47 protein-coding genes (1 of these 47 running past the window's edge) are annotated in these 57,671 nt (G+C 59.6%); 19 read left to right on the top strand and 28 right to left on the bottom strand.

What is annotated here, in order from left to right:
• The 4 genes from IE038_RS10135 to IE038_RS10120 all read left to right on the top strand — a co-directional run.
• Positions 1 to 1,439 carry the 3' portion of a sensor domain-containing protein gene (locus IE038_RS10135; protein ID WP_189395559.1) on the top strand. It extends 2,401 nt beyond the left edge of the window, so 1,439 of the gene's 3,840 nt are visible here — the last part of the coding sequence; its start codon lies beyond the left edge, outside the window; the stop codon is at positions 1,437 to 1,439.
• 159 nt (positions 1,440 to 1,598) lie between these two features.
• Positions 1,599 to 2,852, top strand: a complete 1,254-nt coding sequence (glyA, locus tag IE038_RS10130) for a serine hydroxymethyltransferase (RefSeq protein WP_163931323.1) — start codon at positions 1,599 to 1,601, stop codon at positions 2,850 to 2,852.
• A gap of 153 nt (positions 2,853 to 3,005) precedes the next feature.
• Positions 3,006 to 3,578, top strand: coding sequence for a hypothetical protein (locus IE038_RS10125; RefSeq protein WP_163931326.1), 573 nt, complete (start codon positions 3,006 to 3,008; stop codon positions 3,576 to 3,578).
• Between the two features lie 166 nt (positions 3,579 to 3,744).
• Entirely contained in the window at positions 3,745 to 4,338 is a 594-nt protein-coding gene (locus IE038_RS10120) for a hypothetical protein (RefSeq protein ID WP_163931329.1), read from the top strand.
• Positions 4,339 to 4,346: 8 nt separating this feature from the next.
• Here the strand turns inward: IE038_RS10120 and yjiA are convergent, their stop codons facing one another.
• The 3 genes from yjiA to IE038_RS10105 form a co-directional block, all read right to left on the bottom strand.
• Positions 4,347 to 5,309 carry a GTPase gene (gene yjiA / locus IE038_RS10115; RefSeq protein ID WP_189395558.1) on the bottom strand — a complete coding sequence of 321 codons (963 nt, stop codon included), beginning with the start codon at positions 5,307 to 5,309 and terminating at the stop codon, positions 4,347 to 4,349.
• A gap of 90 nt (positions 5,310 to 5,399) precedes the next feature.
• Positions 5,400 to 5,597, bottom strand: coding sequence for a YbdD/YjiX family protein (locus tag IE038_RS10110; protein WP_065759275.1), 198 nt, complete (start codon positions 5,595 to 5,597; stop codon positions 5,400 to 5,402).
• Positions 5,598 to 5,615: 18 nt separating this feature from the next.
• Complete coding sequence (locus IE038_RS10105) at positions 5,616 to 7,682, bottom strand: carbon starvation CstA family protein (protein ID WP_189395557.1); 2,067 nt, start codon at positions 7,680 to 7,682, stop codon at positions 5,616 to 5,618.
• A gap of 185 nt (positions 7,683 to 7,867) precedes the next feature.
• Between IE038_RS10105 and IE038_RS10100 the strand changes: the two genes are divergently transcribed.
• Together IE038_RS10100 and IE038_RS10095 are read left to right on the top strand one after the other, a co-directional pair.
• A complete protein-coding gene (locus IE038_RS10100; protein WP_163932355.1) occupies positions 7,868 to 8,233 on the top strand; it encodes a PilZ domain-containing protein in 366 nt (121 codons plus the stop codon).
• A 232-nt stretch (positions 8,234 to 8,465) separates the two neighbouring features.
• Positions 8,466 to 9,992 carry a nucleobase:cation symporter-2 family protein gene (locus tag IE038_RS10095; protein WP_189395556.1) on the top strand — a complete coding sequence of 509 codons (1,527 nt, stop codon included), beginning with the start codon at positions 8,466 to 8,468 and terminating at the stop codon, positions 9,990 to 9,992.
• A 65-nt stretch (positions 9,993 to 10,057) separates the two neighbouring features.
• Here the strand turns inward: IE038_RS10095 and radA are convergent, their stop codons facing one another.
• Positions 10,058 to 11,425, bottom strand: coding sequence for a DNA repair protein RadA (radA, locus tag IE038_RS10090; RefSeq protein WP_065759279.1), 1,368 nt, complete (start codon positions 11,423 to 11,425; stop codon positions 10,058 to 10,060).
• Positions 11,426 to 11,601: 176 nt separating this feature from the next.
• Between radA and mscL the strand changes: the two genes are divergently transcribed.
• Positions 11,602 to 12,015, top strand: a complete 414-nt coding sequence (mscL, locus tag IE038_RS10085) for a large-conductance mechanosensitive channel protein MscL (RefSeq protein ID WP_189395555.1) — start codon at positions 11,602 to 11,604, stop codon at positions 12,013 to 12,015.
• Positions 12,016 to 12,073: 58 nt separating this feature from the next.
• Here the strand turns inward: mscL and IE038_RS10080 are convergent, their stop codons facing one another.
• The gene (locus IE038_RS10080) at positions 12,074 to 12,850 is read right to left on the bottom strand and encodes a ferredoxin--NADP reductase (protein WP_163932351.1); all 777 of its coding nucleotides are present in this window, start codon (positions 12,848 to 12,850) and stop codon (positions 12,074 to 12,076) included.
• 220 nt (positions 12,851 to 13,070) lie between these two features.
• On the opposite strand from IE038_RS10080, the gene IE038_RS10075 reads away from it, so the two are divergent.
• Positions 13,071 to 13,775 (top strand): autoinducer binding domain-containing protein, encoded by a 705-nt coding sequence (locus tag IE038_RS10075; protein ID WP_163932349.1) that lies wholly within the window; start codon positions 13,071 to 13,073, stop codon positions 13,773 to 13,775.
• A gap of 99 nt (positions 13,776 to 13,874) precedes the next feature.
• The gene (locus IE038_RS10070) at positions 13,875 to 14,999 is read left to right on the top strand and encodes a methyltransferase (protein WP_189395554.1); all 1,125 of its coding nucleotides are present in this window, start codon (positions 13,875 to 13,877) and stop codon (positions 14,997 to 14,999) included.
• Positions 15,000 to 15,073: 74 nt separating this feature from the next.
• Here IE038_RS10070 and IE038_RS10065 read toward each other — a convergent pair whose 3' ends face one another.
• The 3 genes from IE038_RS10065 to IE038_RS10055 are packed head-to-tail and all read right to left on the bottom strand — an operon-like array spanning position 15,074 to position 17,701.
• On the bottom strand, positions 15,074 to 15,229 hold the full coding sequence (locus IE038_RS10065) for a DUF2474 domain-containing protein (protein ID WP_163932346.1): 156 nt from the start codon (positions 15,227 to 15,229) through the stop codon (positions 15,074 to 15,076).
• A gap of 21 nt (positions 15,230 to 15,250) precedes the next feature.
• Positions 15,251 to 16,258 carry a cytochrome d ubiquinol oxidase subunit II gene (gene cydB / locus IE038_RS10060; RefSeq protein ID WP_163932343.1) on the bottom strand — a complete coding sequence of 336 codons (1,008 nt, stop codon included), beginning with the start codon at positions 16,256 to 16,258 and terminating at the stop codon, positions 15,251 to 15,253.
• A gap of 3 nt (positions 16,259 to 16,261) precedes the next feature.
• Positions 16,262 to 17,701 carry a cytochrome ubiquinol oxidase subunit I gene (locus tag IE038_RS10055; RefSeq protein ID WP_189395553.1) on the bottom strand — a complete coding sequence of 480 codons (1,440 nt, stop codon included), beginning with the start codon at positions 17,699 to 17,701 and terminating at the stop codon, positions 16,262 to 16,264.
• A gap of 358 nt (positions 17,702 to 18,059) precedes the next feature.
• On the opposite strand from IE038_RS10055, the gene IE038_RS10050 reads away from it, so the two are divergent.
• The 3 genes from IE038_RS10050 to trmA all read left to right on the top strand — a co-directional run bounded on the left by IE038_RS10050 (position 18,060) and on the right by trmA (position 21,861).
• Positions 18,060 to 19,289, top strand: coding sequence for an MFS transporter (locus tag IE038_RS10050; protein WP_189395552.1), 1,230 nt, complete (start codon positions 18,060 to 18,062; stop codon positions 19,287 to 19,289).
• Positions 19,290 to 19,483: 194 nt separating this feature from the next.
• Positions 19,484 to 20,779, top strand: a complete 1,296-nt coding sequence (locus IE038_RS10045; RefSeq protein WP_163932340.1) for an NCS2 family permease — start codon at positions 19,484 to 19,486, stop codon at positions 20,777 to 20,779.
• Complete coding sequence (gene trmA, locus IE038_RS10040) at positions 20,776 to 21,861, top strand: tRNA (uridine(54)-C5)-methyltransferase TrmA (protein WP_163932337.1); 1,086 nt, start codon at positions 20,776 to 20,778, stop codon at positions 21,859 to 21,861. The genes IE038_RS10045 and trmA overlap by 4 nt, the downstream gene beginning before the upstream one ends.
• Before the next feature lie 27 nt (positions 21,862 to 21,888).
• On the opposite strand, the gene IE038_RS10035 is transcribed toward trmA, so the two are convergent.
• A complete protein-coding gene (locus IE038_RS10035) occupies positions 21,889 to 23,055 on the bottom strand; it encodes an alkaline phosphatase family protein (protein WP_163932332.1) in 1,167 nt (388 codons plus the stop codon).
• 168 nt (positions 23,056 to 23,223) lie between these two features.
• Here IE038_RS10035 and aroQ point away from each other — a divergent pair, with 168 nt between their 5' ends.
• Positions 23,224 to 23,679 (top strand): type II 3-dehydroquinate dehydratase, encoded by a 456-nt coding sequence (aroQ, locus tag IE038_RS10030; RefSeq protein ID WP_163932328.1) that lies wholly within the window; start codon positions 23,224 to 23,226, stop codon positions 23,677 to 23,679.
• Entirely contained in the window at positions 23,676 to 24,530 is an 855-nt protein-coding gene (locus IE038_RS10025) for a shikimate dehydrogenase (protein WP_163932326.1), read from the top strand. Before aroQ ends, IE038_RS10025 begins: the two co-directional genes overlap by 4 nt.
• Before the next feature lie 38 nt (positions 24,531 to 24,568).
• Here the strand turns inward: IE038_RS10025 and IE038_RS10020 are convergent, their stop codons facing one another.
• Positions 24,569 to 25,237 (bottom strand): TetR/AcrR family transcriptional regulator, encoded by a 669-nt coding sequence (locus tag IE038_RS10020; protein ID WP_163932323.1) that lies wholly within the window; start codon positions 25,235 to 25,237, stop codon positions 24,569 to 24,571.
• 76 nt (positions 25,238 to 25,313) lie between these two features.
• On the bottom strand, positions 25,314 to 27,221 hold the full coding sequence (quiC, locus tag IE038_RS10015) for a 3-dehydroshikimate dehydratase QuiC (RefSeq protein ID WP_163932320.1): 1,908 nt from the start codon (positions 27,219 to 27,221) through the stop codon (positions 25,314 to 25,316).
• 304 nt (positions 27,222 to 27,525) lie between these two features.
• On the opposite strand from quiC, the gene IE038_RS10010 reads away from it, so the two are divergent.
• The gene (locus IE038_RS10010; RefSeq protein ID WP_189395551.1) at positions 27,526 to 28,866 is read left to right on the top strand and encodes an MFS transporter; all 1,341 of its coding nucleotides are present in this window, start codon (positions 27,526 to 27,528) and stop codon (positions 28,864 to 28,866) included.
• Between the two features lie 6 nt (positions 28,867 to 28,872).
• Here IE038_RS10010 and IE038_RS10005 read toward each other — a convergent pair whose 3' ends face one another.
• From IE038_RS10005 to IE038_RS09990, 4 genes are all read right to left on the bottom strand, one after another.
• Positions 28,873 to 29,751, bottom strand: a complete 879-nt coding sequence (locus IE038_RS10005) for a DMT family transporter (RefSeq protein ID WP_163932317.1) — start codon at positions 29,749 to 29,751, stop codon at positions 28,873 to 28,875.
• 16 nt (positions 29,752 to 29,767) lie between these two features.
• Positions 29,768 to 30,583 (bottom strand): sugar phosphate isomerase/epimerase family protein, encoded by an 816-nt coding sequence (locus IE038_RS10000; RefSeq protein ID WP_163932313.1) that lies wholly within the window; start codon positions 30,581 to 30,583, stop codon positions 29,768 to 29,770.
• A 17-nt stretch (positions 30,584 to 30,600) separates the two neighbouring features.
• The gene (locus IE038_RS09995; RefSeq protein WP_189395550.1) at positions 30,601 to 31,650 is read right to left on the bottom strand and encodes a Gfo/Idh/MocA family protein; all 1,050 of its coding nucleotides are present in this window, start codon (positions 31,648 to 31,650) and stop codon (positions 30,601 to 30,603) included.
• Between the two features lie 124 nt (positions 31,651 to 31,774).
• Positions 31,775 to 32,551, bottom strand: a complete 777-nt coding sequence (locus IE038_RS09990; RefSeq protein ID WP_163932310.1) for an IclR family transcriptional regulator — start codon at positions 32,549 to 32,551, stop codon at positions 31,775 to 31,777.
• Positions 32,552 to 32,726: 175 nt separating this feature from the next.
• Here IE038_RS09990 and IE038_RS09985 point away from each other — a divergent pair, with 175 nt between their 5' ends.
• Complete coding sequence (locus IE038_RS09985; protein ID WP_189395549.1) at positions 32,727 to 34,445, top strand: FAD-dependent oxidoreductase; 1,719 nt, start codon at positions 32,727 to 32,729, stop codon at positions 34,443 to 34,445.
• A gap of 68 nt (positions 34,446 to 34,513) precedes the next feature.
• Here IE038_RS09985 and pcaG read toward each other — a convergent pair whose 3' ends face one another.
• Together pcaG and pcaH are read right to left on the bottom strand one after the other, a co-directional pair.
• Entirely contained in the window at positions 34,514 to 35,119 is a 606-nt protein-coding gene (pcaG, locus tag IE038_RS09980) for a protocatechuate 3,4-dioxygenase subunit alpha (protein WP_163932306.1), read from the bottom strand.
• A gap of 11 nt (positions 35,120 to 35,130) precedes the next feature.
• On the bottom strand, positions 35,131 to 35,850 hold the full coding sequence (gene pcaH / locus IE038_RS09975; RefSeq protein ID WP_065759301.1) for a protocatechuate 3,4-dioxygenase subunit beta: 720 nt from the start codon (positions 35,848 to 35,850) through the stop codon (positions 35,131 to 35,133).
• A gap of 436 nt (positions 35,851 to 36,286) precedes the next feature.
• On the opposite strand from pcaH, the gene IE038_RS09970 reads away from it, so the two are divergent.
• Positions 36,287 to 38,206, top strand: a complete 1,920-nt coding sequence (locus IE038_RS09970; protein ID WP_163932303.1) for a methyl-accepting chemotaxis protein — start codon at positions 36,287 to 36,289, stop codon at positions 38,204 to 38,206.
• A gap of 65 nt (positions 38,207 to 38,271) precedes the next feature.
• Here IE038_RS09970 and ggt read toward each other — a convergent pair whose 3' ends face one another.
• The 3 genes from ggt to mdaB form a co-directional block, all read right to left on the bottom strand.
• Entirely contained in the window at positions 38,272 to 39,939 is a 1,668-nt protein-coding gene (gene ggt / locus IE038_RS09965) for a gamma-glutamyltransferase (protein WP_163932300.1), read from the bottom strand.
• A 117-nt stretch (positions 39,940 to 40,056) separates the two neighbouring features.
• Entirely contained in the window at positions 40,057 to 40,953 is an 897-nt protein-coding gene (locus IE038_RS09960) for a LysR family transcriptional regulator (RefSeq protein ID WP_163932297.1), read from the bottom strand.
• 67 nt (positions 40,954 to 41,020) lie between these two features.
• Complete coding sequence (mdaB, locus tag IE038_RS09955; protein ID WP_163932294.1) at positions 41,021 to 41,611, bottom strand: NADPH:quinone oxidoreductase MdaB; 591 nt, start codon at positions 41,609 to 41,611, stop codon at positions 41,021 to 41,023.
• Between the two features lie 283 nt (positions 41,612 to 41,894).
• Between mdaB and IE038_RS09950 the strand changes: the two genes are divergently transcribed.
• Entirely contained in the window at positions 41,895 to 42,239 is a 345-nt protein-coding gene (locus IE038_RS09950; RefSeq protein ID WP_065759305.1) for a cupin domain-containing protein, read from the top strand.
• A 60-nt stretch (positions 42,240 to 42,299) separates the two neighbouring features.
• On the opposite strand, the gene mmsB is transcribed toward IE038_RS09950, so the two are convergent.
• Positions 42,300 to 43,187 carry a 3-hydroxyisobutyrate dehydrogenase gene (gene mmsB, locus IE038_RS09945; RefSeq protein WP_163932291.1) on the bottom strand — a complete coding sequence of 296 codons (888 nt, stop codon included), beginning with the start codon at positions 43,185 to 43,187 and terminating at the stop codon, positions 42,300 to 42,302.
• 10 nt (positions 43,188 to 43,197) lie between these two features.
• Positions 43,198 to 44,724: a CoA-acylating methylmalonate-semialdehyde dehydrogenase gene (locus tag IE038_RS09940; RefSeq protein ID WP_163932288.1), complete on the bottom strand. Its 1,527-nt coding sequence runs from the start codon at positions 44,722 to 44,724 to the stop codon at positions 43,198 to 43,200.
• Positions 44,725 to 44,861: 137 nt separating this feature from the next.
• On the opposite strand from IE038_RS09940, the gene IE038_RS09935 reads away from it, so the two are divergent.
• A complete protein-coding gene (locus IE038_RS09935; protein ID WP_163932285.1) occupies positions 44,862 to 45,809 on the top strand; it encodes a LysR family transcriptional regulator in 948 nt (315 codons plus the stop codon).
• A gap of 8 nt (positions 45,810 to 45,817) precedes the next feature.
• On the opposite strand, the gene yfiB is transcribed toward IE038_RS09935, so the two are convergent.
• From yfiB to recC, 6 genes are all read right to left on the bottom strand, one after another.
• Positions 45,818 to 46,318, bottom strand: a complete 501-nt coding sequence (gene yfiB / locus IE038_RS09930; protein ID WP_498052687.1) for an outer membrane lipoprotein YfiB — start codon at positions 46,316 to 46,318, stop codon at positions 45,818 to 45,820.
• Positions 46,315 to 47,592 (bottom strand): diguanylate cyclase DgcN/YfiN, encoded by a 1,278-nt coding sequence (dgcN, locus tag IE038_RS09925; protein ID WP_163932282.1) that lies wholly within the window; start codon positions 47,590 to 47,592, stop codon positions 46,315 to 46,317. Before dgcN ends, yfiB begins: the two co-directional genes overlap by 4 nt.
• Positions 47,589 to 48,164 carry a regulatory sequestration protein YfiR gene (yfiR, locus tag IE038_RS09920; protein ID WP_189395548.1) on the bottom strand — a complete coding sequence of 192 codons (576 nt, stop codon included), beginning with the start codon at positions 48,162 to 48,164 and terminating at the stop codon, positions 47,589 to 47,591. Before yfiR ends, dgcN begins: the two co-directional genes overlap by 4 nt.
• A 113-nt stretch (positions 48,165 to 48,277) precedes the next feature.
• Positions 48,278 to 50,362, bottom strand: a complete 2,085-nt coding sequence (gene recD, locus IE038_RS09915; protein WP_163937357.1) for an exodeoxyribonuclease V subunit alpha — start codon at positions 50,360 to 50,362, stop codon at positions 48,278 to 48,280.
• Positions 50,359 to 54,033, bottom strand: a complete 3,675-nt coding sequence (gene recB / locus IE038_RS09910) for an exodeoxyribonuclease V subunit beta (RefSeq protein ID WP_189395612.1) — start codon at positions 54,031 to 54,033, stop codon at positions 50,359 to 50,361. The genes recD and recB overlap by 4 nt, the downstream gene beginning before the upstream one ends.
• Positions 54,033 to 57,500 carry an exodeoxyribonuclease V subunit gamma gene (gene recC / locus IE038_RS09905; RefSeq protein WP_189395547.1) on the bottom strand — a complete coding sequence of 1,156 codons (3,468 nt, stop codon included), beginning with the start codon at positions 57,498 to 57,500 and terminating at the stop codon, positions 54,033 to 54,035. The genes recB and recC overlap by 1 nt, the downstream gene beginning before the upstream one ends.
• Positions 57,501 to 57,671: the final 171 nt, after the last annotated feature.

The following is a 57,671-nucleotide window of genomic DNA, read 5'->3' as shown; positions in this document are numbered from 1 at the left end:
GCGAGCACTACCCGGCCTGGGTCGGTATTACTGCCGTGCTCGACGATGAGGGCGACCTGGCCAGCTATGTGTGCTTCTTTACCGACATCAGCGAGCGTAAGGCCAGCGAACAACGCATTCACCGCCTGGCCTATTACGACGCCCTGACTCACCTGCCCAACCGCACCCTGTTCCAGGACCGCCTGCATACGGCGCTCCAGCAAGCGGATCGTCAGAAGGCCTGGGTGGTGCTGATGTTCCTCGACCTGGACCGTTTCAAGCCGATCAACGACTCCCTTGGCCACGCGGCCGGCGACCGTATGCTCAAGGACATGGCCGAACGCCTGCTCGACTGTGTCGACACTGACGACACCGTTGCGCGCATGGGCGGCGACGAGTTCACACTGCTGCTGCAACCACGCGCAACCCGCGAGATGGCCCTGAACCGTGCCATCAATGTGGCCGAACAGATCCTCAGCAGTCTGGTTCGCCCCTTCGTACTGGAAAACCGCGAGTTCTTCGTCACGGCCAGTATCGGTATTGCCCTGAGCCCTCAGGATGGCAGCGAACTCAGCCAGTTGATGAAAAACGCCGATACCGCGATGTACCACGCCAAGGAACGCGGCAAGAACAACTTCCAGTTCTATCAGGCAGACATGAACGCCAGTGCGCTTGAGCGCCTGGAACTGGAAAGCGACCTGCGCCATGCGCTGGAGCAGAACGAATTCATTCTGTACTACCAACCGCAGTTCAGCGGCGACGGCAAACGCCTGACCGGCGCCGAAGCACTCCTGCGCTGGCGCCACCCACGGCGCGGCCTGGTACCGCCGGGCGACTTTATTCCGGTGATTGAAGAACTGGGGCTGGTGGTCGATGTCGGTGACTGGGTGCTGCGCGAAGCCAGTCGTCAGCTCAAAGAGTGGCACAAGGCCAAGGTACGGGTGCCGAAGGTCTCGGTGAACATCTCTGCGCGGCAGTTCTCCGATGGTCAACTGGGCACGCGCATCGCCACGATTCTCAACGAAATCGGTGTACCACCGGCATGCCTGGAACTGGAGCTGACCGAGAGCATCTTGATGCGCGAGGTCAACGAGGCCATGCAGATTCTCGCCAGCCTGAAAAATCTTGGCCTGAGCATTGCGGTTGATGACTTCGGTACCGGCTACTCGTCACTGAACTACCTCAAGCAGTTCCCGATCGACGTGCTGAAAATTGACCGCACCTTCGTCGACGGCTTGCCCGAAGGCGAGCAGGACGGGCAGATCGCGCGGGCAATTATCGCCATGGCCCACAGCCTGAACCTGGCGGTAATCGCCGAAGGCGTGGAAACCCACGAACAGCTGGAATTCCTCCGTGAACACGGCTGTGATGAGGTTCAAGGCTACCTGTTCGGGCGGCCGATGCCGGCCAATCAGTTCGAGGCCCAGTTCAGCAACACGACACTCTTCATGTTCCAGTAACCCTGAGGAGAGCCGCCTGCACGCCGGGAGGCTGCGCTGCGCGATACAAAAACGGCAAATGAGGCCCACTTGTCTGCGACATGATGCCCTTTCATATGCCAGACAAAAGCCGATGAGGTAGAATGCCTCCCTTTTCCAGCCCGATCCTTGAGGACCGCCATGTTCAGCCGTGATTTGACCATTGCCAAGTACGACGCCGATCTCTTTGCCGCCATGGAGCAAGAAGCTCAGCGCCAGGAAGAGCACATCGAGCTGATCGCCTCGGAAAACTACACCAGCCCAGCCGTGATGGAAGCCCAGGGTTCGGTTCTGACCAACAAGTACGCCGAAGGTTACCCAGGCAAGCGTTACTACGGTGGTTGCGAGTACGTCGACGTGGTCGAGCAACTGGCCATCGACCGCGCCAAGCAGCTGTTCGGCGCTGACTACGCCAACGTCCAGCCACACGCGGGTTCGCAAGCCAACAGTGCCGTTTACCTGGCCCTGCTGCAGGCTGGCGACACTATCCTGGGCATGAGCCTGGCACACGGCGGTCACCTGACCCACGGTGCCAGCGTCAGCTCTTCGGGCAAGCTGTACAACGCCATCCAGTACGGCATCGACTCCAACGGCCTGATCGACTACGACGAAGTCGAGCGTCTGGCGCTGGAGCACAAGCCGAAGATGATCGTTGCCGGCTTCTCGGCCTATTCGCAAGTGCTGGACTTCCCACGCTTCCGCGAAATTGCCGACAAGGTCGGTGCCTACCTGTTCGTTGACATGGCTCACGTAGCCGGTCTGGTTGCAGCTGGCGTCTACCCGAACCCGGTTCCGTTCGCTGACGTGGTCACCACCACTACCCACAAGACACTGCGCGGTCCACGTGGCGGCCTGATCCTGGCTCGCAAGAACGAAGAAATCGAGAAGAAACTGAACTCTGCCGTATTCCCTGGCGCCCAGGGCGGCCCACTGGAGCACGTGATCGCCGCCAAGGCCATCTGCTTCAAGGAAGCACTGCAGCCTGAGTTCAAGGCGTACCAGCAACAAGTGGTGAAAAACGCCCAGGCCATGGCCAGCGTCTTCATCGAGCGCGGTTTTGACGTCGTTTCCGGTGGTACTCAGAACCACCTGTTCCTGCTCTCGCTGATCAAGCAGGAAATCTCCGGTAAAGATGCCGACGCTGCACTGGGCAAAGCCTTCATCACCGTCAACAAGAACTCGGTGCCAAACGACCCACGCTCCCCGTTCGTCACTTCCGGCCTGCGCTTCGGCACCCCGGCTGTGACCACTCGCGGCTTCAAAGAGGCTGAGTGCAAGGAACTGGCAGGCTGGATCTGCGACATCCTGGCTGACCTGAACAACGAAGCGGTAATCGACGCCGTTCGTGAGAAGGTCAAGGCCATCTGCGCCAAGCTGCCGGTATACGGCGCTTGATTGCAGTTCGCTGAATGAGAAGCCCGGCCTTGAGCCGGGCTTTTTTTCGTCTGTGTAATTAATTAACGCAGCGGGCAACCGCCTCGCCGTTACGTTTGTTGAATACGAAGGCCTAGGCTCCTTGGTCATTCAACGAACTACAAGGCGAACGCCATGCCCACCCATCGACAAAACTCGTTCCTCGCCCACCTGCGTACTCAGGCACACCCCATTCATTGCCTGGATGTCCTGCTGGGGGCACCAGCAGAGGTCATCGTCCCTTTCAGTGGCGGTGGCGTCTTTTCCGGCGCCATACAAGCCCGAAATGACTCCCATCTGCTAGGCCATCAAACCTCTGCCGACGGCAGCAAAGTGGAACCCCTCACCCTGTACTTCAGGTATACGCCCGAAGGCTACTACCTGTATGTCCGTTCGCCTGGCCCGTACTTCGGCCGAGGCATCAGTGTCGACGATCTGGGTCATATTGGCGCCTTTATCATCGCTGAACGGGAGCCCGTCCCCTTCAAGCTGATCCATCCGCAACGCGGCGAAACCTCACTTGAGCACCTAAAACACGATCGTGTCGGGATGTTTTTGCAGTGCGCGGGTAAAGGGTTCGTGCACCGGAGCCGCCGACATGGCTCGGAACATACCTACCTCAACACCGCAGGGGGGAGCCCATTGGGCTTCATTCTGGATATCCAGGAACGCAATGCACCCTGGCTGAGTTATCCGGATGAGTTCTGAGCCATCAGGATAGAACTGCGATGCCCCATGGTACGGCCCCTAGGGCATTGTTCCTCCTGCCCCCACCGGCTCAGGGACATTACCTTGGCTCTCACACCTCGGGATACACGTCATCCCGGTGATAGTCCCAATAGGGAAGCCAAATCTGATCAGGAGATCACCTGCCATGCCAACCGATAAACAACTTTCTTTTACCGCCAACATGCTGATAAACGGCCACAGCCTCATCGCCCTGGATGAAGCTACCGACCGCCCTGTTATCGTGCCTCACCACGCACGACCTGAAGGGCTTGAAATCTCGCAGGCCTTGGGAGCGCTCGGCGGCACCGACGAGGACTGGGAGCAAGACCGCAACGACGGCCTGATAGACTTCCACGTGGTCAGCGATGTCTCGCCCACAGAGTTCTATTTCCGACATAGCGAAGGACTGTATCGACTCTACGTGCGCAGCGGCAAATACCTGAACCACGGCGTTTTCATGACCGCCGAAGGCATACCTCAGGCGTGCCCGATTGATGGCGTTGATCCTTGCGCCTGGCAGTTGCGCCATGCCCACAACAACCAAGCGGTCGACCTCTCGAACCTGCCTACCGATTTCGCCATGATCAGTCTTGAAGAAGCCGCTACCGGGGCGAGCTTAAGCATGACGCTCATCGGTCAGGGTAACGGCGGCTACCTGACCGCTGGTTATGCGCCGTCGGGCACTAAATTGCGTTTGAATATCCTTGCACGCGACGTCGATTGGTTGAGCGCCAGCTAACAAGCAGCCTACAGCTGTTCGAACGCTGAACGAATCTGCTCCTCAGGCAAATCGTCGCCGATGAACACCACTACACTTTCCCGCGCCTGGTCTTGCTCCCAGGCGCGGTCCCAGTCGAAACCATACAACTTCAATACCCCCTGGAACACCAGCCGACGCGGCTCGTCTTCGATATTGAGCACGCCCTTGTAACGCAACAGCTGTCGGCCATGCTCTTCGAGCAGGCGATTCATGAAGTCGCTAAGCCGGTCGATGTTCAGGGGCTTTTCGGTACGCAATACCATGCTGCTTATGCGGTCACCGCTAGTGCCCTTTCCAACCGGACGCACGCTCAGACCGCCACCCAGGTCGGCATTAAGATTGAAGCCGCGCACATCAAGCAACTCGGCCAGGTCGATCTTGCCGTGCTCTACGACATGGATCGACGCACGACGATTAATACGACCAAGACGTTCGCTCAAGGCCTGGAAGCGGTCGGCATCAACCAGATCGGTCTTGCTCACCAGCAGTCGATCGGCAAAACCGACCTGAGCCTGGGCAATGGTCTGGGTCAGGTGCAGGTCGGCATGCGCCGCATCGACCAGGGTAATGATGCCGTCAAGGATGTAGCGCTCGCGCAGCTCTTCGTCGATGAAGAAGGTTTGTGCCACGGGCGCGGGATCAGCCAGGCCGGTGCATTCGATCACCAGCCGGTCAAAGGCAATCTCGCCACTGTCCAGGCGCTCCAGCAACAGGAACAGGGCCTTGGTCAGGTCGGTATGGATGCTGCAACACACACAACCGTTGGCCAAGGTCATGACCTGCACCGGTTCGTCACCCAGCAATTGCGTGTCGATACCCGCATCGCTGAATTCGTTTTCGATCACCGCGATCTTAAGGCCATGCTCGGCCTTGAGCAGGTGGCGCAACAAGGTGGTCTTGCCAGCGCCGAGGAAGCCGCTGAGCACGGTAACGGGGATTGGAGGTAGCACGCGCAAAATCTCCTGAACGCAAAAAATGACTGTGGGAGCGCGGCGTGCCAGGCTCCCACAGGTTTATTACAGGCCGTCAGCCAGGGTTATTCAACAGCACTTTGGCCCACCCTTGCCACCGTAACGCGCCTCCTGGCGCTCCCTGAAGAACGCCTCGTAGCTCATCACCGGCTTGTCCGGGTGCTTGGTTTGCATATGCTCGACGTAAGTGTCGTAGTCGGGCATACCGACCATCAGGCGGGCTGCCTGCCCCAGGTACTTACCCAGTCGACCGAGGTCGTTGAACATGACTGCATTCCTCAGTATTTACGCGTCCGGTACTGCCTGGAACGGGGTTTCCTTATCGCTGCGCTCTTTCTTGCCAAGGGCGGAGATACCGACCTTCAGCGCGAAGAACAGGATACTGAACACCACGAACAGGAACAGGCCGGTCAACGCCGCGTTGGTGTAGGCGTTGAAGATAACGTGTTGCATCTGGTTGATGTCCTTGGCCGGTGCCAGCACCTGACCGGCATCCAGTGCAGTGCTGTACTTGTCGGCCAGCGCCAGGAAACCGACTGCCGGGCTCGGATCGAACAGCTTGATGAAACCGGCGGTGGTGGTACAGATCAGCAGCCAGACGGCAGGCAACAGGGTGACCCAGATGTAACGCTGGCGTTTCATCTTGATCAACACCACCGTACCCAGCATCAGCGCGATGCCCGCCAGCATCTGGTTGGAGATGCCGAACAGCGGCCACAGGGTGTTGATACCACCCAACGGATCAATCACGCCTTGGTACAGCAGATAGCCCCACATGGCCACACAACCGGCCGTTGCCAGCAGGTTGGCAGTCCACGACTCGGTGCGTTTCAGCGCCGGGATGAAGGAACCCAACAGATCCTGCAACATGAAGCGTCCGGCACGGGTACCGGCATCTACCGCCGTGAGGATGAACAGCGCCTCAAACAGGATCGCGAAGTGGTACCAGAAAGCCATGGTGTTCTCACCCGGCAGCACCTGGTGCAGGATCTGCGCAATACCGACTGCCAGGGTTGGTGCGCCCCCCGCACGAGCCAGGATGGTGTGTTCACCGATGTCCTTGGCCACGCCCTCAAGTACATCTGGCGTGATGGCAAAACCCCAGTTGCTGACCGTCTGCGCCACCGCGACCACATCGCTACCGACGACGGCAGGCGGGCTGTTCATCGCAAAATAGACACCTGGCTCGATCACCGAAGCAGCGACCATGGCCATGATGGCAACGAACGATTCCATCAGCATGCCGCCATAACCGATGTAGCGGGCGTTGGTTTCATTGTCGAGCAGCTTCGGCGTAGTGCCCGAGGAGATCAGAGCATGGAAGCCCGATACCGCACCACACGCGATGGTGATAAACAGGAACGGGAACAGAGTACCTTTCCAGACAGGGCCGGTACCGTCGGTGAACTGGGTCAGCGCGGGCATTTTCAGCTCAGGCGCAATGACCAGAATGCCGATCGCCAGGCCCACGATGGTGCCGATCTTGAGGAACGTCGAGAGGTAGTCACGGGGTGCCAGCACCAGCCAGACAGGCAGCACGGCAGCCACAAAGCCATAACCCACCAACAACCAGGTGATTTGCACACCGGTGAAGGTGAAGACCTTGGACCAGGTCGGATCGGCAGCAACCTGCCCGCCCAGCCAGATCGACAGCAACAGCAAGACAACGCCCATCAGCGAGATTTCGCCAATACGCCCTGGGCGGATGTAGCGCATGTAAACGCCCATGAACATCGCGATCGGGATGGTTGCCATCACCGTGAACATGCCCCATGGGCTTTCGGCCAGGGCCTTGACTACGATGAGCGCCAGCACCGCAAGGATGATGATCATGATCAGGAAGCAGCCGAACAGGGCAATGGTGCCTGGAATCCGGCCCATCTCTTCACGAACCATGTCACCCAGCGAACGGCCGTTGCGACGGGTGGACAGGAACAGCACCATGAAGTCCTGCACCGCACCTGCCAGCACTACACCGGCAATCAGCCAGAGCGTACCGGGCAAGTAGCCCATCTGCGCAGCCAGAACCGGCCCGACCAACGGCCCTGCCCCGGCAATCGCGGCAAAGTGGTGGCCGAACAAGATGTGCTTGTTGGTCGGAACGTAGTCCAGACCATCGTTATTGAGTACTGCCGGTGTAGCCCGACGCGAGTCGAGCTGCATCACCTTGGTGGCGATGAACAGGCTGTAGTAACGGTAGGCAACCAGGTAGATAGCCACCGCGGCGACTACAATCCACAAGGCATTGATGGCTTCACCGCGACGCAGGGCAACCACACCCAGCGCACAGGCTCCGATGATTGCCAGCGCCAGCCACGGCAAGTGGCGCAGCAGGCTATTATTGTTGTTCATGATTAGCTTCCAGCTAGTGGATTGAAAGACTGCCCGACGAGTCTAGGGCGAGTCATCGCACATTGCCATACTTGCTAGGTTCTAGAGCCTCCCGAGCAGGAAACTCATGGCTCTTTTATGCACCTAACCCGCGTACCTGACAAGCACTGGACTATAGTTGTCTGCGAACCCCGGAGGGCTTGGCCATGAGTGACCATCACGAGCGTCGACTGTTCAAACGCGTTCCCTTCGATGCCCGCACCGAGCTGGTGCAGGGTGATCAACGATGGCCCGTGAAACTGTTGGATCTGTCACTCAAGGGCTTGTTGATCGAATGCCCGGAGGGCTGGCAGGGCGATGCGCTGCAGGGCTTCGATGCCTCGATACACCTCAACGAGCATGACGAAGTAAGGATGCACGTGGAATTGCGTCACGAGGAAGGCAACCAGATGGGCTTCGTCTGCCAGTTCATTGACCTGGACTCCATTTCGCACCTGCGCCGGCTGATCGAACTGAACCTGGCCAACCCCGAAGAACTTGAACGCGAACTGCGGCAACTGATCGAAGTTTAGGAACGTTTAGCCTGCTACCCAATTCCCTCCCGAGCCTTTAGCGATCGCTTAAAGGCCTCGCCTGCGCGTCCGCCAAAAACCCTGCATACCATTTGAATACGAATATGGCACAGCGATTGCGTGCAAGGCTGCCGCTTGGGCTATCTAAAAATTGTATACAATTATGCTGGTAATGATTGCCACTTGTTGTCTACAGTATGCCCACAACAATAAAACAGAGACCCTGCTCCTCATGAATACGTCCTCCGCTAGCACGTCTTCAGCGCAACGTCCCGAAGACGAAAACCTGGGCCTCGGGGCCAACCTGGCTTACGGCCTGCAACACGTATTGACCATGTACGGCGGCATCGTTGCGGTTCCCTTGATTCTCGGCCAGGCCGCCGGGTTGGGACCGGCTGATATCGGCTTGCTGATTGCGGCCTCCTTGTTCGCAGGTGGTCTTGCAACATTGCTACAAACGCTCGGCCTGCCGTTCTTTGGCTGCCAGTTGCCACTGGTACAAGGCGTGTCTTTCGCTGGTGTTGCAACCATGGGAGCCATTCTCAGCAGTGAAGGCGGTGGCGGCCTGCCCGGCGTATTAGGTGCGGTCATGGCGGCATCGCTGATCGGCTTTCTGATCACCCCCGTATTCTCACGTATTACCAAGTTCTTCCCACCGCTGGTCACCGGCATCGTCATCACCACCATCGGCCTGACGCTGATGCCCGTGGCTGCGCGCTGGGTCATGGGTGGCAACAGCAAATCGCCAGAGTTTGGCAGCATGGCCAACATTGGCCTGGCAGCCCTGACCTTCGGCATCGTGCTGGTACTCAGCAAACTCGGTAGCGCAGCGATCTCTCGCCTGTCGATCCTGCTGGCCATGGTCATTGGCACCCTGATTGCCTGGTCACTGGGCATGGCGGATTTCTCCAGAGTGCTCGATGGACCGCTGGTGGCGTTCCCGGAACCGTTCCACTTCGGCATGCCGACCTTCCACATCGCCGCGATTCTGTCGATGTGCATTGTGATCATGGTGACCCTGGTCGAAACCTCGGCGGATATTCTCGCGGTCGGTGAGATCATCGACACCAAGGTGGACTCCAAGCGCCTGGGCAATGGCCTGCGTGCCGACATGGCGTCGAGCATCCTGGCGCCCATCTTCGGCTCCTTCACCCAGAGCGCCTTCGCCCAGAACGTCGGCCTGGTGGCTGTGACGGGCGTGAAAAGCCGCTACGTCGTGGCAACCGGTGGGGTGATCCTGGTAGTGCTGGGGCTGCTGCCGATCATGGGCCGTGTCATTGCCGCAGTACCGACCTCAGTGCTGGGCGGTGCCGGTATCGTATTGTTCGGCACCGTTGCTGCCAGCGGTATTCGCACGCTGTCGAAAGTGGACTACCGCAACAACATGAACCTGATCATCGTCGCCGCCTCGCTGGGCTTCGGCATGATCCCGATCGCAGCGCCAACCTTCTACGATCATTTCCCTAGCTGGTTTGAAACCATCTTCCACTCCGGCATCAGCTCGGCGGCGATCATGGCGATTCTTCTGAACCTTACGTTCAACCACTTCACCACCGGCAACTCGGATCAGCAGTCGGTGTTTGCTGCCGCTTACGAACGCACGATCAATTACTCGGACATTTCCGCCCTGCGCGACGGTGATTACTTCGAGGACGGCAAGCTGTTCGATGCAGACGGCAAGGAAATCCCGGTCATCAGTGAACACGACCATGGTCATGGCGCGCCGTCCGAACGACGAACCGCCGCAGCTGAACACTGATGCACTGAGCCCCGCTCGGGCCGACGAGGAATCGTCGGCCCTTTTCATTTACAGGTGTATACGCGTTACTCGAACAACGCATCCAGCGCCTGCTCAAGGCGCGTGACCGCAATCACCTGCAAGCCGGCAGGCGCTTCCTTGGGGGCATTACCCTTGGGAACGATGGCGCGCTTGAAGCCATGTTTGGCCGCTTCCTTGAGGCGCTCCTGCCCACTGGGCACCGGGCGGACTTCGCCCGACAGGCCAATCTCACCAAACACCAGCAGGTCCTGGGACAATGGTCGATTGCGCAGGCTGGACATCACCGCCGCCAACAGGGCGAGGTCGGAAGCGGTTTCCAGCACTTTCACGCCACCGACCACGTTGAGGAACACATCCTGGTCATGGGTCGGAATGCCACCGTGACGATGCAGCACCGCCAGGAGCATCGCCAGCCGGTTCTGATCCAGGCCAAGCGTCACGCGCCGAGGATTGGCCAGGTGGCTGTCGTCAACCAGCGCCTGCACCTCCACCAGCATCGGCCGGGTGCCCTCCCAAGTTGCCATGACCACACTGCCGGGAACCTCCTCCTGAGCGCGGGTGAGGAAGATGGCCGATGGGTTGGAGACCTCCTTGAGACCACGGTCGGTCATGCCGAACACGCCCAGTTCATTGACTGCACCAAAGCGGTTCTTCACCGCCCGCAGCAAGCGCAAGCGCCCATCGGACTCACCTTCGAAATACAGCACGGTATCGACCATGTGCTCCAGAACACGCGGCCCGGCCAAGGCCCCCTCCTTGGTCACGTGACCGACGAGGAAAATGGCCGTACCGCTCTGTTTCGCATAACGCACCAACAAGGCCGCACTTTCACGCACCTGTGAGACACCGCCAGGGGCTGACTGCAACTGTTCGGTGAAGATGGTCTGGATGGAGTCGATGACCATCACCTTGGGCTTTTCCGCCCGGGCAGTGGCGATGATGTTCTCAATGCAGGTTTCAGTCATGACCCGCAACTGGTCCTGCGGCAAACCCAGGCGGCGCGCACGCATGGCCACCTGCTGCTGCGACTCCTCGCCGGTGACATAGAGCGCCGGTAGACGAGTGGCAATGTTGCAGAGGGTTTGAAGCAGGATGGTTGACTTGCCAATCCCCGGGTCACCGCCGATCAACACCACAGAACCGTCCACCAGCCCGCCACCCAGCACACGGTCGAGCTCGACACTGGCTGTCGTAAAACGCGGGATTTCTTCGACGCTGACTTCAGCAAGGGTCTTGATCTGGGCCTGCTGACCGGCCCAGCCACTGCGTCCGCTGGGCGCTGCGGCTGCGCCACTTTCCAACACGGTTTCGACCAGGGTATTCCAGGCGCCGCATTCACCGCATTGCCCGGCCCATTTCGGAAAGGTCGCGCCACACTCGGTGCAGCCGTACATGCGCTTGGCCTTGGCCATGGGAGCGGTCTCCTGGAAAAAACCGCCATGATAGCCGAGCAGGCAAGCCCATGGGGCTAACGTGGGCAGACAAAACCTTTCGATATAACCACCGTCTGTAACCGCAGCGTTAAGCATGACTTGCATAGCTGAATTACACTGCGTTCACCAATCTCATCTGTTACAGGGAATAAACCATGGGCGTGCTCAGTGAATTCAAAGCCTTTGCGGTCAAGGGCAACGTGGTCGACATGGCGGTCGGTATCATTATCGGCGCAGCTTTCGGCAAAATCGTTTCATCTTTTGTCGGCGATGTCGTAATGCCGCCCATCGGGCTGCTGATTGGCGGGGTGGACTTCAGCGACCTGGTAGTTACCCTGAAAGCCGCCGAAGGCGATGTGCCGGCAGTGGTCATGGCCTACGGGAAATTCATCCAGACCATCATCGACTTCATCATCGTTGCCTTCGCTATTTTTATCGGCGTGAAGGTAATCAATCGGCTGAAGCGCGAAGAAGCCGTTGCCCCCAGCGCCCCCCCCGTCCCCACCAAGGAAGAAGAGCTGCTGACTGAGATTCGTGACCTGCTCAAGAGCCAGAGCAACAAGCCCTGAGCAACCAGCCCTGAGCAACACAGCGATGGCGTCCGAGGGCGCCATCGCGTCATGTCTGCTACCAGTAGTTTTCCACTGCAACCTGACCCGGCCGGCGGCTCAGGCTCAAGTGCATGTCGCGCTGCTTGAGCAATGCCCGGGTGTCGTCAATCATCTGCGGGTTACCGCAGATCATCACCCGCGAATGTTCAGGGGTCAGCGCTAGACCCGCAACACGCTCCAGTTCGCCATTCTCGATCAATCGAGTGATACGCCCGTTTAGTGCACCCGGGTGTTGCTCGCGGGTAACGATGGGAATGAACTGCAACGCCCCCGCGTACTCAGCCAGGTAATCACGCTGTTCAAGGCCCGCAATCAGCGGCTGATAAGCCAGCTCCCGGGCTTCACGCACCGAATACACCAACTTGATGCGTTCAAACCGCTCCCATACTTCAAAATCCTGCAGAATCGATAGAAAGGGAGCGATACCCGTGCCGGTTGCCAACAACCACAGGTCACGGCCACCAACGAAACGGTCCAGGGTCAGAAACCCGAATGCCTGTCGATCAATCAGCAGGCTGTCACCCTGACGCAAACGGCTGAGTTCACTCGTGAACTCCCCTCCCGGAACCACAATGGAAAAGAAATCCAGGTAATCGTCATGGGGGGCGCTAACCATCGAGTAGGCACGCCAGACCACACTGCCGTCAGCACGAGTCACGCCCAGGCGCGCAAATTGCCCGGCACGGAAGCGAAACCCCTGGTCCCGCGTAATCCGCAAGCTGAACAGGCTGGAGGTCAGCGGCTGAACATCCAGCAGCGTTTGACGCGTGAACTTCTCCTCGCTGGCAGTCATGACCTGCTCCACTAGTCGATTGAAACCAGTGTCTCGCAAAATGCGCCGCATAAACACCGACGATTGGTGGTGCCATAGCCCAATGAACGGCCACCGGCGCAGCGCGCTTGGTAAGCGTTCCGTTTGTCTGCTATCGCAAAATAACCCAAGCAAACACTCGGACTTTTCCTACAATCCAAAACACATGGAGTGTGGATCCAACAAAAGGAGGTGACTTGCCATGCCCTATTGGAACCCGGAGCAGATGCAACAGCTGCTCGACGAGCACAACGAACAGCAGCTATTTGACATTGCACTGTCCCTGGCCAAGCAACTAGGCATGGATTTCATGGGGTTCACGATACGCCGGCACGTTGCGACCCAATCCCCTCAGTACATACTCCTGAACAACTTTCCCGGCGAGTGGAACACCCGCTACCAGCAGGGCGATTACGTGAGGATTGACCCGATCGCAATCCACTGCCAGCAATCGCTGCAACCCATCCTCTGGAATGGCGACACCTTTGCCGAGACGCCCCAGTACTGGGAGGAAGCGCAGTCCTTTGGTCTGCGTTTCGGCTGGAGCCAGGCAATACACGACGTTCGCGGCAATCAGAGCATGCTTAGCGTGCTCCGTGCTAACGGCCCTATAACGCCGGCCGAATACCTTGAAAAAAACTGCCAGACCCTATGGCTATGTAACCTGATACACACCCTGATAGTGGAGCGTATACACCCGCAAAAACGCGTGACCTATCAATTGTCCGCCCGGGAAATCGAAGTACTCAAGTGGTCCGCCGAGGGCAAGACAGCGGCCGACATCGCGTGCATTCTGGACCTGTCTGAAAGCACTGTTAATTTCCATATCCGTAGCGTCATGGCCAAGATGAACACCAGCAACAAGACCAGTGCGGTTGTTCGCGCCGCCATGAGTGGCCTGCTCTGAAACGCCAAGCGTCAGTCAGTACGGTATAAACCCTGTAGAATCGTCGCCAACTTGCCCTCGCTCGCCGCGATGGCCGCCGATGTCCCAGAGCCTTATGCCATGCCCTTGCTGATCAACCCTTTTGCCGAACTTGACCTGATCCGCCAACCTGAACAAGCCAACGATCCCCTACAAGCCTTCGATGCCGCCGATGAGTACCTGCTCGAACATCTGGCTGAACAGGCACTGCCAAGCAGTACTCGGGTGCTGGTACTGAATGACAGCTTTGGTGCCTTGGCCATCAGTTTGAGCCGTCATGTACAGGTGGTCAGCAGTGGCGACTCATACCTGGCAAGACTCGGCCTGGAAAAGAACCTGCCACGCAACGGTCAACCCTTCGACAGTGTCACCTTCGTCCCGGCCAGTGCCACCTGGCAAGGCCCGTTCGAGCGAGTATTGGTGCGCGTTCCAAAAACCCTGGCATTGCTTGAGGAGCAGTTGATTCGTCTGCAGGGGCATCTGGCGCCCGGCGCTCAGGTCGTCGCCGGGGCAATGATCAAGCACCTGCCACGTGCCGCAGGCGATTTGCTGGAGAAATACATCGGCCCGGTGCAGGCCTCACTGGGCCGCAAGAAGGCACGTTTGCTGATCGCCACGGCAGAACACAAAGCCCCTTTCACATCACCCTACCCAACCCACTATCGCCTGGATGAACCGGCGCTGAACCTGCTCAACCATGCCAACGTATTCTGCCGTGAAGGCTTGGACATCGGCACACGGGCCTTCCTCCCCTACCTGCCCAAAAACCTCGGGCAGGCGCGGGTCGCAGACCTCGGCTGCGGTAACGGTGTGCTGGCCATCGTCAGTGCGCTGGCTAACCCGCAGGCACAGTACACACTGGTCGACGAGTCCTATATGGCGGTTCAGTCGGCCCGCGAGAACTGGCAAGCGGCGCTGGGCGAACGTGACGTGGAAGTACGCGCCGACGATGGCCTGGCCAGCCAACCCGAGCGCTCGCTGGACGTAGTGCTGTGCAACCCGCCGTTCCATCAACAGCAAGTGGTTGGCGACTTTCTGGCCTGGCGCATGTTCCAGCAGGCACGTGAAGCGCTGGTCCCGGGCGGCGCGCTGTACATCGTCGGCAATCGCCACTTGGGCTATCACAGCAAACTGGCGCGACTGTTCCGTGGTGTCGAACAGGTCGGGGCCAATCCCAAGTTCGTGGTGCTGAAAGCACGTAAGTGAACGGGCAAAAAAAACCCTTCGTAGCAAGCGGCTACGAAGGGTGAGAGTCCGCCGCAAGGCGGATGGGAGTTTGCCTAGTGGGTGCTCAGGCCAGCAGCGCTCATGAACAGGCGCATCAGCCAGGCGAATATCCCCAAGGTCACGACGCTGCCCGTCCAGATCACCGCCAACCACCCCAAGCGTTGCCAGAGCGGTTTGTTTTCGGCGTCGACAGTCTCTTTAACAGCCATTTCACACCCTCCGTTCCAACCCTAGTGGTAGCCGTCTTCGTGGGTCACCTTGCCGCGGAACACGTAGTAGCTCCAGAAGGTGTAACCCAGAATGAACGGGATGATGAACAACGTGCCGACCAGCATGAAACCCTGGCTTTGCGGCGGTGCAGCAGCATCCCAGATAGAGATCGACGGCGGGATGATGTTCGGCCACAGGCTGATTCCCAGCCCGCTGTAGCCCAGGAAGATCAACACCAGGGTCAGCAGGAACGGGGTGTAGTGGGCATTACGCGCCACGGCCTTGAGCAGGCCATACAGGGTCACCAGCACCAGGATCGGTACGGGCAGGAACCAGAACAGATTCGGCAGGCTGAACCAGCGCGTGGCGATGTCCGGATGCGCAAGCGGCGTCCAGAGGCTGACAATGCCGGTCACGGCTAACAGCACCAGCGCCAACGGCCGCGCCAGATTGTGCATCTGCTCCTGCAGCTTGCCTTCGGTTTTCATGATCAGCCAGGTACACCCCAGCAAGGTGTAGGCGACTACCAAGCCCACGCCACAGAACAGACTGAAGGGACTCAGCCAATCCAGGCTACCACCGGCATAGGAACGGTCGACCACCTTGAAGCCTTCGATAAAGGCACCCAATGCGACACCCTGGAAAAAGGTGGCCGCAAGCGAGCCACCAATGAACGCCTTGTCCCAGATATGACGTTTGTCAGCCTTGGCCTTGAAACGGAACTCGAACGCCACGCCACGGAAGATCAGCCCCACCAGCATCAGCATCAACGGCAGGTACAGCGCTGACAGCACCACCGCATAGGCAAGCGGGAAAGCGCCGAACAGCGCTGCACCGCCCAGCACCAACCAGGTCTCGTTACCGTCCCAGACCGGCGCGACGGTGTTCATCATCACGTCGCGGTCACGGTCATCCTTAATGAAGGGGAAGAGCATGCCGATCCCCAGGTCGAAACCATCCATGACCACGTACATCATGATCCCGAAGATGATGATCACGGCCCAGATCAGCGGTAGATCAATACCCATGATTCAGTTCCCCTTGTTCAGGCTGAGGCTTTCGCCGTCGTGGTTATCGTCACCGGCAGCAGACAGCGGCCGTGCCGGAGTGCGTTGCTGGCCAGGACCGCCGGAGCTGACTTCCTTGCCTTCGTCAGTTTTCGGCCCCTTGCGCACCAGGCGCATCATGTAGCCCAACCCCGCGCCGAACAGCGTGAAATACACCACCACGAACATCACCAGTGTCACGCCCAACTGGGTGTAACTATGATTTGAAGCACCATCGGCGGTCCGCATCAGGCCATAGACCACCCACGGCTGACGACCGACCTCAGTGGTAAACCAGCCGGCAAGGACGGCGATCAGACCAGACGGCCCCATCCACAGGGTCAGGTAAAGGAAAGGTCGCGAGTTGTAGAGGCGACCACGCAGGCGCAACCAAACACTCCACAAACCGACTGCGATCATCAGCATGCCGAGGCCGACCATGATCCGGAACGACCAGAAGACCACGGTCGAATTAGGCCGATCTTCAGGGGCGAATTCCTTCATTGCCGGGACCTGCTTATCCAGGCTGTGAGTCAGGATCAGGCTACCCAGTGCCGGGATTTCCAGTTTGAAATGGGTGGTCTCGGCTTTCATGTCGGGGATGCCGAACAGAATCAGCGGGGTCGGCTCGTCTCCGACGTTTTCCCAGTGCCCCTCAATGGCAGCGATTTTCACTGGCTGGTGCTTAAGGGTGTTCAGCCCATGGAAGTCGCCGATGACCGCCTGAACCGGCGCGACGATCAAGGCCATCCACATGGCCATCGAGAGCATCTTGCGGATCGCCGGGTTGTCGCGCCCACGCAGTAGATGCCAGGCCGCCGAAGCACCGACAAAAAACGCCGTAGCGACGAATGCTGCAGTCGCCATATGCGCCAGACGGTAGGGGAAGGACGGGTTGAAGATAACAGCCAGCCAGTCCACCGGGATCACTCGACCATCAATGATTTCGTAACCCTGAGGGGTCTGCATCCAACTGTTCGAGGCAAGGATCCAGAAGGTCGAGACCAAGGTGCCAAGGGCGACCATGAGCGTGGAGAAAAAGTGCAGGCCACGGCCTACGCGGTTCCAGCCGAACAGCATCACGCCAAGGAAACCGGCTTCGAGGAAGAAGGCGGTCAGTACCTCGTAGGTCAGCAACGGCCCTGTGACGGCCCCGGCGAAATCGGAGAAACGGCTCCAGTTAGTGCCGAACTGGTACGCCATGACCAGACCGGATACCACGCCCATACCGAAGTTCACGGCGAAGATCTTCGACCAGAAGTGATACAGGTCGCGGTAAACGCTGTTGTGAGTCTTGAGCCACAGGCCTTCGAGCACCGCCAGGTAGCTCGCCAGACCAATGGTGATGGCCGGGAACAGGATATGGAACGAGACGGTAAACGCGAACTGGATTCGGGCGAGATCGAGTGCCTCCAAACCGAACATAGTGCTTCCTCTGTCAGGTAATCTGGCGTTCGGCGAATGCCTTTGCGCCAACTGCCCCCACGGCTATTGAGTGCGACACATTGGAGTTGTTCTGGAAACAGCAATCGTAGGGATTTACGGCCACGGGGCCGATTCGTTGCATCTGCAACTATTGACGCAGATCAACGTATGGAAAACAGAATAGTCCCGAACGGCCGCGCAGGTTGTGTGGTCGATTGCCGCGTGACCGGTTGCCTCACCCCCTTTACGAGGTGTTTGTTTGGTGCGCTAACCGCCCACTCTCCGGCTTTCTTGCAACCTCTTGTTACATGCAGTGCTACGCTGGCCACCTTCTTCTTGCTCAGGCCCGTTTGCGCTCATGTCTGCCCAAGCTCCATTACTGCTGCGTCAACACCGCCCCTTCCTGGCTTTCTGGCTGGCTCGAGTGTTCACCGCCAGCGGCTTCCAAATGCTCACCGTGGCCATTGGTTGGCACCTTTATCAACTGACCGGCAGCGTGCTCGACCTCGGCCTGGTCGGTCTGGTTGAGTTTGCCCCTCGGGTGCTGTTCATGCTGCACACCGGGCATGTCGCCGACCGCTATGACCGGCGTCGGGTCGCCGCCCTCTGCCAGGCCGCTCAGGCACTGATTGCCCTGACGCTGGTGGTCGGTAGCAGTACAGGCACTGTCAGCCGTGAACTGATTTTCCTGCTGGCCTTCCTGCTCGGCAGCGCCCGCTCGTTTGAAATGCCAGCCACCCAAGCGCTGCTGCCGAATGTGGTGCCCGCACACCTGTTCCCCCGTGCGGTGGCAGCTTCGGCCTCAGCCATGCAGTCGGCGACCATCGTCGCACCGGCGCTGGGTGGTTTTCTCTATGCCTTCGGCAGCGTCTGGGTGTATGGGCCAACCGTGCTGCTGTACATGATCGCCTGCGCGTTGAGCCTTGGTCTAAGCGCACAGCAAGGCCCCTTGACGCAGGGCCGCGCCAGTCTGGAGACACTGCTGGCCGGTGTCCGCTTCATTCGCAGCCGCCCGGACATTCTCGGTGCCATCTCTTTAGACCTGTTTGCTGTGCTGCTGGGCGGCGCCACGGCACTGCTGCCCGTGTTCGCCAAGGACATTCTGCTCACCGGCCCCTGGGGCCTGGGCCTGTTGCGTTCAGCCCCCGCCGTTGGCGCCTTGCTGATGTCACTGTGGCTGGCACGTTTTCCGGTCGAACGGCAGGTCGGTCGCATCATGTTCACTGCCGTCGGGATATTTGGCGTGGCGACCATCGCGTTCGGCCTGTCCACATCGTTCTGGTTTTCCCTGGCGGTGTTGGCCGTACTGGGTGCCGCCGACATGATCAGCATGGTAATTCGCGGCGCGTTCGTACAACTGGAGACACCGGATGAGATGCGCGGACGGGTCAGCGCCGTCAATGGCCTGTTCATTGGAGCGTCAAACCAGCTCGGCGAGTTCGAGTCGGGGCTGACAGCGCACTGGTTTGGTACGGTGCCTGCCGTAGTAATGGGCGGCGTTGGAACGCTGCTGGTGACCGGGCTGTGGATAAAACTGTTTCCAAGCCTGGCCACACTCGACCATCTGCACACGGCCAAGCGCAGCTAGACAGCATGCCACCATCTTGCCGGTACCCTGCTGGCAGCAAAGATGGGCGTATCTGCATTACTCCTCGTCGATCATGCTGGTATGATGCGCGGCTTTTTTCCGACCCAAGGAAAATCCACGGCCTCCCGGTATGGTCTGTGCTTTGCTTGATGGGTCGATCATTCACGGCGCCGGCGCGCGCCACGGGAGCAGGCATGCTGGAAAGGCTGTTTCAACTAAAAGCACACGACACCAACGTGCGCACCGAGATTCTGGCGGGCGTCACCACGTTCCTGGCAATGGCCTACATTCTGTTCGTCAACCCGAGCATCCTCGGCGAAACCGGCATGGACAAAGGCGCTGTTTTCGTCGCAACGTGCCTGGCCGCCGCCATCGGTTCGACCGTGATGGGCGTGATTGCCAACTACCCGATTGCGCTCGCACCAGGGATGGGCCTGAACGCCTTCTTCACCTACACCGTCGTCCTGAACATGGGGCACACCTGGCAAGTCGCACTGGGTGCCGTATTCATTTCCGCCGTATTGTTCTTCCTGCTGTCGATCTTTCGTATCCGCGAATGGATCGTCAACAGTATCCCGCTGCCACTGCGTTCGGCCATTGCCGCGGGTATCGGCCTGTTCCTGGCCCTGATCGCCCTGCACAACGCTGGCATCGTGGTCGCTCACCAGGCGACCGTGGTCGGCTTGGGCGACCTCAAGAAACCGGCACCAATACTCGCTACCCTGGGCTTCTTCCTGATCGTCGCACTGGAGGCGCTGAAGGTACGTGGCGCCGTGCTGATCGGCATTCTCGCCGTAACCCTGGCGTCCATCACGCTGGGCTTCAGCGAGTTCGGCGGGCTGATGTCGATGCCGCCGTCGCTGGCCCCAACCTTCCTGCAACTGGACATCAAGGGCGCCCTGGACGTTGGCCTGATCAGCGTGATCTTTGCCTTCCTGTTCGTCGACCTGTTCGACAACTCGGGCACCCTGATTGGCGTTGCCAAACGTGCGGGACTGATGGGCAAGGACGGTCATATGCCGAAGATGGGCCGCGCCCTGATCGCCGACAGCACGGCAGCCATGGCCGGTTCGCTGCTGGGCACCTCGACCACCACCAGCTACATTGAGTCAGCCGCGGGCGTAAGCGCCGGTGGACGTACCGGCCTGACAGCAGTCGTGGTCGCCGTGCTGTTCCTGCTGGCGCTGTTCTTTGCACCGTTGGCCGGCAGCGTGCCTGCCTATGCCACGGCACCCGCGCTGCTGTTCGTCGCCGTGCTGATGGCGTCGGGCCTGGCCGAAATAAACTGGGACGACATCACTGAAGCCGCACCCGTGGTCATTACGGCCCTGGCGATGCCACTGACCTACTCGATTGCCAACGGCATCGCCTTTGGTTTCATTTCCTGGACAGTCATCAAGTTGATCTCTGGCCGTGGCCGCGAGGTCAATTCGGCACTGGTGGTTCTCTCGATCCTGTTCGTCATCAAACTAGGCTGGTTCAACGCATGAGTGCTGTCCTCGATCCTGCATCTTACAGCCAACAACTCGACGCCAAGGTCGCTCGCCTGCGTGAGCTGCTGGCGCCTTTCGCGGCACCGGAACCCGCGGTCTTCGACTCACCGCGCGAGCACTACCGCCTGCGTGCCGAGTTCCGCCTCTGGCGTGAAAACGAACAGCGCTTCTATGCCATGTTCGCCCCCGGCGAAAAGCACACGCCGATTCTGATCGAAGACTTCCCGATCGCCAGCCAGCGCATCAACGAACTGATGCCAAAGCTCAAAGCTGCCTGGCAAGCCAGCTCGGCCTTGAGTTTCAAACTGTTCCAGGTGGAGTTCCTCACCACCTTGGCCGGTGATGCGATGATTACCCTGTGCTACCACCGTCCATTGGACGAGCACTGGGAGGCCGCAGCGCAACAACTGGCCAATGACCTGAATGCAAGCATCATCGGCCGCTCCAAGGGCAAGCGTGTAGTGATCGGCCGCGACTACGCCGTCGAAGAGCTGCAGGTGGCCGGACGCAGCTTCCGCTACCGCCAGCCCGAAGGCGCTTTCACCCAACCCAACGGCACGGTCAACCAGAAGATGCTCAACTGGGCCTATGACGCGCTGGGTGAGCGCCAGGACGACTTGCTGGAGTTGTACTGCGGTAACGGTAACTTCACCTTGCCGCTGGCTACCCGTGTTCGCAAGGTGTTGGCCACCGAGATCAGCAAGACGTCAGTCAATGCCGCCCTGCACAACCTCGATGACAACGCCGTGGACAACGTACGCCTGGTGCGCCTGTCCGCCGAAGAGCTGACCGAGGCGCTCAATGAAGTACGCCCCTTCCGCCGCCTGGAAGGTATCGATCTGAAGAGCTACCAGTTTGGCAGCGTCTTCGTCGATCCACCGCGTGCGGGCATGGATCCGGACACCTGTGAGCTGACACGACGTTTCGACAACATCCTGTACATCTCCTGCAACCCGGAAACCCTCGCGGCCAACATCGCCCAGTTGCACGACACGCACCGTATCGAGCGCTGTGCATTGTTCGACCAGTTCCCCTATACCCACCACATGGAAAGCGGGGTGCTGCTGGTTCGACGCTGATCGACGGTCATCCTGATGGCAAGAGGGTCAGGGGGTGTACTGCAACAAGGGCACCCATTGATCCTCGTCGGCCAGACCGCCATGGTGACCTAACCACTGGCTGGCGTGCCTCTCAACCTGACTGCGAATGATCCCGCCATGCCCACGGGGGATCACGATCAGATCGCCAATGCGGGCCTCCGCCCCGCTCAGTACCACATCGCCGAACAGGCTCTGCTTGATTGCCTGGGCCTTGCTCAACACTGTATAGGCATCGCCGAGGCGATTCTGCCAACGCGCCAGCACACGATCCAATTGATGCTCCATCACATAGACATGCCGGGCGCGGATATCACCCGCCATGGCATGTACGCCTTGCTGAAGGGTTGCATCGCCATCGAAGTCGACCACTAGCCCGTCGTCCAATCGGACCATGCCGTGGTCCGCAATGATTTTCAGATCGGCACCGGCAGGCAGGTACAGGGCGATCGACTGGGCCAACTGGTCGGCAATGTCCAACTGTTTGAGCCAAGGCTCCGAGCCGGGTCCGTAGACGTGGCCAGCAAAATCCAGGTCGCCAAAATAGGCGAAACACAAGGCGGGTTGTTCGACCCCAAGGGCCCTGCGCACTAATGCAGGGTAGGCTTCGTATGCCGCTGCTGGAAGTATCTCGCCCGCACGGTAGATCGCTCTGGAAAAGTCCGATGTGGCGTAGCGCCCAAGCATCAGTGTACTGATAGCGATCCCCTGCTCAGCCGCCTTTGACCACGCCATGCGCGGGACGATGAAATCCTCGGGCGCAGGCACAGGGCTGCACGCCCCCTCGCCCAGCAGCGCTGAACTGCTCCAGGTCAGCGGTGAAAGCGCCGTCTGAGCGTCCAAGGCAAAACTGCAACCCACGATTCCGTGGGCACCGCTGGCCAAGCCCGAAGTAATTGAAGCCAGGCTGGTTGCGGTAGTCGCAGGAAAACCGACGCGAAAACACCCGTCAGGGCGCATCAACGCGGAAAGAAACGGCGCGCGATGCGCATACTCGTGCAACAGGCGCCAACCCAGGCCGTCGATCAGCAGCAGGCAGGTTGCCCGGGCAGCGTCCAACTTGAAGGTATTGTTGAATCCCCTCCCGCCCAGCGACGCCAGAACCGACTGGGTGAGGTGAGCAAGACCCGGCCAGGTCGCCTCCAGTGCTGTTTTCTCTTCCCACTGCACCGCCATATTTCCCTCCATGGTCACGTTGTTAAACAACAGGTTTAGCACAGCCTGTTCGATCAGCGAACAGAAAAAGCGCTCATCACGGTCTCGCCAATTGACCAAATTAACCAGTTAGTACAATTTGCTCGAGGCAGCGTATTCCTTACTCAAGAACAACAACGGAGCCCACCGATGAGTCGTACCGTCCTGGTCCTCAATGGTCCCAACCTCAACCTGTTAGGTACCCGAGAACCGGCTACCTATGGCCGCGAAACCCTGGCTGATGTATCCGCCCTGTGCAGCCGCAGTGCAGCCCAGCTAGGGCTGGAAGTCGATTTTCGCCAAACCAACCATGAAGGTGAATTGCTCGACTGGATTCATCAGGCCCGTGGTCGATATGCGGCCATCGTGATCAACCCGGCGGCCTGGACTCACACGTCAGTCGCCATCCGCGATGCCCTGGTAGCGGTTGAGCTTCCGGTTATCGAAGTACACATTTCCAACGTGCACGCCCGTGAGTCGTTCCGCCATCACAGCTATGTCTCCTCCATTGCCCTTGCCGTGCTCTGCGGTTTTGGCATCAACGGCTATCGCCTGGCCCTGGAGCATCTCGCTCAATGGCTATCGACTCAGGAGCAATCGGCATGACCCGTAGACCCAGCGTCCTCGCCGGCCTGATCGGTGCCGGCATCCAGGCTTCACGCACCCCTGCCCTGCATGAGCATGAAGGGGCCGCACAAGGCCTGAACTACCTCTATCGCTTGATCGACCTCGACGTCCTGAAGCTCGACAGTAGCGCTCTGGAAGAGTTGCTGACAGCCGCCGAGCGCATGGGCTTCACCGGGCTGAACATCACCTTCCCGTGCAAACAGGCTATCTTGCCGTTACTCGACGAACTGTCGCCAGAAGCGCGTGGCATCGGCGCGGTCAACACCGTGCTACTCAAGGATGGCAAACGCATCGGTCACAACACCGACTGCCTGGGCTTTGCCGAAGGATTCCGCCGCGGCCTCGCTGATGTGCCGCGCCGGCAGGTCGTCCAGATGGGTGCTGGGGGCGCTGGCGCCGCAGTGGCCCATGCGTTGCTGGGTGAAGGCGTCGCCCAACTGGTCATCTTCGATGTGGAGATCGCCCGAGCCCAGGCGCTGGTGGATAACCTCAACCAGCATTTCGCTGGAGCTCCCGCCCGTGTCGGACATGACCTGGAAGCGGCGATGGCCGAGGCCGACGGCCTGGTCAACACCACGCCGATGGGCATGGCCAAACTGCCAGGCATGCCAGTACCCAAGGCGCTGCTGCGCAGCAACCTGTGGGTGGCTGAAATCGTGTACTTCCCACTGGAGACCGAGTTACTTCGCGAAGCCCGGGCACTGGGTTGCCAGACACTCAATGGCGGTACGATGGCCGTATTCCAGGCGGTCAAGGCGTTTGAATTGTTCAGCGATGTACCGGCCGATGCCCAGCGGATGATCGAGCACTTCAGCAGCTTTCAGAACTGATTACCGTAGCCGCTGCCAACCGGCAGCGGCGCCTGGCCTCATGCCTGCAGGTAGCGCAGCACTGACTCGCAAATCATTTCACGGTGGCGCGCCTTCACCGCGCTGTCCTCGAAATCGACCTGGAAAATCTCACCGAACGTATGTCGGTTCGAGACCCGATAGAAACAGAACGAACTGATCAGCAAATGCACGTCGAGGGCTTCCAGGCCTTGGCGGAAAAGCCCTTCGGCAGCACCGCGGCGCAGAATCTCATCCAGCGCCATCAGCACCGTCTTGTTCATCGAACTAATGGCCGATGAGCGTTTGACGTAGTCACCGTGGTGCATGTTTTCGTTACAAACGATACGCACAAAATCGACATTGCGGTCGTGGTGATCGAAGGTGAACTCGACCAACCGACGAATGCCCTGACGAGGCTCCAGCTCCGCCAGGTGCAAACTGCTCTCCGTGCTGCGAATGTCGCCGTAGAGTTTCTCCAGCACCTCGATGTACAACTGCTCCTTGCTGCTGAAGTAGTAGTAAATCATGCGCTTCGAGGTGTGCGTGCGCTCGGCAATCGCGTCGACCCTGGCCCCTGCGAGCCCCTGCTGGACAAACTCGCAGATTGCCGCCTGAAGAATGCTCTCCCGCGTCTTTTCAGGGTTGTTCTTGCGGCTTTTGCGCGCGACCTCGATAGGCGTGGAGCAAAGTGCTGGGGTTGTCGTCATACGGGACTCATGGCCATCTGTGAACATCGTGATTATGAGGCCCGCATGCCTGAGAAGGAAGTCGAAGCCTGTTCCCCTATAGTTTAACTTGTGCCTGGCTGCCGCTGCGTGCCTTGGCCATCGCCGCCAAACGCACCGCTACGTTGGCGGCACCGTAGCCACTGTATCCGTTGCGTCGCTGCAGCACTTCAAAGAAGAAGCGCTCCTCAAATGGCTGGGTGTACACGTGAAACAGCTCGCCGCCCTGGGCATCACGGTCGTACAGCACGTTGTAATAGGCCAGTTCACTGAGGAACTCGTCATCAAAGTCAAAACGTGCAGCCAGATCGTCGTAATAGTTGAGCGGGATGTCGAGCAGGGCAACACCGGCCTCCTTGGCCTGCTTCACCGCTGCAAAAATGTCATCGCAGTCAAATGCAATGTGATGCACGCCCGAACCACGGTAATGCGACAGTGCATGGGAGATCGCCGTATTGCGGTTCTCCGAGATGTTCAAGGGCAAGCGGATCGAACTGCAACGGCTGCGCAGCGCACGGCTCTTGACCAGACCGTAGGGGTCGGGCAGCACCACTTCATCATCGGCGCTGAAGTCCAGCAGGCTCTTGTAAAACAACGCCCAACTGTCCAGGCCATCGGCCGGCAGCGCCAGGGCCATGTGATCGATACGCGTCAGGCCCAGAGACGTGGCAGGTTGCTGTACCAGACTGAAATCGGTGTCGTAGATGGTCCGCCCTTCGGCATCCTGGTCGACCAGATAGATCAGGCTGCCATCAGGCGCACGCACGGCAGCCAACTCGCGTTCGTTAGGGCCTACCAGCCCGCGATAAGGCTGCCCGTGGTACGCCACGGCCCGCGCCAGTGCTTGCGTACTGTCTTTTACCCGAATCGCCGTCGCGCAAAGCGAAGGCCCGTGGCTCTCAAAGAAGTTGTGCGCAAAGGAGTAAGGCTCGGCGTTGAGGATCAGGTTGATATCACCTTGACGCAGCAGGCTGACATTCTTCGAGCGGTGCTCACCTGCCTTGGTAAACCCGAGGCGCTCCAACCAATGCGAGAGTTTGGCGCCCAGTGCGTCATCCACCGCGAACTCAAGAAACTCGATGCCATCGTAGGCACTGGCCGCTGGTGGCTTGAACAGCAGGTTGTCGTCCGGCAATGGATCAGAAGCCTCAAGCAACAGCCGCGTTTTCTCTTCCAGGTACAACAGCGAACGCAAGCCATCGGCCGCATTGGCCCGTGGCGGAGCCGCCCGGAAGCCATCGTTGAAGATCTCCAGCGACAGCGGGCCGCGATAACCTGTCGAAAGAATCGGTGCAAGGAACCCCGGCAAGTCAAACTCCCCCTGCCCAGGGAAGCAACGGAAATGACGGCTCCACTCCAGCACATCCATGGCCAGGATCGGCGCATCGGCCATCTGCACGAAGAAGATCTTGTCGCCCGGCACCTGCGCAATACCCCGTGGGTCGCCCTTGAGCGACAAGGTATGGAAACTGTCGAGAATCATCCCCAGGCTGGCATGATCGGCCTCCCTGACGATATCCCAGACCTGCTCCCAGGTGTTGACATGACGGCCCCATGCCAGCGCCTCATAGCCAATGCGCAGGCCACGGGCACCAGCCCGTTCAGCCAACAGCCGCAGGTCGTCAACCAGTATCTGGCGTTCGCCCAACGAGTCACTGGCAACGTTGCTGCAAACCAGCACCAGGTCAGTGCCCAATTCCTGCATCAAGTCGAACTTGCGTTCGGCCCGGTCCAGGTTGCGTGCCAGACGGTCACGGCGACAGCCTTCGAAGTCCCGAAACGGCTGGAACAGCGTGATAGCAAGCCCCAAATCAGCGCATCGCTGACGGATTTCACGAGGGCTGCCAGCGTAGTAGAGCAGGTCATTTTCGAATATTTCGACGCCATCGAAACCGGCGGCGGCGATCGCTTCAAGTTTTTCTGGCAGGGTACCGCTCAAGGATACGGTGGCAATCGAACGCTGCATTTTCTGGCTCCGATAGGCAGGCATGGCGCAATGAACGAATTATTGGCAACCCACTTTAGCAGCTCAACACAAAAGGTACGAACTGGTTAGTTTTGTGTTCGATTATCGAACAAATTAGCATTCGACGAATTGACCCATTTTCGGGCAGTGGCGCACCATTTCGTCACGGGGCAGTCGTGCTCAAAAAGCCAAAAGCTTCTCGACCACTGCCAATCAATCGACCGCCGAGTACTTCGGCGACCGCCGCATTGCGTCACCCAATACCCTGGCTTGACCATAAACATAAAAATACGGGTAACCCACAATGATCCACACACAAAGCTCCCGTTCGGCCCAGCCTCTGGGCAACACTCCGCATGCTGGTATCGGCGACAAGATTCGCGGCGCCATGACCGTGGGCAAGACCCGCTGGTACATGCTCGCCCTCGTGTTCTTCGCCACCACACTGAACTACATCGACCGCGCCGCCCTCGGTGTCATGCAGCCCATCCTGGCCAAGGAAATGAGCTGGACAGCGATGGACTACGCCAACATCAACTTCTGGTTCCAGGTTGGCTACGCCATCGGTTTCGTCCTGCAAGGACGGCTGATTGACCGGGTCGGCGTCAAGCGTGTGTTCTTCTGCGCCGTGCTCCTCTGGAGTATCGCGACAGGTGCACATGGCCTGGCGACCTCTGCCGTCGGCTTCATGGTCTGCCGGTTCATCCTCGGCCTGACCGAGGCGGCCAACTACCCGGCCTGCGTCAAGACCACACGCCTGTGGTTCCCGGCGGGCGAGCGCGCCGTCGCTACCGGCATCTTCAATGCCGGCACCAACGTGGGCGCAATGCTCACGCCTATGCTGCTGCCGCTGATTCTGAGCGTCTGGGGCTGGCAGGCTGCATTCATTGCAATGTCCATGCTCGGGCTGATCTGGGTAACGTTCTGGGCCCTGAAATACTTCAACCCGGAAAACCACCCGACGGTCACCAAGGCCGAGCTGGACTACATCCAGAACGAAGCCGAGCCTGAACAAGCACGTGTGCCGTTCTCTCGCGTCCTGCGCATGCGTGGCACCTGGGCCTTTGCCCTGGCCTACTCACTGACCGCGCCAGTGTTCTGGTTCTATCTGTACTGGCTGCCACCGTTCCTCAATCAGCAGTACAGCCTGGGCATCAACGTGACCCAAATGGGTATCCCGTTGATCGTGATTTACCTGAGCGCCGACTTCGGCAGTGTCGGTGGCGGGATCCTGTCTTCGTTCCTGATTGGTCGCGGCATGGCCCCCATCAAGGCACGGCTGCTCTCGATGCTGCTGTTCGCCGGCACCATTGTCAGCGTGATCTTTGCCGCGGGTGCCAGCAGCCTGTGGGTCGCGGTCCTGGCCATTTCCCTGGCCATCGCCGCACACCAGGCCTGGACTGCCAACATCTGGAGCCTGGTGATGGACTACACGCCGAAGCACATGATGAGCACAGTGTTCGGCTTCGGCGGCATGTGTGCAGCCATCGGCGGCATGTTCATGACGCAGTTGGTGGGCTATGTTCTGACCGTCACCCACAACAACTACACCGTACTGTTCACCATGATCCCCGCCATGTACTTCTGCGCCTTGCTGTGGATGTACTTCATGGCACCCCGCAAGATCCCTACCGTTACTGACTAAGGGCATCTAAGGCTTGCGCTGCAACCACGCAGCGCAGAGCCCGCTCAGGCATATCAGCGCAATCCCCACCAGCCCGGCCTTGTCCGGGCTGTGTCCGAACAGAACAAACCCCAACACCCCCGCAAACACCACCTGGCAGTAGCTGAACGGAGCCAGCATGGCCGGCGCTGCCTGCCTGAACGCCTGGGTCAGGAACAGGTGCGCAACCATTCCGAATGCGCCCAGCACCACGGCCAGCGCAGCGTGCCCCCATGCGGGCGTGTGCCAAAAGAAAGGCACCAACGCACTCATCACCAACGTGTTCACTACACCGGTAAAGAAATTACTGGCAGTAGGGCTGTCGACTTCACTGAGTTTGCGCGTCAGCAACTGATAGAAGCAAAAACACAGCGCCGAACCAAAGGGTAACAACACCGCCGGCGTAAACAGATTTCCTCCCGGATGAACGATCACCAACACCCCGACAAAGCTGACCAGAACGGCCAGCCATTGCCCTCGGGACACGCGCTCCCCCAGCAACGGCACAGACAGTGCCGTCACCAGCAAAGGTGCCAGGAAGTTCACCGCCGTCGCTTCCGCTAACGGGATGAACTGCAACGCAGTGGTGAACAGCAGGCTGGTCGCCAGCAGACACAGCGCCCGCAGCGCCTGTAGCGCCGGTCGACGCGTACGCAACAGGCGCAGCCCCGACTGCGGCAGGAAAATGGCCATCATCAACACGGTGTGAACCAGATAGCGCGCCCAGACAACCCAAAGCACCGGGTAAAACCCTGACAAGTACTTCGACAAGGCATCGTGGCTGGCAAACAGAAACGTCGCCACCACAACCAGCACAATGCCTTTCAACGGCTGAGTGACATCACCTAACGCAGTGGGACGGGTCATCAACAATGCTCACAGATCAACGGAGGTTCAACACCTGAAGGGTCTTTTCCAACGCCAGCGTTGCGCGCTCCAGAGCACTGACGCCTTGCTCAAGCAACTGCCGTGTAGGGATCTCAAGGCTCAGCGGCAGGTCACTGGGCAAACAGCGCAACAGCCCTTGCAGATCACAATCGCCATCGCCCGGAAAACGTCGTTCGTTACGCGCCTGACGCAGGATTTCAGCCATATCGTCAGGGCGAGGTCCCGCCACGTCGCACAACTGGGCGTAGCGCATGCGTGAACGCGGCAGTTGGCGCAGTTCCTCCAGTGACGACCCCGAGCGGTCGAAGTGGAAAGCGTCAATCAGCACACAACCATTGTCGCGCCCAGCGTTCTCGACAATACGCCGTGCCTGGGTAAGGTTCTTCGCGTCAGTCCACGGCATGAACTCCAGATGAGGGTGCAAGCCATAGCGCGCGGCAAGGTCACACAGGGCTGCGAAGTTATCGGTCTGGCGCTGCTCATCGGGATCGTTACCGGCCACCAGCAGTTCCGTGGCACCCAACTCGGCACCGACGCTCAGCAGGGTTTCGAAGTCCGCGACACGGGTATCGGGTTTGAGCCGCAGGATTTCCACATCCAGCACCTTGATACCGGTGTCGCGCAGACGTGCAGCGGTCTGACGACGCAGCTCGGCATCATGCACCAAGGGGAAATGGTGCTCTTCTGGGGTGGCGGGCTCCAAGCGTAGGCCAACATGGCTATAACCGGCCCGGGCGGCCACTTCAACCATCTGCACCGGCGACAACTCCAGCACCGTCAAGGCGGCCAGCGACATAACACGTTGATTCATGATGACTCCTTCAAGGCTTAAAGACAGACAGGGGCACAGGCGCGGCCAGTACGCGCTGCCTCGCGGATGGCTTCGATCAGGGCCAGCGTCCGCCCTGCATCAGCCGCACTGACCAGCGGCTGAGCCTGGCCACGGGCAACCTGGATAAAGTGCTGCAGTTGCAGGCGCAGGGCCTCATCGGCAGCGAACGACTCCTGCACCTGCTGCAGTGGTTGATGCCAGCCCTCCCCGGCTTCGGCGTAGTGCCAACGCTTGAGCTGAGGAATGCTCAAGGCACCGGCGGTACCTGCCAACAGATAACAAGGTTGATCGGCCTGGCGCGGGTAGATCGGGTTTTCGCCACTGTCGAGCTCCCAACTCCAGGGCGCAGCCACTGCGTCAGAACCGGTCAGGCTGCCCAGTGCGCCGTTATCAAACTGGAGCAACACCGCGGCGCAGTCCTCGTTGCCGAAACCACGTACTGCATTGCTGGTAACTGCCTGCACTTGGCGAACCTCGCCACACAAGTAACGCAGTAGATCGAGGTCATGGATCAAGTTGGTCAACAACATCCCCGCGCCAGCCTCGCGACGCCACGGGATATCGAAGTAACTGTCTGGCTTGCGCAACTGCCAGAGTGCGGTGACGGTGGTCAAACGTCCCAGCGCACCACGTGTGATCACTTCATGGGCGCGGGCAATCAGGGGATTGTGTCGACGGTGGTGCCCAACCAGAACCGGCACCCCAGTAGCCTTTGAGGCCGCGACCAGTTCGCGTACCTCCTCCACCTGCACCCCCACCGGTTTTTCCAGTAGCACAGGCACCCCTGCCGCCAGGCAATCGAGTGCCGTGCTCACATGCAGCGCGTTCGGGTTGGCGACGATGACGGCTTCAGGCCGTGCGAGATCCAGCATCTTCCGGTAATCGGCGTAGTACCCCACACCGCACTCGGCGGCGAACTCAGCTGCGCTTTCATTCGGGTCAGCCACCGCGCACAGCTGTGCCTGGTCGAGTGTTCGTAAATGCTGATAGTGCTGACGGCCCATAACCCCTGCCCCGATCAAGGCAATTCGCAATGGCTGATTCACGCCTGAGCTCCTCGTGGTGAGTTGTTGTTATTCGCATTTTATTTAGAACTCAGTTCCACTTTTCTTGCAAGCAAAAAAAATGGCAACCCTGAGGGCTGCCATTGGCTATTGCGTTGCAGAAACGCTAGAGGAACAACTCCGACGCGGGACAGGCTGCCGACAACTCCGCAGTCGCAGCCAGCAATGCAGGGGCGAGTTCGTGCATGCGCGCCTCGCTCATACGGGCGCTGGGCCCGGCGACGCTGAGCACCCCGACCACATGCCCGTCCAGCGGGTGACGCACCACTGCCGCCAGTGCCGACGTGCCGACCGCAGAGCTTTCAACGACCCAGGCATAGCCGTGTTCACGGGCAATACGCAGACGCTCAAGCAGGTCGGCATTGGACGCCGGCGCATTGGGACCGAAGTCCTCACGCCGTGCAATCCCTTGACGCTCCACCAGCAGCAACGCCTGCGCATCACTCAGGCTGGCCAGCCAGGCATGCCCGGAAGCGGTGTAGAACAATGGCGCATCACGGCCCATATCAGGGTCATAGCGCAACCCGGAGCGAGCCCCCTGGGCTTTGGCAATCCAGGTCTGGCGTTCACCGTCGATCACCCCGAGACGGACCAGCTCACCCGTTTGCAAAGCCAATTGATCAAGGATGGGCTGGACCACATCAGCGCCAGCGCTGGAGAGGTAACGAAAGCCCAACGCAACCAGCTTGGTGCTCAGCAGATAGCGATTGTTTTCCGGGTTCTGCCGCACATAACCCAGGCGCATCAGCTCGGCCAACATGCGATGAGTAGCACTCTTGGGAATGTCCAGTTGCTCAGCCAGCGTTTGCATTGGCAGGCCGCGCGGGGCGCTGGTGAGGCTTTCGAGAAGGCTTAACGCACGTTCAATCTGACTGCCGGCCATGGTCACGGTCCCTAAAAATTTTGCCGATTCTAAAGAGCGTCGGCGAAAGCGCAAACCACTGTTCGATCTTCGCCCATTTTGTCCGCTGTGCACTTGGCGACATCGGACAGCAATCATAGAATATGGAATTGAGTTCCAAAAACAAAACTATTCGACCCTCAACGTGAGATCTCAAATGCCTGCCGACACTTCTCTGCACACCACGGTGGACTGTGATGTCCTGGTCATCGGCTCCGGTGCCGCCGGTTTATCCACCGCGGTGACAGCTGCCTGGCATGGCAAGAAGGTCATCGTAGTCGAAAAGGATCCCGTGTTCGGCGGCGCCACCGCCTGGTCCGGTGGCTGGATGTGGGTACCGTGCAATCCGCTGGCGCAACGTGCCGGTATCATTGAAGACCGTTCGCTACCCCGCACTTATCTCGAACACGAACTGGGCGAGCGCTTCGACCCGGTGATGATCGATGCGTTTCTTGAAGCTGCGCCCCACATGGTCTCGTTCTTCGAACGCCACACGGCCCTGCAATTCTCCGATGGCAACGCGATCGCCGATATTCACGGCGACACGCCGGGTGCCGGCACGGGGGGACGCTCAGTGATCGCCGCGCCCTACAATGCTCGCGAAGTCGGCAAGTTGCTCAAACGCCTGCGCAAGACCATGCGCGAAACCTCGTTCATGGGCATGCCGATCATGGCCGGCAAAGACCTCGCCGCCTTCCTGACCCTGACCCGCTCCTGGCGCTCGCTGCTCCACGTGACCAAGCGCTTCAGCAAGCACCTGCTCGATCTGGCGCTCAACGGCAGGGCCATGCATCTGGTGAATGGCGTTGCACTGGTGGCCAGGCTGGCCAAGTCCGCCGAAGACCTCGGCGTACTGCTCTGGGAGTCGGCACCGGCCAGCGAACTGATTCACGAAAACAACCGGGTGGCTGGCGCAGTCGTGCAAACACGCAACGGCCCCGTTACGGTCCGTGCGCGTCAGGCGGTAGTGCTGGCAGCAGGCGGCTTCCCCAACGACATCGAGCGTCGCAAGGCGTTGTTCCCGCGTACGCCCACTGGCAGCGAACACCTGGCCTTGCCCCCCCTGAGTGCCAACGGCGATGGCCTGCGGCTGGGCGAAAGTGTTGGCGGCCAGGTAGCCGACGACCTGCTCAGCCCGGTCGCCTGGGCGCCGGTCTCGAAAGTACCGTACAAAGACGGAACCTACGGCCACTTCCCGCACATCATCGAACGCGGTAAGCCGGGCATTATCGGGGTCCTGGCGAACGGCAAGCGCTTCGTCAACGAAGCCGGCGGTTACTACGACTATGTCAGTGCCATGGTCGCCGCGGCGCCGGGTGAAGAGGTCGCCTCCTGGCTGATCTGCAGCCATGCCTTCCAGCGTCGTTATGGCCTGGGGATTTCCCGCCCGTTCCCACTGCCGGTTGAACCGTTCGTACGCTCCGGCTACCTGAAGAAAGGCAACACCCTTGAGGCGCTGGCTCAGGCCTGCGGTATTGACCCACAGGGTTTGAGCGCGACCGTCGCGCAATACAACCGCCATGCGCGCAACGGCGAAGACCCCTTGTTCGGCCGTGGTTCTACACCCTACAACCGCAAGCAGGGGGACGCGTTGCATGGCCCCAACCCTTGCGTCGCGCCTATCGAGAAGGGCCCCTTCTATGCGGTTAAAGTCGAACCTGGCTGCTTCGGCACCTTCGCGGGTCTCAAGACCAACGAGCACGCCCAGGTGCTTAATGACCAGCGCCAGCCCATTGCCGGGTTGTATGCGGTCGGTACCGACATGGCCAGCATCATGGGCGGTCACTACCCGGCCGGCGGGATCAACCTGGGCCCGGCCGCAACCTTCGGCTACATCGCCGGACGCCACATTGCCGGCGCAACAGCCTACGAGTAATTCAGCTACAAACGGCAGCCCATAAAGAAGCCCGCCAATGGGCGGGCTTCTTTAATGACGCTACAGACTCAGAAGTCGAAGAACACGGTCTCGCCTTCACCCTGAATGCGAATGTCGAAGCGGTAGGCCAATTTGCCGTCCACCTCACAACGCCGGGCAACCAGGGTCTCACGACGCTGCGGCTGCTCGATCAGGTTGAGTACCGGGCACTTGGCGTTGGCCTCGGCCTCATCATCGAAGTACAAGCGGGTCTGCAGGTGGATATTGATACCACGGGCAAACAAGCTGACGTTGATGTGCGGGGCCATTGGCACACCAGCGGCATTCAGCGCGACACCAGGCTTGATGGTGTGCAGGTTCCACTCGCCCGCATCAAAGGTCGTAGCAGTACGACCGAAGCTGTTGAATGGCTTTTCCAGGTTGAAATCTGGCTGATAGCGACCCTCATGGTCAGCCTGCCAGAACTCCAGGAACGAGTCGCGCACCAGATGGCCGTTGCCATCGTACACGTGACCAAACACCAGGATCTGTTGGCCCGGAGCATCGGCACGCGCCATACGGTTCCAGATTTCCTGAGGGCGAGTCGGATTACCGGCGGCCTCCAGTGCCAGACCGATATGAACGTAAGGACCGGCGGTCTGCGAAGGGGTTTCCGGCAGCAGTTGAGTAGGCATGGCGGGGCTCCTTAGCAGTTTTCAAAGTGCGTCTTGCGCTGACCGCGCAGCACGATGTCGAAACGATAGGCCAGGCAATCCATCGGGTTCGCGTTGGTCATGTCCAGGCGTGCGATCAGGCTCTGTACCGCTTCAGGATTGGCGATCGACTTGACGATCGGGCACATCGGAATCAGCGGATCACCTTCAAAGTACAGCTGGGTAATCAACCGGGTAGCGATCGATGGGCCGCTGATGGAGAAGTGGATATGCGCCGGACGCCAGTCGTTCGGCCCGTTACGCCACGGGTAAGGACCGGGCTTGATCGTGCGGAAGCTGTAATAGCCATCACGGTCGGTCAAGGCCCGACCGACACCACCGAAGTTAGGGTCCAGAGGCGCCAGGTAACGGTCGTTCTTGTGCCGATAACGACCACCGGCGTTAGCCTGCCACATCTCCACCAGAGTATGCGGAATCGGCTTGCCGTACTGGTCGCAGACCCGACCGGAAACGATGATGCGCTCACCGACCGGCAGGCCGCCGTTGTTGAAGTTCAGCAACAGGTCGTGGTCATGCTGACCAAACTGCAGGTGAGAAAAGTCTGGACCGGTGCTTTCGCTGATCGACTGGGGAATGCTCACCAGTGCCTGGCGCGGCGACCGGGCAACGGACGTCTTGTAGTCAGGGGTCAGGGCCTTCGGGTGCCAATTGCGATCACGGATAGCGAAGCGACTGTCGTCTGTGGCGGACATGCCGTTCTCCTTGTTATTGGATGTGGAAAAGCCCGGGAGGAGCAGGCGAGCACCCAGTGTCGGGCAAGACGGCCTCGACGGGAACTGAAAAGAACCATGGGAAACATAACCAATAGGTTATGTATGGCGTGGCGCGCTCACCTGGCCGAACCCAAGAGTGCTCATAGGCCATGGCGAAACCAAGAGCTGGCCGGGGCTGGGCCTACAAGGTACAAAGCGCCTGGGCAGGCTTGATTCAGGAGACAGTGAAGAAGCCCTGAACGCCGAAGAAACATTCGCTAAACACTTTGTTGATCAATTTCGTAGGAATTGCTGAAAAAGCGTTTCAGCTACCTAGGCAGCCGCCGATAAAGCCAGCGTATGGATCGCCTGGCACCAAGAAAAACAACCTTCCAGCGATCAGGATCAAGACCGTAAACGTTCCTGGAGGGATTGTATGAACAGCTGGTTTGCCAATATCAGCGTCAATGTGAAACTCGGCCTGGGCTTCGGCCTGGTGCTGTTACTGACCGGCCTTCTGGCGCTGACAGGCTGGACCAGCCTTGGTGGCCTGATCGACCGTAGCAACTGGATGAGCGACATCACTCAGCTCAACAGCGACCTGACGAACATGCGCATTGCGCGCCTGCAATACATGCTGACCAATGGCGATGACACCAGCGCCATCAATGTTCAAGCCAAACTCAACACCTTCAGCGAGCAACAGCAGAAACTGCTGAACAGCTTCAAAAGCCCTGAGAACATCAAACTGCTGCAGGAGCAGGCCAAGACCATCAGCGCGTATCAGGTCTCGCTGAACAAGATGCGCAACGGCTACAGAACCACTCTGGCCGCCCGCGATGCGATGGGCGTGGCGGCCGCCAGCGCCATCGAGCTGATAGCGTCGATCAACCGCGATGTCCTGGCGTTGCCAGAGAGCGACCCTCGTCGTCTTGAGCAATTCCAGGCCATTGCCAGGGTCAAGGAACAACTGATGATGGTGCGCCTGGAAGTGCGCAGCTACATTGCCGATCTCAGTACTTCGACCGAGCAGGCAGCCCTGCGACAACTGGATACAGCCTTGGCTGAAGTGCGCCAACTGAACGATCACCTGCCCCGCGAGACCACCCGGGCCAAGCAGTTCGAAAGCGCCATCCTCGCCTACCGTGATGCCGTGCTTACCTTCAAGAACGCCATTGCCGAGATTGCCGTAGCTCGCCAGGAAATGACCGTACAAGGCGCCGATATCGTCAAATACAGCGATCAGCTCTACCAGATCCAACTGGATCGCCGTGATGATGAAAGCGCCCAGGCGCGCACCCTGCAACTCATCAGCACCCTGCTGGCACTGCTGTTCGGCGTACTGGCCGCGGCTATCATTACCCGCCAGATTACCCGCCCGCTGCAAGACACCCTCAAGGTGGTCGAGAAGATCGCTGCAGGCGACCTGACTCATGAATTTCGCGTGACTCGCAAAGACGAGTTGGGTGTTTTACAGCACGGTATACAGCGCATGGGCAGCACCCTGCGTGACTTGATCACAGGCATCCGCGACGGCGTCACCCAGATCGCCAGCGCAGCAGAAGAACTCTCGGCGGTCACCGAGGAGACCAGCGCTGGAGTCAACAGCCAGAAGGTCGAAACCGATCAGGTGGCAACTGCCATGCATGAAATGGCAACTACCGTGCAGGAAGTGGCGCGCAATGCCGAGTTGGCCTCCGAAGCGGCCACCGATGCAGATGGTCAGGCTCGCGCCGGAGACGAGGTCGTCGCCCAGGCCATTGCCCAAATTGAACGCCTGGCAGAAGAAGTGAAGCGCTCGACGGACGCCATGGGGCATCTGCAACAGGAAAGCCAGAAAATCGGCAGCGTCATGGACGTGATCAAGTCGGTTGCCGAGCAGACCAACTTGCTCGCCCTGAATGCCGCGATCGAAGCAGCCCGAGCAGGCGAAGCCGGCCGCGGTTTTGCCGTGGTCGCTGACGAGGTTCGCGGCCTGGCCCAGCGCACGCAGAAATCCACAGAGGAGATCGAAGAACTGGTAGCAGGTCTGCAAAGCGGCACCCAACAGGTCGCCAACGTGATGCTGAACAGCCGTAACCTGACCGACAGCAGCGTCGAACTGACACGCAAGGCCGGTGCATCACTGGAGAACATCACCCGCGTGGTGTCGAACATCCAGTCGATGAATCAGCAGATCGCCACAGCCGCAGAACAGCAAAGTGCTGTAGCCGAGGAGATCAGCCGCAGCATCCTCAATGTACGCGATGTCTCGGAGCAGACTTCCGCAGCCAGCGAAGAAACCGCAGCGTCCAGTGTCGAGCTGGCGCGGTTGGGTAACCAGTTGCAGATGATGGTCAGCCACTTCCGCGTCTGACCTGCACAACATCCGCTGGCACTGCCGACACCTGCAGGCGTCGACAGTGACAGCGATAACGCCGGTTACTTCACCACGTGGCCCACACCCCGGCCACGAGGATCGGAAGCGGTCTCCAGCGCCGCGCCATTGACCCGGATCGCCTGGATATCCCCCATCTCCCAACCCTGATCCTCCAGGGTGTACCCCATCCTCTTAAGATCCTCAGCCACCTTGCCATTCAATGGGGCATAGGCGTCGTAATAGATGGTGTCCTTAGGCAGCAACTGATGATGTACACGCTGCGCGGCAACAGCCTTCTCCAGCGGCAGGTTGTAGTCATAGAGGTTGTTCAACACCTGGAAGATCGAGGTGAAAATCCGCGAACCACCTGGCGTGCCCAGGACCAGGGTGACCTGGCCGTCGCGGGTCACCAGCGTTGGGCTCATCGACGAAAGCATGCGTTTGCCCGGCTCGATGGCGTTGGCGTCACCGCCGACCACCCCGAAGGCGTTGGCCACGCCAGGCTTGGAACTGAAATCATCCATTTCATCATTGAGCAGGAAGCCCGCGCCCTTGACGACCACGCCACCGCCGTAGTCCCAGTTCAAGGTATAGGTGTTGCTGACCGCGTTACCCTGCTTGTCGACAATGGAGAAGTGCGTGGTCTGATGCGGTTCCAGGCCCGGGCGGACGTTCTCTGTCTCGGAGATGGCCGTCGCATTGACCTCCTTGGCACGCTTGACCAGGTAATCCTTGGCAACCAGTTGCTCAACCGGCACCTTGCTGAAATCAGGGTCGCCGAGGTAGTCGGCACGGTCGGCAAACACCCGCTTCTCGATTTCAGCCAGCAGGTGGATGTAACGAGCCGAGTTCAATTCAACGCCCTTGAAGTCAGCAGCGCGGTTTTCCTTGATGCCCAGCAGTTGCGCCAGGGCAATACCACCGGAGCTTGGCAACGGCGCGGTGTATACGGTGTTGCCGCGCCAGTCGATACGCATCGGCTCACGCCAGACAGCCTTGTAATCCTTCAGGTCATCCTTGCTGATCAAGCCCTTGTCGGCCTGCATCTGGGCGACCAGCAGGTCAGCGGTCTTGCCCTGGTAGAACTCACTGACGCCATTACTGGCAATGCGCTCCAGGGTTTGCGCCAACTCGGGCTGTTTGAAGGTTTCGCCGACTTTCATGCTGCCGAAATAGTCGTTGAAGTTGGTGCTGTCCTTGAACAGGCCGAGGGCATCCTCACGGTACTGGTACTGCTTGGAGGCGACTTTGAAGCCATTCTTGGCGTAACCAACCGCAGGGGTCAGCAATTCGGCCCAAGGCAGCTTGCCAAACTTCTGATGCGCCTCCCACAACCCCATCACCGTACCTGGAACACCGGCAGCACGCGCACCGACGAGACTGAGGTTCTCGATGACCTCACCCTTCTCGTCCAGGTACATGGTGCGGTTCGCCGCTTTCGGCGCGATTTCACGGTAGTCGAGGAAATAGGGTTTACCGTCCATGTACAGGGTCATGAAACCGCCGCCGCCAATGTTGCCGGCTTCGGGGTACGTCACCGCCAGCGTGAACGCGGTCGCGACGGCAGCATCCACCGCGTTTCCACCTTTTTTCAGGACTTCAGCGGCTACCTGTGCACCATATTGATCGGGCGCAGCGACAGCACCACCGTTCAGCGTCACGGCGTAGGCCGAAGAACTAGCGATTATCGCTGCACTGAGGGTCAGGAGTCGGAACATCACAACGCGCATGAAAGCTTCCTTAGTGTTGTTTTCGTTGAACACCCATTAAGGCTGATGTCGAACGACATATCAAACACCGAAGGGAAAGCAGCCGCGTTCAGGCAGCCCCTGTCGCGCGCAGAAAACTCAGCAGGCGTAGACCGCCAGCTTTTGCTGAATGAAATCGAGAAAGCACTGAATACGCAAGGCCAGTTGCGTATTGCGGTAGTACACCGCATGGATCGGCTGGCGATAGCCGCTGTTAGCCTCGGCAAGGATCACCTGCAGGCGTCCGGACCGCACGTCCTCGTGGCTCATGAAGTGTGACAGGCATACGATGCCTGCCCCGGCCAAGGCCAATTGACGCAGGGTTTCACCACTGGAGGCCGACAGGCTCGGACGAATGGGTAGACGATCGCCTTCAGCATGGCGCAAAGGCCAGTGATTGAGCGTCTCGGTCTGGCTGAAGCCCAGCAGCGAGTGACCGGCCAGGTCTTCAACCTGCCGTGGCGTGCCATGCCGCGCAAGGTACTCGGGGCTGGCCAGGATCTGAAGCGGGCTGCAACCCAGTGAACGGGCATGCAGGCTGGAGTCGGACAGCTCGCCAATGCGGATCGCCACATCCGTGCCCTGCTCCAGCAAATCAATGATCAGGTCGTCAGTGTTCAACTCCAGCTGGATATCCGGATAGCGCTCACGGAACTCCGCCACCCAGGGCACGATGGCATGCAGCATGAACGGCGCCGCCGCGTTGATCCGCAGCCGCCCGGACGGCGTCTGACGGTGCAACGACAAACGCTCTTCAAGCTCATCCATCTGCGCGAGAATCGCCTTGGCACGCTCGAAGAAAAACCGCCCCTCCTCGGTCAGGTCCATGCGGCGGGTGGTGCGGTTGATCAACGTGGTACACAGCTTGGCTTCCAGGCGCGACAAGGTCCGACTGATCGCCGATGGGGTCTGCCCGACCTGCTCGGCCGCAGCGGAAATCGAGCCGCACTCGATCACGGAGACGAACACCTGTAACTCATCGGACCTGGCTTTCACGCTAGCACCTTGTGCGGCAACCCAACGCTGATTGATAGCGGCTTGCACGTGCTTGTGCAAGCACCTATCAGGCCGGGATCTGGAAAACCCCGGCCAGGTGCTGTTCGTATGCAGCGACGGCGGCAGCAACGTTCGGTCGCTTCATCACATCCACCGCCAGGTACGTCGGCAGGCCGGTCATGCCGAGGAACTGATTGGCCTTGTGAAACGGGAAGTACACGGCGTCCACACCCTTGCCTTCAAAGAAGTCATCGGGATCATCGAATGCCTGCTGCGGCGCGTTCCAAGTGGCGGAAATCATGTATTGCTTGCCGTGAACAAGGCCGCCGCTGCCGTACTTCTGCGAAGCGTCGGAACGGGTTCGGCCATCGCTGGCATAAAGGCTGCCATGACCGGCGGTGAAGACCTCATCAAGGTACTGCTTGACGATCCAGGGAGCGCCCATCCACCAGCCGGGCATTTGATAGATGATCACATCAGCCCAGAGAAATTTCTGCACCTCTTCAGCATTGTCATAGCCACCGTCGATGTAGGTGGACTTGACGTCAAAGCCGGCACGATCCAGAAATGCCAGTGCTGCCTCATGCAGGGTTTCATTCAAGCGCCCATCGGAGTGGGCGAATTTCTTGCCGCCATTGAGCAACAGGACTTTTTTCATCGGGACCTCATCGGGTGTCCGGTCGACGCCATTGAGATGGCGAACCGGATGGAATTGAATGCTGGGCAGGTTAGCGATGAACAAAGCCCGGAAAAACCACCTCGACGGCAAAACGCTTTTGACTAGAACGCACGAATTTAACGCGAATTATTGCAGTCGGTTACCTGTCGCAAGGCTCGTGGCTTTTGCGTTTCTGGACAGTTTGATGTCGAGCCCAGACAACTGGAGAGTTGAGTCGCCCGCTAGGCTGCGGATTCACTTCCTCAGCCTGCCTGGAGCCCTCATGTCGAAATCGATCGTCGTCCTGCGCGACACCCACCCGTTACCGGTACTCGATGCCTGCAAATGGGAGAAACTCGCCGGAGACCCGCACACCGTCAACCTCAACGCCTACACCAGTGAGGATGGCAGCAAGATCATGGGCACCTGGATCTGCACGCCGGGCAAATGGCGGGTCAATTACGAGAAGTGGGAGTACTGTCACTTTCAGGAAGGCTACTGCGTGATCACGCCTGATGGCCAGGAGCCGATCCACCTGCGGGCGGGAGACATCTTCATCGTTGAACCGGGGATGCGCGGCACCTGGGAAGTGGTGGAGACCGTGCGCAAATACTTCGTCTTTGCCTGAGCAATACCAACAGGCCAGCTCCTGTGAAGGAGCCGGCCTGCCGACAATCAACGCCGCGTGCTATTCGGGCTTGCGGTACGCCTCGACAATCGCCGAGAAATCCTTGCCGCCATCACCGCGCAAACTCATCGCTTGATACAACTGCTGCGCCACCGCGCCGAGGATCACTGGCTGGTGAGCCTGGCGTGCCGCCTCAGTCGCCAATCCCAGGTCCTTGAGCATCAGTTCGGCACCAAAACCGCCGGTATAGCCGCGCGAAGCCGGTGCTGTCTCGATGATGCCCGGCCACGGGTTGTAGGTATCAGAGCTCCAGCAACGCCCAGTAGAACTGTTGATGATCCCTGCCAGAACCTTGGTGTCGATACCCAGGGCATTGCCTAGCGCCATAGCCTCGGACACCCCAACCATCGAGATACCCAGCAGCAGGTTGTTACAGATCTTGGCGATCTGCCCGGTGCCAACATCGCCGCAATGAACAATGTTACGGCCCATCTGCGCCAGTACCGGCTGCAAGGTGGCGAACAGTTCAGCGCTCGCGCCCACCATGAAGGTCAATGTGCCCGCCTGGGCGCCGCCCGTGCCACCGGAAACCGGTGCATCAGCCAGTGCCACGCCCTGCTTGGCAGCAGCGGCCGCAACATCACGGGCCGTCTGTGGGTCGATGGTGCTGCAATCCACCACCGGGGTACCGGCACGTACACCCGCCAGCACGCCGTCTTCACTCAGGTACACATTGCGCACATGGGCAGCAGCCGGCAGCATGGTAATCACCAGCTCGCTGCCTTCTGCCGCTTCACGTGGCGAGGCGCTGACCTGCCCGCCCAACTCGGCAAGCTCGGCCAGGATGGCCTTGTTCAAGTCAAACAGGTTCAGTTGATGCCCGGCCTTGATCAGGTTGCGCGCCATTGGCGCCCCCATGTTGCCCAGGCCGATAAATGCAATACGCATGACGATCTCCTTAGCGCAGGCTGATGGTGGTGTTCACACCGTCGTTGACGCTGTCGTCATCGAACCAACGGGCGGTGACGGTCTTGGTCTGAGTGTAGAACTGCACCACTTGCTTGCCGTAAGGGCCCAGGTCTCCGAGCTTGGAACCGCGCGAACCGGTGAAGCTGAAGAACGGGACCGGGACCGGGATTGGAATGTTGATACCGACCTGACCAACGTCGATTTCACTCTGGAACTTGCGGGCAGCCGCGCCGCTTTGGGTAAACAGGCCCGTGCCGTTACCAAAGGGGTTGCGGTTGACCAGGGCAATGGCCTCATCAAGGGTGTCGACCTCCACCACCACCAGCACAGGGCCGAAGATTTCCTGGGTGTAGATCTGCATGTCGGTAGTCACCCCAGAGAACAGGGTCGGACCAATGAAGTTGCCTTCCTCGTAGCCGGGAACCTTGACGTCACGACCATCCAGTTCCAGTTTTGCACCTTCGCGGATACCGCTCTCGATCAAGCCCAAGACGCGCTCCTTGGCACGCTTGGAAATCAGCGGGCCGACATCGGTGCCCGGCTCACTGCCGGCATTGACCTTGAGCTTGGACGCCAGCTCTTTGAGCTCCGGCAGCCACTCGCGGGCCTTGCCCACCAGAACCGCAACCGAAGTGGCCATGCAGCGCTGACCGGCAGCACCGAAACCTGCACCCACCAGTGCGTTGAGGGTTTGCGTACGGTTGGCATCAGGCAGCACAACTGCATGGTTCTTCGCGCCCATCATCGACTGCACGCGTTTGCCGTGTTGACCCGCCAGGTTGTAGACGTGGGTACCGACCTCGGTCGAACCGACGAACGAAATGGCCTTGATGTCCTGATGAGTGCACAGCGCATCAACCACCTGCTTGCCGCCATGCACAACGTTCAGTACGCCGGCCGGCACACCGGCTTCGATTGCCAGCTCCACCAACATCATGGTCGACAGCGGGTCCTGCTCGGACGGTTTGAGGACAAAGGTATTACCGCACACGATCGCCATCGGGAACATCCACAGCGGAATCATCGCCGGGAAGTTGAACGGGGTAATACCGGCACAGACACCGATCGGCTGACGCAGGGTGTAGGTATCAACGCCACCGGCTACGTTTTCAGCAAATTCGCCCATCTGCAGGGTGCCGATGGAGCACGCATGCTCGACCACTTCCAAGCCGCGGAAAATATCGCCTTCAGCATCAGCAATGGTCTTGCCCTGCTCAGCGCTGAGGGTCAGCGCGATGCGTTTGGAATGTTCACGAATCAGTGCCTGCAGCTTGAGCATGATGCGCATCCGCGCACCAATCGGCGTGTCACGCCACGTCTTGAACGCACGTTGAGCTGCCGCAATGGCTGCATCGACTTCATCGGCCGTGGCGAAGGGTACCCGCGCCAGCACCTGCTGGGTGGCTGGGTTGACCACGTCACGCCATTCTGTGGTTTTCGATTCTACCCACTGGCCGTCGATCAGCAGGCGAACCTGGTCGACCTTGGTCTGGTTGGGCGTAAGGGATGCGTTCATGGGGCTTCTCCTGAATTTGTTGTTAGGGAGAGATCGCCTTCGGCGCGTCAAGCGCGACGGGCACTTGGTCAAGGGGGCTGATTTGGAGTATAGATGTGCAAACTTCTAATAAGAACGCACATAAAATCCGGTCCAACATGCAAAAAAACATCACCTCCCTCGGTTCGTTGAACTGGGATGACCTGAAGTTCTTCCTCGAAGTGGCGCGTACCCGCAAGGCCAGTAGCGCGGCCAAACGGCTGGGCGTGGACTACACCACCGTGTCGCGACGTATCGCCTCACTGGAGGTCGCGCTGGGCACATTGCTGTTCGAAAAATCACGCACCAGCGGCTTCGTGCTCACGGCAGAAGGCCAGCGCCTGCTCAGTTATGCCGAGTCCATTGAAAGTACCCTGCACATGGCCTGCGAGCAGGTCTCGGGTTCTGGTGTTGCACTCTCCGGGCATGTGCGGATGGGCTGCACCGAAGGCTTCGGCAGCTTTTTCGTGACCCCGCAGTTGAGCCATTTCCTCGACCACTACCCGGCTATTTCAGTGGACATCCTGCCGCTGCCACACTTCATCAGCCTGTCCAAGCGCGAGGCCGATATCGTCATTGCGCTGGAACGCCCGGAACACGGGCCTTATGTGTGCTGCAAGCTGTGCGACTACCGACTGCGCCTGTATGCCACTCAGGAATACCTGGACAACCACGCGCCGATTCAACGGGTCAGTGACCTGACCCATCATTCCTTTATCAGCTACGTCGATGACCTGGCCTTCAGCTCCGAACTGCTGTACCTGGCCAACCTGTTGCCCGCAGCCAGCGCCAACCTGCGCAGTACCAGCGTCATCGCTCAATACGTGGCGGCCCAGCAAGGTCGCGGGCTGGCCATCCTGCCATGCTTCCTGGCCGCACAGGATCCGCGCCTGGTGCCAATCCTGCCGCAGGAAATAGAGATTACCCGGCAGTTCTGGATGTACTGCCGGGAGGACCTGCGCAAACTCAAAAGGATCACCCTGTTGTGGGATTACATCCGCGAAGTGACCGAGCTGAACACCGCGCTGTTGATGGGGGAATCACGGTCGACAGTGTTCATTGATTAATTCATCGATCAATTGGACGCAACGACAATAGCGACCCGACGATTTTCCATGCGACCGGTTGCGGTGTGATTGCTGGCAACCGGCTCGCGACTGCCCAATCCGCGGGTTTCAACGTTTTCCGGGCGCATGCCGACAGCGATCAACACCTTGGCGACACTGGCTGCACGGCGTACTGATAGTTGGTCGTTGTAAGCGGCCTGGCCCAACGAGTCGGTGTGGCCATCCACGCGCACCCGCTGAATATCGACCGAAAGCAGCGACGTGCCGATACGCGCTACGATTTCCCGGCTCTGGGTGTTCAAACTGTCCAAATCACTGCCAAACAGCACTTTACCGGGCACGCCGAACATCCAGCCTTCATCGGTCAAAACGAACCCCTCCTGCTTCAGGAGCGCAACTTGTTCAGCGCTCAGGCCCTTGGGGGGCACACTCTGGCAGCCCACAAGGGCAGCCAAGGCGATCATCAGGAAAGTGAAATGAAAACGTAGGCGGTTGATCGAACGGGTCACGGTTTAACTCCTGTATTTGCGCTAGCCGCAGAGTGCTCCGCCTCTGCGTTGTGCCGCCCACCTCGACCGAGGTGCTTGGCGTGATACATGGCGGCATCCGCGGCGTTGAGCAACTCGGCCGGCGTATCACCATCATCGGGATACACGGCCAGGCCGACGCTCAAGGATGAAACCACTACCTGCCCATCCGGCAGGTGAATCGGGGTGCGCATGCTGGCAACAATCTTGTCGGCGATACGCTCGGCATCTTCGGTTCGCTGAATGGGCGCCAGCAACACTGCAAACTCATCACCGCCCAGACGCGCGACCAGATCATGCTCACGCAACTGTGCACGCACCCGATGGGCCAAGGTGATCAGCACTTCATCGCCAGCAGCGTGACCATAGGTGTCATTGATGGCCTTGAAATAGTCACTGTCGAGAAACAGCACCGCTGCGGACTCCTGGTTTTGCAACGCGTTGCGCAGCGTCCGACTCAGGCGCCCCTCGAAAAACGCCCGGTTCGGCAGACCCGTGAGGCTGTCGTGACTGGCCTTGTGCGCCAAGGTTTCGTTTTCGCTCTGCAAATGGCTCTGCCAGGTTTCCAACTCATCAAGCAACGCATTGAAGTCATTTCCCAATTCGTTGAGCTCGGCAATCTGTGCAGGCGGCACACGCCGGTCAAAGCGACGCTCGCAACGTGCCGCATGCGCCACATTGGCAAGGCTGCGCAGAGGTCCGACGATATCGCCGAACAAACGGCGCGACAGGGACAATGCGCCGTAGGCACTGAGTACAGTACACAGCATGATGCCAATCAGGCCGCTGAGCAGGAAGCGCATCAGGCTATCACCCTGGCCTACCAGCTCGATTCGCCCCACCGGTTGCCCTTGGTGAACAACCGGCAGGTGAATGGGATCTTCAAGCAACGTACTTGCCAGGTACCGCTCCAACGGCGCCAGCATGCCGTCGTCGGGGCGCTGCCAGTGCGCCAGCAGATCACCGTTGTCGTCGAAGACCTTCGCGTCGGCAACTTCTTCAGTCGCGGCAATGAGCGCCAGTGCTTCATTGGCTGCACTGCTGTCGTTGAACACGACCGAGGCTTCAACGGTGTAATTGATCGACCGGGCAATCAAGTGCAAGTTGTGATTAGCGTAGGCCCGCAGCGCAAGGACGCCCATCAGAGTCAAGGAGATGCCCGCCAGCCCGACGGCCAGCAAGGCGACGCTTAGATGCCGTCGCCCAAGCACAGTACGCAGGGTCAAACGTTCCAGGCCCTTGCCCAAACGAGTCATGGCTGCACCGCCCGACGCCGCGACAGTTGCAACACGCTGGGGTGGATACGCACACCGCTGCGGGCGACCGAGTCAAGGTTGACCTCAAATGCCACATGGGTGTCACTGACCCGCAGACAGAACAGGCTACCCACCGTACAGGGATCGTCCGCTTCGCTGATACTCAGGAGCGGATGGCCAGTGATCTCACTGAATAACTGGCTACGCGCTTCGGGACTGAGCTTACCGATGTAGACCGCATCACACTCATCGACAACCTGCGGGGCACCCGTCAGCAGTCGACGTACCACCACCGGACGCCCGGTGGACTGAGTAGATCCCTTGAGCAGATCATCGGCATATTCAGTCGGCCCCACCAGACACAGCCGCAATTGAGCCGGTTCAACCGGCCAACGCGCATAACTGAGAATTCCGAGCACCACCTGCGTGACAGCCTTGGCCCGAAGCTCCGCATGGGCCGCATTACTGTCAGCCTGAGCACAGACCACGCTGGTCCACAGAAAAAGAAAAGTGCCCAGCAGTCCAAGCATCCAGCTCATCACACGTCCCGGCATCGGGGCGGCCACGTTCATGTGGGAATTCTCTCAAACCGGCGAAAGATAATTCCGCAACGATAGCACAGTGCCCTTTTTCCCCGCGAGCCACCCCCCAAGAGGCGATCCGGAACGTGGCAGCATAGCCGTGCTCAGGCCTGCTCCAGCATCAGCCCCGAGAGCCGCTTCACTTTGCGCCGTACCGCCTCCTGAAATACGCCCTGCCGCGGTTCAATCAAGCTGAACCAGTGCTTGGCGCGAGTAATGCCGGTGTAGATCAGTTCCTTGGTCAACACCGGGTTCAAGGCATCCGGCAGGATCAGCGCAGTGTGGGCAAACTCCGAGCCCTGGGATTTATGTACCGTCATCGCGTAGACCGTTTCAACATCGCTCAGCCGACTTGGCAACACAAAGCGCACACCGCCCTTGCCGTCACTGCGTGGGAACGCCACACGCAGCACCTGTTTGCCACCGGCACCGCCCTCCGGCAGGCGCAAGGCAATACCGATGTCACCGTTCATCAGGCCCAGTCCATAGTCGTTACGGGTCATCAACACCGGTCGGCCCTCGTACCAAACCGCATCACTGTCGATCAGCCCCGCTCGGGACAACGCCTGGGTAGCACGCACGTTCAACCCATCGACGCCCCAAGGCCCTTTTCGTACGGCACAGAGCAATTGAAACGTCTCGAACGCTCGCAGCACTGCCAAGGCCCAATCACCCCAGCGCGGGTCATCCAGCAGGGCATGCTCGGGCGGACGTTCACTGCCGATCACCTGTAGATAGTACCGATAGCCCTTGGCGTCGCCCTCTCCACGTCCGATACCGTCCAGCAATAATCGATCGAGTGCTCGATCTTGCTCACTACGCAGGCTCAGCAGGTGAAGATCAGCGTGCGTGGCCGTTGCCAACAGCGCCCTCGCGGGCTCGGCCTGTTGAGCGTTGACCAAGCGCGCCAGTTGTCCAATACCGCTACCCTCGCCAAAACGTCGTGAGTGACGCAGCATAACCACCTGCTGGGCCAACGCATGCTGCTCTGCGGAGCCCGGCTGTAGCCCACTGCCGGCAAGCTGCTCGCCACTGACCTGCTCCAGCCAGTGCTGCGTCTGCGGGCTATAGCAACCCGCCTCGGCATCACGGCACAGGTCACCCAGTACCGCACCGGCCTCAACCGACGCCAATTGGTCCTTGTCACCCAACAGAATCAGCCGGGCATGACGCGGCAAGGCGGCCAGCAAATTGGCCATCATCTCCAGGTCGATCATTGACGCTTCATCGACCACCAGCACGTCCAACGGCAACGGGTTGCCTGCATGGTGACGGAAGTGCCGCGAACCGGGTCGGCTACCCAGTAGACGGTGGACCGTCGAAACCTCGGTAGGAATATGCTCGCGCACGGCTTCACTGACAGCCAACTGCTGCACTTGCTGACCGATCGACTCCGTCAGGCGCGCAGCGGCCTTGCCCGTCGGCGCGGCGAGGCGGATACGCAACGGACGCCCACCATCAACCGCTGGCGCTTGAAGTAATGCCAGCAACCGAACGACGGTGGTGGTCTTGCCCGTGCCAGGGCCACCGGTAATGATGCTGAACCCCGCGCGGGTCGCAAGGGCACACGCGAGTTTCTGCCAATCGACCTGCCCTGCCGGAGCACCGCTCTCGAACAGTTGGTCAAGCCGCGCACGCAAGTCGACCGAGGCCACTTCCTGCTGTGCCAGGCGCTGGCGCAGGGCACTGTCGACCTGACGCTCGTAGCCCCAGTATCGTCGCAGGTACAACCGTCGGCCGCAGAGCACCAACGGTCTGTCTATCTGCGCGTCATTTCCAGCGTGGGCCACCAGCGCGCTGCCCGACAGGATTGCGCACCAGGTAGCCTGATCCAGATGTTCAAGCAGTTGTGACGGCAACAACACCGGCCCCGCCAGCAGGTCACCCTCAGGCGGCAGAGACAGCGCGAAATCCGGCTCAGCGAGCGTCTCGCCCACATCCAGACAGACATGACCATGCCCTAACTGATGGCTGGCAAGTGCGGCGGCGAGCAACACCCGAGGGTCGGCATGCCCATCGAGCTCGCCAAGAAACGCAACAAAGGCCCGGTCCAGAGCACGTAACCAACCGCGTTCGACCCAACGGTCAAGCAGGGTCAGCAGATCACGGACCTCGCTCAAGGGCTGTAGGGCCGATAACTGTTGCGCGTCCAATGGCATTGGCAAAAGGTCGGTAAAGGTCCGGGTCATGGCTGTTCTCCAAACAGGTCCTGTTGCTGCGGCTGGCAATTGCCGCGGAACAGTGCATCCAGCTGCTCGATCAATTCCCGTGGTGGTTTGACGAAATACACACCTCTGGACGATGAACGTGCCCCACGCAGGAACATGAACACGGCACCGCCAACATGCTGGTCATAATCGTAATCGGGCAGGCGAGCCCGCAACTGACGGTGCAGAGCCAACAGATAGAGGACGTACTGCAAGTCGTACCGATGTCCAAGAATCGCCTTTTCCATGGCCTGATCGCTGTAAGCGGAGTCTTCCGCGCCGAGCCAATTGGACTTGTAATCAGTCACGTAGTAACGCCCATCATGCTCGAAGGCCAGGTCAATAAAGCCTTTGAACATGCCATTGAGTTGTGCCGGCTTAGCTGCTGCACGGCTTTCTCCGCCGTGGGTGTACTGCCCGACCAGACGATCCAGGCTGGCGACATCCACCCGATGGCTGGCGAACCAGAACTCCATTTCGATCTGATAATGGTGCAACTCACCCAAGACCACTGGCGGGCTGTCCGGTGCCAACGGCATTGGCGTTTCGATCAATTGCCCCAACCAATGACTCAAGGTATTGATCCAGCCTGTCCAGCCACGCCGATTGCAGCGTTGTGCAACCGTCTTTTCCAGCAGGTGCGGCTGCTCACGGACCAAGGTGAAACCTTCACGACCTGCCCACTCCAACAGGCCATGAAGAAAGGTGCCTGGATTGGGGCCACGGGGAAACCGGTGGATATCACTGCCACCGGGCAGCGCTTCAGAGAGCACCAGCGGATCGGCACGCTCATCGTCGAGCAGTTGCTGCGCCTGGGAACTGTCCAGTGCCAGCACGTCCTCACCGATATGCAGAGCACTGTAGGAGGCAATCCACCAGTTCTCGGCCGCACGGCGTCGGGGTTGCCTCTGAGAGACCAACTCGGCCGTGTTCCGCGTTGCGGTAAAGCACGCACTGTCTGCCTCGGGCACTACTTCATAGCGAATTGCCGGAGCCCCATCGCTGAGCGCCGCCAACCATTGCTCCAGCGCTGCCGAGTTCTCCAAGGGCGCACCGCCCCCCAGCAAGTAGCCCAGCGCCGATCGGTGCAGCAGTGACTCCTTGCTGGTACCCCGCTTCAGGTCAGCTACGCCCAACCAGCACGCATGGCGCGCACGCGTCAGGGCGACATAAAGCAACCGCAGGTCTTCGGCAAGGCGCTCATCATCGGCCAGTGCAATCTGCTCAGCGTTAGGCGTCAGGGTCAATTGTGCCTGACGTTCACTGTCGTGCCAGGCCAATGGCAGGCGCTTGCCATCAACCGGTTTGGTACTGCACACGAACGGAAGAAACACCAACGGATACTCAAGCCCCTTGGACTTGTGAATGGTCACGACCTTGACCAGTTGCTCATCGCTTTCCAGACGCAAAATCTGTTCTTCAGCCGCCTGCCCGCCTGCGGCCAGGTGTTCGCTCAGATGACGAATCAGTGCCTGCTCGCCATCCAGCTCGGTGGCGGCCTGCTGCAAAAGCTCTGCAAGGTGCAGCAGGTTGGTCAGTACCCGCTCGCCATCGCTGCGCGTGATCAACACCTGCGGCAAATTGAAGTCATGCAGCAGGCGGCGCAACATCGGCAAAACACCCTGAGTACGCCACAGGTGCCGGTACTCACGGAATTTCATCACCCAACGCTCCCAGTCCAGCTCGTCCTGGTTCAGTTGGTCCAAAGCACTCAGTGGCAAGTTCAAGGTAACACTGGCCAACGCAGCTTTAAGCAAGCGTTCTACATCCGGCTCGGCACAGGCCTTGAGCCAGGACAACAGGTCATGGGCTTCCTGAGCCGCGAACACCGAATCCTTGTCTGACAGGTAAACACTGCGCACCCCGCGCATAGCGAGTTCTTCACGAACCAACTGCGCCTCTCGACCGTCGCGAACCAGAATGGCGATGTCGGAGGGCAGACAGCCGCGCAACTCGGCCTCGTCCTGTACAAAACCACTGTGCCCCTGCTGCCCGCCGCTCAGCAAAGCGACAATGGCAGTGGCACAGCTGGCAGCCATTTTTTGCCGGTAGACCGCAGCTGAAACCGGTTCGTCACTGACAAGCCGCCAGATGTTCAGGGCCGGAACGACCTGACCGTCGACCTGCAAAGTTTCTTTTCGGCCTTGAGCCTTGACCGCCTGGAACGGCACCGGGTTGCCGTCTTCCCGTCGGAACAGGAAGGCACCAGCCCCCCGCGCACGGTGCTCAGCACGCAGGAACACATGGTTGACTGCCGTGACCATGGCCTGGCTGGAGCGAAAATTGGTATCAAGCGTATGCAATCGGCCCGCAGTGGCCTCACGGGCTCGCAGGTAGGTAAAGATGTCCGCACCACGGAACGCATAGATGGCCTGCTTGGGGTCTCCAATCAGGAAAAGCCCGGTCTCGCGCAGGTTTTCTTCAATGCGGTAAATGCGCTGGAAAATTCGATACTGAACCGGATCGGTATCCTGGAATTCATCGATCAACGCAATCGGGAACTGCTCACGAATCAACCCGGCCAGGCGCTCACCGGCAGGACCATTCAAGGCGCTATCGAGCCGCAACAGCATGTCGTCGAAGCCCATTTCAGCACGGCGCCGCTTTTCTTGCTCAAAGCGTGAGCCGACCCAGGCCGCCGCATGTTCCAGCAGACTGGCATCCGGCGTCGGCAAAGCCTGCAGGCGCTCACGCAAGGTCGACATGGCCTCCAGGGCCGGATGCCGGGGTGGCTCACCCTTCCAGGCCTCTGCCATACCATCCGGTGTAAAGCGGGTGAAGCCAGTGCCCAGGTCGAGCTCCTCAACCTGCTCTTCAGTGGCCCACACCCGCAGCTTTTCACACCAGGGTTCAAAGTAACGCGCCTGCATCTTGCGTCCGTCGACCTGCTTGGCCGCGAGACCTTCGTGGCAGATCTGCAACAACTCGGCAGCCCATTGGGCCCAAGGCGCTTTCAACTCACGCAGGTACTCGGCGCGTTGCTGCAGAACACCGTCGATCAGTGCCTGCGGCTCCTCGGCGTCACTGGCCACCCGCTGCCGGCCAAACAGTGCCCGCACCTTGGGCAACAACGCATCGGGGCTGCCCCAGTTGGCTCGCACCCACTGCAAGGCATCGCCTTGCATGCTGTAGCAGAACCGGCGCCAGTAATCGCGCATGACCTGGCCCAGCAGATCACTGTGATCCGTCTCCAGGGTTTGGGTAAACAGGCTACCGCTATCGAACGCATGCTCACGCAACATGCGTTGGCACCAGCTATGAATGGTCGAAACCGCGGCCTCGTCCATCCATTGCGCCGCGACCTCAAGTCGATTGGCGCAGGCAGCCCAATGCTGGGGATCAAACTGCTCGCGCAGTTGTTGCAGCAGGCTGTCGGCCTCCAGCAGATCCCCACGGAAAAAGCGTGCAGCTTCTGCCAGGCGCGTGCGAATACGCTCTCGCAACTCCTTGGTTGCAGCATCCGTGAAGGTCACCACGAGAATCTGCGGTGGCAACAGCTCGCGGCCGAACCCCTGCTCACCGCCATGCCCCAACACCAGGCGCAGATAGAGAGCGGAAATCGTGAAGGTTTTGCCGGTACCGGCACTGGCCTCAATAAGCTGGCTGCCGTGTAACGGGAAGCTCAGGGCCAAAGGCGGTTGCGGTTCAAGCATCATGAGCGGCCCTCCTCACGGCCAACAGACTGCCAGCCAGCGTCGTGCAGTGGACGGTAAAGCGATTCACACCATCCCTCGAACTCCTCGCTGGCAGTGAGGGCGGCGAAATCACTGAACTGTCGAGCTAGCGCAGTGCTTTCGCTGCGTTCGCCATCATGGCTGATGCCATCACCGTCATAGGCTTTGGCTGCGGCGGCCAGCGCCTTGTCTGGATCGCTTTGTTCAAGCCAGGCGAAGGCCGTCTTCGCCGCCACGGGTAGCGGTGTCGACATACCGGCCTGTCGAGCCAATAACAGGTGGCCCAGAAACTGCTCGGCAGCGTCCTTCTCCAATGGCTTGAGCAACAGGGTTTGATCACTGGCCACGATCGCCGTGTGCAAAGGCAGCCCCACAGCACAGGCGGCCACGTGCATGACCCAACTTTGAATCAAGCGGTGCCACTTCAAGGTACGACCGCTGCCAATGCTGTTAGGCAACGTAGTAATGCTTAACAGGTCATCGCCATCACGGCGATAGACCTGTCCCAACCAACCATCAAGACGCAAGTGACGGTACTCGAAGCGAATGGGCAGGGCGCTATCGACCCGATATGGCCACTGCTCCAACAGTTGACGATGACGCTGCAACAGGTCGGGTAAAGGCTCAATGAGCTCGTCACGCAGGCAATCACCGAAACCGGCCATCGGCAGCACTCCACGCCCTTGCAGGCGCTTGGCCTGAGCCAACAACGCGCGCTCACTGTCCTGCGTGTCGGCCAGCGCGGCGGACAGTAGGTTCTCACTCAAGCTGTAGCGCTGCAGTGCATCCAGCACAAAGGGCTCTTCATCGGCCAAAGGCGCTTGAGCTGACTCAAAGAACACCTTCAGACGCTGACTGAAAAAGTGCCGCACGGGATGACGCAGAAAATCCTGCAGCAACGGCAAAGTCAGTGGCTCGTCTGCCACGAAAGGCTCCAAGGCCGGCGGCTCATTAGGCTGGGTGGCATCAGGCAGATGCAGTGCACGCCATTCGTTGGCATAGCTGAACAGGCCGCTACCTTGATGGAAGTAGCGAGCACTAAAGGGTTGTAGCGGATGCTCGACCGTCAACGCATGGAGCAGCGAGCCAATGTCCTGCGCCTCGCCTTCGGCAAGTGTCCAGCCTGCAGCCAGATGATCACGCAATTGCCCGATCAGCACCGACGCAGGGCGCTCACTGTTGTCACGGATACTGCGCCCTACCCAGCTGACGTAGAGCTGATCGCGTGCCGACAGCAGCGCCTCCAGCAACAAGTAGCGGTCATCTTCGCGGCGCGAACGATCACCAGGGCGGTAGTCGCTGCCCATGAGGTCGAAGTCCAGAGGTGGCTGGGCTCGCGGATAGTCGCCGTCGTTCATCCCCAGCAAACAGATCACCTTGAAGGGGATTGCCCGCATCGGCATCAGGGTGCAAAAGTTCACGGAGCCGGCGAGAAAGCGTTGTGACAAGCGCCCCTGATCAAGCCCGGCCAGCCAGGCCTCCCGCACTACCGTCAGCGGCAACAGATCTTCAAGCCCGACCATTTCGCAGGTCTCTAGCCAGTCCTCGCACAACGACTGCAACTGCACCAGCAGGTAGTCGTCATGATCACTTTCAGCACGGAAAAACACCTGCAGCAGGGCATTCAAACGTGCCCCCCAATCCACCGCCGAAGCTGGGCTGGAGAGTTCGCGATACGCCACTTCCAGTGCATCGATGAGGGCCACCAGAGGGCCGATCAGAGCCGCGTCCAGCCCGCCGATCTCATCATAGGGTTCGATTCCATCACAGCTGGCGCCGGCACCTACGGCGTACCCCAGCAACATGCGGCGCAAGCCAAAATGCCAGCTGTTCTGCTCAAGGCCCGTCGGCAACTCAAGTGTCGCCCGTTGCTCGGCATTCAAGCCCCAACGCACACCCGCACCCTCAATCCAGCGGTGCAGTGTCGGCAAATCACTTTCTTGAATCCCGAAACGTGCCCTGAGTGCCGGAACATCCAGCAGGTCAAGAATTTCGCTGACCGGGAAACGGCTGTCAGGAAGCTTGAGCAAATGCTCCAGGGCGATCAGCAATGGATCGCGACCACGCTGTCCCTGATCGGCCAAGGTAAAGGGGATAAAACGTAAATCGTCACGGGCGATCTGCCCGAATACGGCACGAATATGCGGAGCATAGGTATCAACATCCGGGACCATCACAATCACATCGCGAGGGCGCAAGGTCGAATCCGCACTGAAGCGGGCTAGCAACTGATCATGAAGGATCTCTACTTCTCGCTGCGGGCTATGGGCGATATGAAAGCGTATCGAGCGATCCTTGAGTGGATCGACGCTTGGCCACAGCGCACGCGTCTCGGCCAGCGGTCGCAGTTCGAGAATGTCATCCTGCAGTTGGTTGAGCAGATTCTGCGGTTCGCTGTCGCTGAAGAGATCAATACGCCCTTCGCTGAAGGCCGCCCGATAACTGTTCGGGTCGTCATAGCTGTCGAGCAGATTGATGTAATCCCTGCCCTGCTTACCCCACGCCGCCAACAACGGATGGGCATGCTGATGCAGCACATCAGCATCGATCATTGCCGGGGTGCCGCTCTTGCGCTGCTGACGCTTGTACTGGTGACGCAAAAGGTCCTTGTCCGCGACGATATCCGCCCAGTGGTGTCGGCAAGGATTGAGCACACACAACAACACCTGACTAAAACGAGACAGCCCCGCGAGCGCCTCAAGTGCCTGGGCCGGCAACGAAGAAATGCCGAAGACGATAACCCGTGGCGGCAAGCCAGCAGGGGCTTCCTGCAATTCGTTGATACGCTTTACAAAGCGCTGATGAACGCCCGCGCGGCTCTGCGCCATGCCTTCAGTACCGACGTCGAGCAACAACGCTCGCCATAATTCAGCCTGCCAGCAATTGGCCGCAGGCAAGGGCTTGGACTCGCCACGGGCGGTGCGAAGCAGGTGGCGACCTTCTGCCCAGTCCTGCAACCAGTCGGCACGATAGACCTGATACTGGTCGAACAGATCGGCCAAGCGCTCTGCGAGCTGATAGCGTTTACGCAAATCGGCATCGTCAGTCAGGAAGCGCTGCAACGGCTCAAAATGCGGCCGATCAATGACTTCTGGTAGCAGTCGCATCAAACGCCAGGTCAGCGGTGCCTTGTCGAGTAGCGAGGTTTCCGGAATTTCTTCACGCCCCAACACTTTCCGGTACAGCTGCCACATGAAACTGCCGGGCAGTTGCACGTCAATAGCCGCAGCAATACCGCAACCACCCTGATCATCCTCTTCAGGATCTTCAGCCAGCGCCAACTTCAGCCACTGTGCAATGCCATTGCTTTGCACCAGCGCGATCTCACTCTCCAGCGGTAACAGCGGATTGCGGCGCATCCAGCCCACGACCAGGCTTCGCAGTTCGTCCAGACGGTTGCCATGAACCACCATAAAGCCAGGCTGTAGATTGGAGGTGTGCGGCATGAGTATCCCTTGGTGCAATGTGAAGAGGCTCGAACCTTAGCATGAGCTGCAGATGCCGGCCTCACTGGCGATGTTTTCCAGGCCACAAAGACAAAACCCCTACCTGCGTGTGCAGATAGGGGTTTCGGAATTTAATCTTGACGATGACCTACTCTCACATGGGGAAACCCC

The organism is Pseudomonas laurentiana, from assembly GCF_014648275.1.
Lineage (GTDB): Bacteria > Pseudomonadota > Gammaproteobacteria > Pseudomonadales > Pseudomonadaceae > Aquipseudomonas > Aquipseudomonas laurentiana.
Note: the sequence above shows the minus strand (reverse complement) of the source record. Positions and strands in the feature narration are given on the sequence as shown.

Coding starts and splice junctions, on each gene's coding strand:
- pcaH (WP_065759301.1), bottom strand. CDS start 35,850: ATGTCCGCCACAGACGACAGTCGCTTCGCTATCCGTGATCGCAATTGG.
- IE038_RS09950 (WP_065759305.1), top strand. CDS start 41,895: ATGTCGAAATCGATCGTCGTCCTGCGCGACACCCACCCGTTACCGGTA.
- cydB (WP_163932343.1), bottom strand. CDS start 16,258: ATGGGTATTGATCTACCGCTGATCTGGGCCGTGATCATCATCTTCGGG.
- yfiR (WP_189395548.1), bottom strand. CDS start 48,164: ATGAACGTGGCCGCCCCGATGCCGGGACGTGTGATGAGCTGGATGCTT.
- IE038_RS09935 (WP_163932285.1), top strand. CDS start 44,862: ATGCAAAAAAACATCACCTCCCTCGGTTCGTTGAACTGGGATGACCTG.
- IE038_RS10000 (WP_163932313.1), bottom strand. CDS start 30,583: ATGAATCAACGTGTTATGTCGCTGGCCGCCTTGACGGTGCTGGAGTTG.
- IE038_RS09970 (WP_163932303.1), top strand. CDS start 36,287: ATGAACAGCTGGTTTGCCAATATCAGCGTCAATGTGAAACTCGGCCTG.
- IE038_RS10075 (WP_163932349.1), top strand. CDS start 13,071: ATGCCCTATTGGAACCCGGAGCAGATGCAACAGCTGCTCGACGAGCAC.
- IE038_RS10120 (WP_163931329.1), top strand. CDS start 3,745: ATGCCAACCGATAAACAACTTTCTTTTACCGCCAACATGCTGATAAAC.
- IE038_RS10005 (WP_163932317.1), bottom strand. CDS start 29,751: ATGACCCGTCCCACTGCGTTAGGTGATGTCACTCAGCCGTTGAAAGGC.
- IE038_RS10055 (WP_189395553.1), bottom strand. CDS start 17,701: ATGTTCGGTTTGGAGGCACTCGATCTCGCCCGAATCCAGTTCGCGTTT.
- ggt (WP_163932300.1), bottom strand. CDS start 39,939: ATGCGCGTTGTGATGTTCCGACTCCTGACCCTCAGTGCAGCGATAATC.
- IE038_RS09990 (WP_163932310.1), bottom strand. CDS start 32,551: ATGGCCGGCAGTCAGATTGAACGTGCGTTAAGCCTTCTCGAAAGCCTC.
- IE038_RS10100 (WP_163932355.1), top strand. CDS start 7,868: ATGAGTGACCATCACGAGCGTCGACTGTTCAAACGCGTTCCCTTCGAT.
- mdaB (WP_163932294.1), bottom strand. CDS start 41,611: ATGAAAAAAGTCCTGTTGCTCAATGGCGGCAAGAAATTCGCCCACTCC.
- IE038_RS10080 (WP_163932351.1), bottom strand. CDS start 12,850: ATGACTGCCAGCGAGGAGAAGTTCACGCGTCAAACGCTGCTGGATGTT.
- IE038_RS10095 (WP_189395556.1), top strand. CDS start 8,466: ATGAATACGTCCTCCGCTAGCACGTCTTCAGCGCAACGTCCCGAAGAC.
- recC (WP_189395547.1), bottom strand. CDS start 57,500: ATGCCGCACACCTCCAATCTACAGCCTGGCTTTATGGTGGTTCATGGC.
- mmsB (WP_163932291.1), bottom strand. CDS start 43,187: ATGCGTATTGCATTTATCGGCCTGGGCAACATGGGGGCGCCAATGGCG.
- IE038_RS10125 (WP_163931326.1), top strand. CDS start 3,006: ATGCCCACCCATCGACAAAACTCGTTCCTCGCCCACCTGCGTACTCAG.
- radA (WP_065759279.1), bottom strand. CDS start 11,425: ATGGCCAAGGCCAAGCGCATGTACGGCTGCACCGAGTGTGGCGCGACC.
- IE038_RS10050 (WP_189395552.1), top strand. CDS start 18,060: ATGTCTGCCCAAGCTCCATTACTGCTGCGTCAACACCGCCCCTTCCTG.
- trmA (WP_163932337.1), top strand. CDS start 20,776: ATGAGTGCTGTCCTCGATCCTGCATCTTACAGCCAACAACTCGACGCC.
- IE038_RS10010 (WP_189395551.1), top strand. CDS start 27,526: ATGATCCACACACAAAGCTCCCGTTCGGCCCAGCCTCTGGGCAACACT.
- IE038_RS10020 (WP_163932323.1), bottom strand. CDS start 25,237: ATGACGACAACCCCAGCACTTTGCTCCACGCCTATCGAGGTCGCGCGC.
- IE038_RS10070 (WP_189395554.1), top strand. CDS start 13,875: ATGCCCTTGCTGATCAACCCTTTTGCCGAACTTGACCTGATCCGCCAA.
- quiC (WP_163932320.1), bottom strand. CDS start 27,221: ATGCAGCGTTCGATTGCCACCGTATCCTTGAGCGGTACCCTGCCAGAA.
- glyA (WP_163931323.1), top strand. CDS start 1,599: ATGTTCAGCCGTGATTTGACCATTGCCAAGTACGACGCCGATCTCTTT.
- pcaG (WP_163932306.1), bottom strand. CDS start 35,119: ATGCCTACTCAACTGCTGCCGGAAACCCCTTCGCAGACCGCCGGTCCT.
- IE038_RS09940 (WP_163932288.1), bottom strand. CDS start 44,724: ATGAACGCATCCCTTACGCCCAACCAGACCAAGGTCGACCAGGTTCGC.
- IE038_RS10065 (WP_163932346.1), bottom strand. CDS start 15,229: ATGGCTGTTAAAGAGACTGTCGACGCCGAAAACAAACCGCTCTGGCAA.
- recB (WP_189395612.1), bottom strand. CDS start 54,033: ATGCTTGAACCGCAACCGCCTTTGGCCCTGAGCTTCCCGTTACACGGC.
- mscL (WP_189395555.1), top strand. CDS start 11,602: ATGGGCGTGCTCAGTGAATTCAAAGCCTTTGCGGTCAAGGGCAACGTG.
- IE038_RS09985 (WP_189395549.1), top strand. CDS start 32,727: ATGCCTGCCGACACTTCTCTGCACACCACGGTGGACTGTGATGTCCTG.
- dgcN (WP_163932282.1), bottom strand. CDS start 47,592: ATGACTCGTTTGGGCAAGGGCCTGGAACGTTTGACCCTGCGTACTGTG.
- IE038_RS10045 (WP_163932340.1), top strand. CDS start 19,484: ATGCTGGAAAGGCTGTTTCAACTAAAAGCACACGACACCAACGTGCGC.
- recD (WP_163937357.1), bottom strand. CDS start 50,362: ATGACCCGGACCTTTACCGACCTTTTGCCAATGCCATTGGACGCGCAA.
- IE038_RS10110 (WP_065759275.1), bottom strand. CDS start 5,597: ATGTTCAACGACCTCGGTCGACTGGGTAAGTACCTGGGGCAGGCAGCC.
- aroQ (WP_163932328.1), top strand. CDS start 23,224: ATGAGTCGTACCGTCCTGGTCCTCAATGGTCCCAACCTCAACCTGTTA.
- IE038_RS10025 (WP_163932326.1), top strand. CDS start 23,676: ATGACCCGTAGACCCAGCGTCCTCGCCGGCCTGATCGGTGCCGGCATC.
- IE038_RS10105 (WP_189395557.1), bottom strand. CDS start 7,682: ATGAACAACAATAATAGCCTGCTGCGCCACTTGCCGTGGCTGGCGCTG.
- IE038_RS10035 (WP_163932332.1), bottom strand. CDS start 23,055: ATGGCGGTGCAGTGGGAAGAGAAAACAGCACTGGAGGCGACCTGGCCG.